The sequence below is a fragment of the Amphritea sp. HPY genome, assembly GCF_050870985.1.
GTDB lineage: Bacteria > Pseudomonadota > Gammaproteobacteria > Pseudomonadales > Balneatricaceae > Amphritea.
Window position 1 is genome coordinate 3618803 of the sequence record NZ_CP194015.1, and the last position, 57671, is coordinate 3676473.

Annotated in this window: 38 protein-coding genes and 5 tRNA genes (2 of these 43 running past the window's edge); 24 read left to right on the top strand and 19 right to left on the bottom strand. The window is 51.3% G+C overall.

Features of this window, described 5'->3' with window-relative positions; all coding sequences use genetic code 11:
- The 6 genes from ACQUQM_RS16235 to ACQUQM_RS16260 form a co-directional block, all read right to left on the bottom strand.
- A protein-coding gene (locus tag ACQUQM_RS16235; RefSeq protein ID WP_432470924.1) for an AMP-binding protein crosses the window boundary here: on the bottom strand, window positions 1–1412 show its 5' portion. It extends 238 nt beyond the left edge of the window; 1412 of the gene's 1650 nt are visible here — the first part of the coding sequence; it begins with the start codon at window positions 1410–1412; the stop codon falls past the left edge of the window.
- A gap of 199 nt (window positions 1413–1611) precedes the next feature.
- Window positions 1612–2043, bottom strand: a complete 432-nt coding sequence (locus ACQUQM_RS16240) for an SCP2 sterol-binding domain-containing protein (RefSeq protein WP_432470925.1) — start codon at window positions 2041–2043, stop codon at window positions 1612–1614.
- Window positions 2044–2056: 13 nt separating this feature from the next.
- Complete coding sequence (locus tag ACQUQM_RS16245) at window positions 2057–3856, bottom strand: acyl-CoA dehydrogenase C-terminal domain-containing protein (protein ID WP_432470926.1); 1800 nt, start codon at window positions 3854–3856, stop codon at window positions 2057–2059.
- 273 nt (window positions 3857–4129) lie between these two features.
- Window positions 4130–4972, bottom strand: coding sequence for a universal stress protein (locus ACQUQM_RS16250; RefSeq protein WP_432470927.1), 843 nt, complete (start codon window positions 4970–4972; stop codon window positions 4130–4132).
- Window positions 4959–7361 (bottom strand): efflux RND transporter permease subunit, encoded by a 2403-nt coding sequence (locus ACQUQM_RS16255; protein WP_432470928.1) that lies wholly within the window; start codon window positions 7359–7361, stop codon window positions 4959–4961. Before ACQUQM_RS16255 ends, ACQUQM_RS16250 begins: the two co-directional genes overlap by 14 nt.
- Window positions 7354–8478 carry a WD40/YVTN/BNR-like repeat-containing protein gene (locus tag ACQUQM_RS16260; protein ID WP_432470929.1) on the bottom strand — a complete coding sequence of 375 codons (1125 nt, stop codon included), beginning with the start codon at window positions 8476–8478 and terminating at the stop codon, window positions 7354–7356. Before ACQUQM_RS16260 ends, ACQUQM_RS16255 begins: the two co-directional genes overlap by 8 nt.
- A gap of 321 nt (window positions 8479–8799) precedes the next feature.
- Between ACQUQM_RS16260 and ACQUQM_RS16265 the strand changes: the two genes are divergently transcribed.
- The 12 genes from ACQUQM_RS16265 to ACQUQM_RS16320 all read left to right on the top strand — a co-directional run bounded on the left by ACQUQM_RS16265 (window position 8800) and on the right by ACQUQM_RS16320 (window position 21397).
- A complete protein-coding gene (locus tag ACQUQM_RS16265; RefSeq protein WP_432470930.1) occupies window positions 8800–9918 on the top strand; it encodes a high-affinity branched-chain amino acid ABC transporter substrate-binding protein in 1119 nt (372 codons plus the stop codon).
- A gap of 115 nt (window positions 9919–10033) precedes the next feature.
- Window positions 10034–10960: a high-affinity branched-chain amino acid ABC transporter permease LivH gene (gene livH / locus ACQUQM_RS16270; RefSeq protein ID WP_432470931.1), complete on the top strand. Its 927-nt coding sequence runs from the start codon at window positions 10034–10036 to the stop codon at window positions 10958–10960.
- Window positions 10957–12219: a high-affinity branched-chain amino acid ABC transporter permease LivM gene (locus ACQUQM_RS16275; RefSeq protein WP_432470932.1), complete on the top strand. Its 1263-nt coding sequence runs from the start codon at window positions 10957–10959 to the stop codon at window positions 12217–12219. Before livH ends, ACQUQM_RS16275 begins: the two co-directional genes overlap by 4 nt.
- Window positions 12216–12983 carry a high-affinity branched-chain amino acid ABC transporter ATP-binding protein LivG gene (livG, locus tag ACQUQM_RS16280; protein WP_432470933.1) on the top strand — a complete coding sequence of 256 codons (768 nt, stop codon included), beginning with the start codon at window positions 12216–12218 and terminating at the stop codon, window positions 12981–12983. The genes ACQUQM_RS16275 and livG overlap by 4 nt, the downstream gene beginning before the upstream one ends.
- A 1-nt stretch (window position 12984) precedes the next feature.
- The gene (locus tag ACQUQM_RS16285; RefSeq protein WP_432470934.1) at window positions 12985–13686 is read left to right on the top strand and encodes an ABC transporter ATP-binding protein; all 702 of its coding nucleotides are present in this window, start codon (window positions 12985–12987) and stop codon (window positions 13684–13686) included.
- Window positions 13687–14007: 321 nt separating this feature from the next.
- Entirely contained in the window at window positions 14008–14205 is a 198-nt protein-coding gene (locus ACQUQM_RS16290; RefSeq protein ID WP_432470935.1) for a hypothetical protein, read from the top strand.
- A gap of 230 nt (window positions 14206–14435) precedes the next feature.
- The gene (locus ACQUQM_RS16295; protein ID WP_432470936.1) at window positions 14436–15836 is read left to right on the top strand and encodes a sigma-54 interaction domain-containing protein; all 1401 of its coding nucleotides are present in this window, start codon (window positions 14436–14438) and stop codon (window positions 15834–15836) included.
- Window positions 15837–15998: 162 nt separating this feature from the next.
- On the top strand, window positions 15999–17648 hold the full coding sequence (locus ACQUQM_RS16300) for an acyl CoA:acetate/3-ketoacid CoA transferase (protein WP_432470937.1): 1650 nt from the start codon (window positions 15999–16001) through the stop codon (window positions 17646–17648).
- 351 nt (window positions 17649–17999) lie between these two features.
- Complete coding sequence (locus tag ACQUQM_RS16305) at window positions 18000–18494, top strand: SixA phosphatase family protein (protein ID WP_432470938.1); 495 nt, start codon at window positions 18000–18002, stop codon at window positions 18492–18494.
- 120 nt (window positions 18495–18614) lie between these two features.
- On the top strand, window positions 18615–19571 hold the full coding sequence (locus tag ACQUQM_RS16310) for an AEC family transporter (protein WP_432470939.1): 957 nt from the start codon (window positions 18615–18617) through the stop codon (window positions 19569–19571).
- Between the two features lie 78 nt (window positions 19572–19649).
- A complete protein-coding gene (locus ACQUQM_RS16315) occupies window positions 19650–20759 on the top strand; it encodes an SO_0444 family Cu/Zn efflux transporter (RefSeq protein ID WP_432470940.1) in 1110 nt (369 codons plus the stop codon).
- Entirely contained in the window at window positions 20756–21397 is a 642-nt protein-coding gene (locus ACQUQM_RS16320; RefSeq protein WP_432470941.1) for a hypothetical protein, read from the top strand. The genes ACQUQM_RS16315 and ACQUQM_RS16320 overlap by 4 nt, the downstream gene beginning before the upstream one ends.
- A 34-nt stretch (window positions 21398–21431) precedes the next feature.
- Here the strand turns inward: ACQUQM_RS16320 and ACQUQM_RS16325 are convergent, their stop codons facing one another.
- From ACQUQM_RS16325 to hemA, 6 genes are all read right to left on the bottom strand, one after another.
- Complete coding sequence (locus ACQUQM_RS16325) at window positions 21432–21785, bottom strand: RidA family protein (protein WP_432470942.1); 354 nt, start codon at window positions 21783–21785, stop codon at window positions 21432–21434.
- Between the two features lie 165 nt (window positions 21786–21950).
- Window positions 21951–22346 (bottom strand): CoA-binding protein, encoded by a 396-nt coding sequence (locus ACQUQM_RS16330; RefSeq protein ID WP_432470943.1) that lies wholly within the window; start codon window positions 22344–22346, stop codon window positions 21951–21953.
- A gap of 26 nt (window positions 22347–22372) precedes the next feature.
- On the bottom strand, window positions 22373–23122 hold the full coding sequence (locus ACQUQM_RS16335) for a HesA/MoeB/ThiF family protein (RefSeq protein ID WP_432470944.1): 750 nt from the start codon (window positions 23120–23122) through the stop codon (window positions 22373–22375).
- Window positions 23116–23997 (bottom strand): peptide chain release factor N(5)-glutamine methyltransferase, encoded by an 882-nt coding sequence (gene prmC, locus ACQUQM_RS16340; protein ID WP_432470945.1) that lies wholly within the window; start codon window positions 23995–23997, stop codon window positions 23116–23118. The genes ACQUQM_RS16335 and prmC overlap by 7 nt, the downstream gene beginning before the upstream one ends.
- A gap of 23 nt (window positions 23998–24020) precedes the next feature.
- Window positions 24021–25109, bottom strand: a complete 1089-nt coding sequence (prfA, locus tag ACQUQM_RS16345; protein WP_432470946.1) for a peptide chain release factor 1 — start codon at window positions 25107–25109, stop codon at window positions 24021–24023.
- A gap of 6 nt (window positions 25110–25115) precedes the next feature.
- On the bottom strand, window positions 25116–26384 hold the full coding sequence (gene hemA / locus ACQUQM_RS16350) for a glutamyl-tRNA reductase (protein WP_432470947.1): 1269 nt from the start codon (window positions 26382–26384) through the stop codon (window positions 25116–25118).
- Between the two features lie 391 nt (window positions 26385–26775).
- On the opposite strand from hemA, the gene ACQUQM_RS16355 reads away from it, so the two are divergent.
- The 12 genes from ACQUQM_RS16355 (at window position 26776) to ACQUQM_RS16410 (ending at window position 35957) form a co-directional block, all read left to right on the top strand.
- On the top strand, window positions 26776–28494 hold the full coding sequence (locus ACQUQM_RS16355; RefSeq protein WP_432470948.1) for a tetratricopeptide repeat protein: 1719 nt from the start codon (window positions 26776–26778) through the stop codon (window positions 28492–28494).
- Window positions 28491–29093 carry a lipoprotein insertase outer membrane protein LolB gene (gene lolB / locus ACQUQM_RS16360; RefSeq protein WP_432470949.1) on the top strand — a complete coding sequence of 201 codons (603 nt, stop codon included), beginning with the start codon at window positions 28491–28493 and terminating at the stop codon, window positions 29091–29093. The genes ACQUQM_RS16355 and lolB overlap by 4 nt, the downstream gene beginning before the upstream one ends.
- A 97-nt stretch (window positions 29094–29190) precedes the next feature.
- Window positions 29191–29265: transfer RNA gene (locus ACQUQM_RS16365), tRNA-Gln, on the top strand.
- 226 nt (window positions 29266–29491) lie between these two features.
- A complete protein-coding gene (locus ACQUQM_RS16370; protein WP_432470950.1) occupies window positions 29492–30433 on the top strand; it encodes a ribose-phosphate pyrophosphokinase in 942 nt (313 codons plus the stop codon).
- Window positions 30434–30562: 129 nt separating this feature from the next.
- Window positions 30563–31165, top strand: coding sequence for a 50S ribosomal protein L25/general stress protein Ctc (locus tag ACQUQM_RS16375; protein WP_432470951.1), 603 nt, complete (start codon window positions 30563–30565; stop codon window positions 31163–31165).
- 26 nt (window positions 31166–31191) lie between these two features.
- Complete coding sequence (gene pth, locus ACQUQM_RS16380; RefSeq protein WP_432470952.1) at window positions 31192–31779, top strand: aminoacyl-tRNA hydrolase; 588 nt, start codon at window positions 31192–31194, stop codon at window positions 31777–31779.
- Between the two features lie 22 nt (window positions 31780–31801).
- Window positions 31802–32893 (top strand): redox-regulated ATPase YchF, encoded by a 1092-nt coding sequence (gene ychF, locus ACQUQM_RS16385; RefSeq protein ID WP_432470953.1) that lies wholly within the window; start codon window positions 31802–31804, stop codon window positions 32891–32893.
- A 157-nt stretch (window positions 32894–33050) separates the two neighbouring features.
- Window positions 33051–33127, top strand: a tRNA-Met gene (locus ACQUQM_RS16390).
- A gap of 18 nt (window positions 33128–33145) precedes the next feature.
- A tRNA-Gln gene (locus tag ACQUQM_RS16395) sits at window positions 33146–33220 on the top strand.
- 102 nt (window positions 33221–33322) lie between these two features.
- Window positions 33323–33399: transfer RNA gene (locus tag ACQUQM_RS16400), tRNA-Met, on the top strand.
- A 9-nt stretch (window positions 33400–33408) separates the two neighbouring features.
- Window positions 33409–33483 (top strand) — tRNA-Gln (locus tag ACQUQM_RS16405).
- Between the two features lie 338 nt (window positions 33484–33821).
- A complete protein-coding gene (locus tag ACQUQM_RS16410; RefSeq protein ID WP_432470954.1) occupies window positions 33822–35957 on the top strand; it encodes an EAL domain-containing protein in 2136 nt (711 codons plus the stop codon).
- Window positions 35958–36083: 126 nt separating this feature from the next.
- On the opposite strand, the gene serB is transcribed toward ACQUQM_RS16410, so the two are convergent.
- The 7 genes from serB to ACQUQM_RS16445 all read right to left on the bottom strand — a co-directional run.
- On the bottom strand, window positions 36084–37304 hold the full coding sequence (serB, locus tag ACQUQM_RS16415) for a phosphoserine phosphatase SerB (protein ID WP_432470955.1): 1221 nt from the start codon (window positions 37302–37304) through the stop codon (window positions 36084–36086).
- Window positions 37305–37399: 95 nt separating this feature from the next.
- The gene (locus ACQUQM_RS16420) at window positions 37400–38206 is read right to left on the bottom strand and encodes an efflux RND transporter periplasmic adaptor subunit (RefSeq protein ID WP_432470956.1); all 807 of its coding nucleotides are present in this window, start codon (window positions 38204–38206) and stop codon (window positions 37400–37402) included.
- A complete protein-coding gene (locus tag ACQUQM_RS16425) occupies window positions 38206–40188 on the bottom strand; it encodes a preprotein translocase subunit SecA (RefSeq protein WP_432470957.1) in 1983 nt (660 codons plus the stop codon). Before ACQUQM_RS16425 ends, ACQUQM_RS16420 begins: the two co-directional genes overlap by 1 nt.
- Entirely contained in the window at window positions 40189–42336 is a 2148-nt protein-coding gene (locus ACQUQM_RS16430; protein WP_432470958.1) for a site-2 protease family protein, read from the bottom strand.
- Between the two features lie 53 nt (window positions 42337–42389).
- The gene (locus ACQUQM_RS16435; protein WP_432470959.1) at window positions 42390–44222 is read right to left on the bottom strand and encodes an efflux RND transporter periplasmic adaptor subunit; all 1833 of its coding nucleotides are present in this window, start codon (window positions 44220–44222) and stop codon (window positions 42390–42392) included.
- 138 nt (window positions 44223–44360) lie between these two features.
- Window positions 44361–44678: a DUF3467 domain-containing protein gene (locus ACQUQM_RS16440; RefSeq protein ID WP_432470960.1), complete on the bottom strand. Its 318-nt coding sequence runs from the start codon at window positions 44676–44678 to the stop codon at window positions 44361–44363.
- A gap of 22 nt (window positions 44679–44700) precedes the next feature.
- A protein-coding gene (locus ACQUQM_RS16445) for a DUF4347 domain-containing protein (RefSeq protein ID WP_432470961.1) crosses the window boundary here: on the bottom strand, window positions 44701–57671 show its 3' portion. It continues 10471 nt past the right edge of the window; the window shows 12971 of its 23442 coding nt (coding positions 10472–23442); its start codon lies off the right edge, out of view — the gene reads right to left on this strand; the stop codon is at window positions 44701–44703.

Genomic DNA, 57671 nt, shown 5'->3' on the forward strand with positions numbered 1-57671 from the left:
GTAACGACGTCCTCAATCTCATTCGGATAGACGTTGAAACCAGAGACATTGATCATATCTTTGGCCCGGTCGACGATCCGCAGGTAGCCATCCGGCTCCCATACAGCAACATCACCGGTAATGAAAAATCCGTCATCGGTAAAGCAGGTGGCAGTTGCCTCTTCCCGCTGCCAATAGCCCAGCATCACCTGGGGGCCTCTGACACAAAGCTCACCCGGCTCACCTTCAGCCAGTGCCTGCCCTTCAGTGCCGATTATTTTTACTTCAGTTTCAGCCACCGGTGGCCCGATAGTTCCAACCCGGATATCCCGTGGTGGATTCATTGCCACAGCCGGCGAAGTCTCGGTCAGGCCATAAGCCTCCAGAACCTGACAGCCGGTATTCTGTTGCCACTGTTCTGCAGCATCATAGGTCAGCGCCATACCACCGGATAAGGTAACTTTTAGCTGACTGAAATCTACCTCAGCGAAGTCCTTATGGTTACACAGCGCGACAAACAGTGTATTCAGCCCGATAAAGGCTGAAATCGATTGTTTTCTCAGTTCTTTAACAAAGCCATCAATATCCCTGGGATTAGCCACCAACAGATTAGTGCCACCCAGTTCCAGTACCGCCATCGAAATAGTAAATGCGTAGATATGATAAAGCGGCAGCGGGGCCACGACTTTATCAGCCCAGTGCTCATTGGCACCGGAGATCAGCTTAACCCCCTGCAGACAGTTAGAGATCAGGTTAGCATGGCTCAGCATGGCACCTTTTGACACACCGGTCGTACCACCGGTGTACTGCAGTACTGCGATATCGCTGCTGGACGGATTTGCCAGCCGTGGTTTCTGCCCCAGTTTACTGTTCAGGGCATGGCGTAACTCAACGGCGTCGGGAAGGTTGTAGGCAGGCTCCATCTTTTTGACATACTTCACGACGGAGTTAATCAATAGTCTTTTCAGCGGGCTATGCAGGTCCGCTATCTGGGTCACAAATACGCTTTTAATGCCGGTATTTGCGATTATTTTTTCAACGTTATGCGCCACCCCTTTAAACACTACCAGGGCTTTTGCCCCTGAGTCATTGAACTGATATTCCAGTTCTCTGGGGGTATACAGAGGGTTGGTATTAACGACAATAAGACCGGCTTTCATGGCACCGAAGACGACCACCGGATATTGATTGATATTCGGCAGCTGAATGGCAATCCGATCCCCCGGCAGCAATTTGCACTCCTGTTGCAGGTAGACGGCAAATGCGTCAGATAGCTGATCCAGTTCGGCGTAACTCAATTCCCGACCGAAACTACTGAAAGCTATTTTGTCCCGGTTATCGGCGACTGTGCGCTGCATAACCTCAATGAGGTTACGATAACCCCGGGGATTAATACTTTCTGGTATCCAGCCCGGAGGGCATTGTTGATCCATTGTCAGGTCCTGTTCGCGAAGGAGCCTGCAAATAAGTCTGTTGCGCATTCACCTCGCCCCGGACCTGTTTTCAGACTCCCTGATTATTGTTTTTTGCCGGAGTTCTGCCTATCAGCATAAGCCGACAAGGCTGAATATGTCGAATCAAAACAGCTGCCCCCCTGATCTGGTACAACTGTCTGTAAAGCCTTAAATCTAATTAAACCGGGAACAAAGTCGCCAGTCGGGTCGCCAGCATAACGTCCCCTTCAGCCCGGATGCGACCGGTCATAAAGGCTTGCATACCATCGGTCTCACCATCAAGTACTTCCTGAAAAGTCTGGCTATCCATCATCAGCGTTACACTTGGCTCGTCATGCTCACCCTGTTCCACGGCACAGCTGCCGTCAGCGATCGCCGCATAATAAGCATCACCCTCATCCAGCTTATACTGGAATACTGCATCGAGGTCAGCAGCCGCAGTTGCGTTAAAGCGAGACGCCATAGTATCGAACATTGCTTGAGTATCTGACATTAGATTCACCTGTATCTGAGTATTTTGTTTACTACCGCTATAGCGGTGCTTTAATCGGTTAACCTGCGCCAGACCGGAAACAAGCTTCCGGCCGACTGCGGTTTTTAATAGTTTCATCAGCTATTCCGGATCAGTTGCCGAAATGCTCATCGTCCAGCTCCATCAGGTTATCGGCACCGGATTGCATAGTTACCACCAGCGCCCGGGTTCTTGGCAGAATACGCTGATAATAAAAACGAGCGGTATGTAACTTGGATTCATAGAACGCTTTATCGTCGGTACCTTCAGCCAGCTTCTGTTGCGCAACCAGCGCCATTCGGCCCCACAGATAAGCCAGTACGGCATAACCTGAATACATCAGGTAATCGACGGAAGCTGCACCTACCTCATCCCGGTTCTGCATCGCCTGCATACCGATATTCATGGTCAACTCGCCCCACTCTTTATTCAGTTCTGCCAGCGGACCGACAAACTCTTGCATAGCGGAATTATCAGCTTCAGTCTGACAGAACTTATGCACAATTTTGGTAAAGGACTTGAGTGATTCACCCTGACTCATCAGCACCTTACGGCCCAGCAGATCAAGTGCCTGAATACCAGTAGTACCTTCATACAGCATGGAAATACGGCTATCCCGGACATTCTGCTCCATGCCCCATTCACTTATAAAACCGTGGCCGCCAAAAATCTGTACCCCCTGGTTGGCAGATTCAAAACCGGTTTCCGTGAGGAATGCTTTAGCGATAGGCGTCAGGAATGCCAACAGTGCATCTGCTGATTTTTGCTCTTCAACATCCGCAGACAGTTTTACTTTATCGACCAGCTGGGCACAGAAATAGATCAACGCCCGACCACCCTCAGCAAAGGCTTTCTGGGTCAGCAGCATGCGCCGTACATCGGGATGAACAATAATCGGATCGGCTGGTTTGTCCGGATAAGCAGGCCCTTTCAGCGAGCGCATCTGTAAGCGTTCGCGGGCATATTTAAGGGAGTTCTGATAGCCCCATTCAGCATGTGCCAGGCCCTGTAAAGCAGTACCCAGACGGGCAGTATTCATAAAGGTGAACATGCAGTTCAGGCCTTTATTTTCAGCACCGATAAGATAACCGGTAGCGTTATCAAAATTCATCACGCAGGTCGCGTTACCGTGAATACCCATCTTATGCTCGATAGAACCACAGCTAACGCCATTACGTTCACCAACGGCGCCATCAGCCTGTGGCTTAAACTTAGGCACAATAAACAGTGAGATACCTTTAGTACCTGCCGGTGCATCCGGCAGTCGTGCCAACACAATATGAACGATATTCTCCGCCATATCATGATCACCGGCGGAGATGAAAATTTTGGTTCCTGAAATCTGATAACTGCCATCGGCCTGTGGCTCAGCTTTAGTGCGCAGCATACCCAGGTCGGTACCACAGTGTGGTTCGGTCAGACACATAGTGCCGGTCCATTCGCCACTGATCAGCTTGGTCAGATAAGTCTGTTTCTGCTCATCGCTACCGTGCTCATCGATAGTATTCATCGCACCATGACTGAGGCCCGGATACATACTCCAGGACCAGTTAGCGGTACCCACTAACTCATTCATCACCAGACCGATCGATTCCGGCAGACCCTGACCACCCCACTCGGTAGCATGCGCCAGCGATGGCCAGCCGCCTTCAACAAACTGCTGGTACGCTTCTTTAAAGCCTTCCGGCGTAGTGACTTCACCGTCGTTAAACTGGCAGCCTTGCTGGTCGCCGACCTGATTCAGAGGTGCCAGTACGCGCTCGGCAAACTTAGCCCCCTCTTCCAGAATGGCGCTGACCATATCAGGCGTCGCGTCTTCACAGCCGGGCAGGTTGTTGTAATGCTGCTCGTTGTCCAGCATTTCATTCAGCACAAACTGAATATCCCGTAGCGGCGCTTTATATTCTGGCATGGTGTTATACCTCGATAGATCCTGTAATTCCTGTCAGCAATCCATTTACTGACAAGATGTTTTTTATTGTTCAAGCAATGCATTAAGGATCTACGATGCTGCCTCAAAGACCAATAACAAAAGCTATCAGTTTAACTGACATAAAAAACCAGACCGACATCATTAACAATAAAAATTGTTAATAAACATACAGATAGGCAATCCATCAATTTAAGAGTTTTTCTTAACAAAAAAGCCCGCATAGCGGGCTTTCAATAAACAGCAAGGAAGAAATTATTGCGCGTTCTGGACGACCGGTACTACCTGATCGGATGCATCTTTTCTGAGTACCAACACATCGGCATCCAACCGGTGCAATATACGCTCTGCGGTATTACCAATTAGCGCCCCTTTTAAACCATGACGTGCCTGTGTACCAATTACCACCAGCGCCGCCTGATGTTGATTAGCTACCTGCGGCACCCAATGCTCAGGCGGACCTTCACCGACATTAATATCCGCCGCAGACAGATTCTGTAATGCCAGCAACACCTCCATCTGCTTTCTGGCATTTTGCTGAATCAGCTCTTCTGATTGCAGTTCAGGATCACCCGCCAGCATCGCCGATGGACACGCCACTGCAACATGTAGCTGTCCGCTAACCTGTTGCGCAATTTCACTGGCAAGGGTTAACACCCCCTGGTTCAATAGCTGCCGCTCCGAGTCATCACTGAACGGGTCTGCAGCGGCGACAACAGTACTGTTGTGCCAGCTGTTATCATGCTTAACCAGCAATACCGGGCAAGGTAACTCACGCAGAATCCGGGCATCCCGGGAAGTGCGAAAGCTGTGCTGACGCGGATCACAGCTTTTAACCAGCAATCCAAAACCTTCCGTCTGCCAGAGCTGTTTCAGAGTATTAATCAGATCCTTTTCCGGGCAGCACTGGTAACTGGCACTAATACCTTCGGCTTCCAACTGCGTGACCAGCTGGGCGGGTAAAGCCTCATCGTCCCCGAGCCAAAGCACCTTAATCGCACACTGCAAACGCAGGGCTATAAGCTGCCCCCTGTGCAGCGACAGGTATTCCCGGTCCTGCGGATCAATCACCACCAGCATCTGCTTATTGAACGGCATTTTCGGCCTCCCGGTTGCAATCTTTAGTCTGTGATTTAGTAACAACAATCTGCGACTCACACTTGAGTATGCAAGCCAGTGCCGGCAGAAGAATCAGTGCTCCCAACATATTCCACAAGAACATAAAGGTCAGCAGAATTCCCATATCAGCCTGGAATTTAATCGGTGAAAACAGCCACAGGATAACGCCTATCGCCAGCGTCAGGCCGGTAAACGCCACCGATTTACCCGTGGTACGCAGTGTTTTCAGATAAGCATCGACCAATGGTTCGCCCTGCACCAGATAGGTATTGAGCTTAGAATAAATATAGATACCGTAATCAACGCCGATACCTACGCCCAGCGCAATCACAGGCAGGGTGGCAACTTTTACACCGATACCCAACGACGCCATTAACGCCTGGCAAAGAATCGATGTCAGTGCCAGAGGCGCGATGATACAGATAAGAATTTTTACCGAGCGGAATGTCAGCAAACAGAGCAAACCAACCACGCCGTACACCCAGGCCAGCATTTTGTATTGCGCAGTGCCGATCACATCATTGGTCGCTGCTTCAAAGCCGGAATTACCGGCCGCCATCTCAAAACTGACCTGATCACTGCCATACTGCTCAGTGAATGAACCGATTGCAGCGGTCAGCTGCAACAAAGTGTCCGCCTTATGATCATCTAAGAAGATAATCACTGGCAGCAGAGAACAGGCCGGGTTCATCAACCCCGCTGGAACATAAGACAGGGAAGCATTGATCACTAGTTGATTACGACTGATCGTGCGCCATTTCAGATTGCCTTCGTTCAGGCCTGCGGTCACTCGCTTAGACACATCCACCAGCGAAACGCTGGATTGCACTCCAGGCACATTGGTCAGGTAATACTGGAAACGATCCACCAGGGACAATGTCTCAAAGCTTGAACACTGCTCAGCGCCAGTCCGTACCATCACCACAAAAATATCACTCGAGGTAGAGTAATTATCCGTTATAAAGCGGTTATCCAGATTGTAGCGGGAATCGGGGTGCAACTCTGGAGCGCCACTATCAAGGTCACCAATCTGCAACTGCTGTGACTGATATAATCCCATTACCAACAACCCCAAAGCGACCACAATTGCCGCTTTAGCACCTGCCGGACGGGCAAACACTGTCAGCAACTGCCAACGAGAGTTTTGCGTTGCTGCTGCCCGCTCTGCTCTTGCAGTCGCCTTTTTACCGATACCGACAAATGACATAATCACCGGCAGCAGAAACAGGTTAGTCAGGATAATTACCGCAACACCGATCGACGCGGCGGCGGCCAGATCCTGAATCACCTGAATCTCGATAACCATCAGCGTAATAAAACCTATACCATCGGACAGCAACGCGATCAGCCCGGGAATATACAAGGCACGAAACGCCCGGCGCGCAGCCAGCCAGTTGTCAGCACCTTTGGCGCTCTCCTGACCAATCGTATTTACAATTTGCACACCATGGCTCACCGCGATGGCAAAGACCAGGAACGGTACCAGCATTGAGTACGGATCGAGGCCATAGCCCAGGGTTTTCAATATGCCCAGTTGCCAGACCACAGCAATAACAGAACAACCCAATGGCACTAAAGACCCGGCAATACTGCCGGAATAAAGAAACAGCAGCACCAGCGTGATCAGCATCGCAATCGCAAAGAAGATTGCAACCTGACTGGCACCGTCGATCAGGTCCCCGACAATTTTGGCAAATCCGGTGATGTGGATACTGATATTGTCATTCTGGTATTTACTGCGTACCAGAGTTTCCAGCTGCTCTGAAAGCTCCTGGTAATTAAGCTTCTCGCCGGTATCCGGATGCTTATCAAACAGCGGCACCTGAACAATCGCGGAGCGGAAATCGTTCGCCACCAGCAATCCGACCTGACCGGAACGCAGGATATTAGTTTTAACCTGTTCCAGACTTTCCGCAGAACCGTCATACTCCGGCGGAATCACTGGACCACCGACAAAGCCCTCTTCGGTGACTTCGGTCCAGCGCACATTCGGCGTCCATATAGACTTCAGCGCCGAACGATCGACGCCGGGAATGAAGAAAAGCTCATCGGTAATCTGCTGCAAAGTTTGCTGGTACCCGGCAGTGAATATATCTCCCTCACGCACTGCCACGGCTACCCGCAGACTATTACCCAATCCCGACAAGTCATCGCGGTTTTTCAGATAATTCGCAACATAGGGATGCGAAGTTGGTATCATTTTAACAAAGCTGGCATCAGGCCTGATCTGAGAAGCCTGCCAGCCCAGCAGCAGAGTCAGTAGCGCAAATATCAGTAATACCAGCAGACGCTTATGAAACAGCAAACGTTCTGCAAACTCTTCTGAACCTCTGACCGGAGCCAGCAGCTGATTAAATAATTTACCCATTATCATCACCCTGCTTTACTACCACTTTCTGAACACCGCCTTCACCGACCAGCAGCCAGCCGTCTGCAACATCAATCCCGGCACTGAACGAACGCCGACCTCCGCTTTCAATGACCTCAAAAAGATCCCCCTTAGCTGAACTCAGCAGACGCCCGCCATGTCCTATCAGCAACAACTCATCCGCGGAACTCACTGCACCATTAAAGGTTGTGCTATACCCGGTATCCTGCGAATGCCAGCTCTCACCATCGGAGGAGACAAACAGATTGCCCCGCAAGCCGGTAAGATAGAGTTGGTTACGATATTCAGTCAGCGCAAAGAAGGAGCCATCATAAGGGACATCCAGAGCGACCCAGCTATCACCACCATCATCGGATCGTAACAACAATCCCGCTTCACCGGCGATATAGATCCGCCCAAGATGATCTTCAGTCATGCTGTTAAGATGAAAGCCATCCGGATTTGGCAAACGGTCACCCCAATACTGCCAGCTATCACCACCATCACTGGTTTTCAGTAACAAGCCGTAACCACCCAGGGCAAAACCTAGTTGAGAATCACGGAACCATATATCCAGCAGAGGCGTGGTCGGGCCTTCTTCAACTGCAATCTCTGCATCCTCCAGGCTATAGCTCAGCTCATCCAGCTGTTCGAGCAGCGCGTCATTGTCTGGTTGAGCTGCAACACGCTGCTCAAGCCGGGCATAGTTTTGCTGTGAACTGGCAAGTCGTAACTGGTTAATCCGTGTGCCATCCATCACCCGCTGCCAGCTTTGACCGGCATCTTGCGACCGTGCCAGCAGACCATCATGACCGACTATCCAGCTATTCTGCGGCGTTGAAAAGGTGACCCCGGTGAGCATCACACTGACCGGAACCGTCACCTGCTTCCAGCTGCCACCTTCATCATCAGATAACAAAACAGTTCCCTGATCGCCGACCGCGACCAGCCGACTATCAGAACGGGTAATATCAAGCAGCAGACTTTGCTGGGCCCGGCTACTCAGCACAGGTTCGATAGACAGACGATCCTCCGCCGAGACGGCATGCGCCGTCAAAGTGAGCAGGGAAATAATAAACGCTGCGGTAACACTTCGCAGCCAGTGACAACTTTCCATAATGTTCCAGTTATTATCATTATTCGGAATCCGGTTCCTCTCTAATCACCACTATACAATGACTAATTAAGATTCCCCCAGGAGTCTGAAGATAATCAACAAATCCGCTAGCGGACTCAATAACAAATACTGGCAAGTTTCATAACACTTTCCACCAGTCTGAGAAGAGAAAGTTTTCCAGATCAATAAAATTCCAGAAAAAAACTCTGCGGGGTTTGCAATTAGTGCTTTCCCGCATGTAGAGTTAGCCACTGCGACGGAGGGCTGAAATGCCTCACAAGGGCTCCTCCGCAAAAAGAACAATAAATGGAGATCATCTCGATGAACCAATTCCGCAAAACATTGCTGGGTCTGAGCACCGCTGTTTGTATTATGGGTATGACCGCTGCAGCGCAAGCTGATACGCTGAAAATCGGTCTGGCAGGACCTGCTACCGGTCCTGTTGCTCAGTACGGCGATATGCAGAAGATCGGTGTTATGGCTGCGATTGAAGATATCAACAAGGCAGGCGGCATCAACGGCATGCAGCTTGAAGGCATCGTTTATGATGACGCTTGTGATCCAAAACAGGCTGTTGCTGTAGCAAACAAAATTGTTAACGACGGTGTTAGCCACGTGGTCGGCCACCTGTGCTCCTCTTCTACTGAGCCGGCATCTGACATCTATGAAGAAGAAGGCGTTCTGATGATCACCGCAGCTTCTACTTCTCCGTCTATCACTGAGAAAGGTCACCAGATGGTATTCCGTACCATCGGTCTGGATAGCTTGCAGGGCAGCATGGCTGCTCAATACATTATTGATACTGCCAAGCCTGCACGCGTTGCGGTTATCCACGATAAGCAGCAGTACGGTGAAGGCCTGGCGACTGCAGTTCGTGACCAGCTGGCCGAGAACGGCATCAAAGCGGTTATGTTTGAAGGCGTAACCTCAGGTGACAAAGACTTCTCTGCTCTGATCGCTAAGCTGAAGAAGCAGGACGTAGACTTCGTTTACTACGGTGGTTACCACCCTGAGCTGGGTCTGATCCTGCGTCAGTCAGCTGAAAAAGGTTTTGGCGCTCAGTTTATGGGACCTGAAGGTATCGTTAACGCCGACCTGGCTAAAATCGCCGGTGAAGCAACTGAAGGTGTTCTGGCGACTGCGCCTAAGAGCTTCGATCAGAACGCTGTGAACCAGGCACGTGTAGAAGCGATCAAGGCCAAGGGTGAAGATCCAACTGGTCCTTTCGTATTCACCGCTTACGCAGCAGTTGAAGTTATGACTAACGCAATGACTGCGACCAAGTCAACTGATACTGAAAAGCTGGCTGCGCACATCCGTGCCAACGGTGTTGAAACGGCTATCGGTAAAGTGAAATACGACGAGAAGGGTGACCTGACTGAGTCTACTTTCCTGGTTTACCGTCTGCACAAGGATGGCGGCAAGTCTCCTGCACAGTAATCCTCAATAATAACAATTGATTAGCTATGCCCGGCTCAACCGCCGGGTCTATCTGATCCCGATACCCTAGCGCCGTGATCCGGCGCCGGGGTTTCGTTTTATATGGTCCCTGCAAATGTCAGAATTCTCACTCTATCTGTTGCAACAGCTCATAAACGGGCTCACCATCGGCTCCACCTATGCCCTGATCGCCATCGGCTATACCATGGTCTACGGTATCATCGGCATGATTAACTTTGCCCACGGCGAGATCTATATGATCGGCTCCTACGTAACATTTATTGTTATCGCAGGCCTGGTGAGCATGGGAATGGTGAGCCTGCCAATCATCCTGATTATTGCGCTGGTTATAGCAATGTTCATTGCCAGCACATACGGTTGGGCTGTGGAGCGCGTAGCTTATCGCCCTCTGCGTGGTTCAAACCGGTTGATCCCGCTGATCTCTGCTATAGGCATGTCGATCTTCCTGCAAAACTCGGTAGGCATCTCTCAGGGCTTCCGCGATGTTGCCCTGCCGCCGATGATCACAGGAGGCTGGGCCTTCGGTGACCCAGCTGACTTTGAAGTAACGGTCTCTTATATGCAGATCATTATCTTCGCTGTTACCTTCATCACCATGACGGCTTTGACACTTTTCATTTCCAAATCCCGTATGGGTCGCGCTTGCCGCGCCTGCGCTGAAGATCTGGGCATGACCAACCTGCTGGGCATCAATACCAACAAAGTTATCGCCCTGACCTTTATTATCGGTGCAGCTCTGGCAGCAATCGCAGGCCTGTTGCTGGGTCTTTACTACGGTGTGGTCAATCCGTTTGTTGGTTTTATTGCCGGCCTGAAAGCCTTCACTGCTGCAGTACTTGGTGGCATCGGTTCAATCCCTGGCGCCGTATTAGGCGGACTGGTTTTAGGTGTTACCGAGGCAATGACTGCCGCGTTCTTCCCATCGGAATATAAAGACGTGGTCGCATTCGGTCTGTTAATAACCATTCTGTTGTTCCGTCCGAGTGGACTCCTTGGTAAGCCGGAGATAGAAAAGGTATGACGACTAATAAGTTTTACAACGCTATCTTCGCTGCTGGTATCACACTGATTCTGGCTTGCCTGATGATCGGCGTTAAGCTCGATACATCAGGCACCCAACTTGCAGTAAAAGGTGCAACAGCGGCACAGTGGGCCTGGATCGGCGGCGGTATCGCCCTGGTCTTTCTGTCGCAGTTGTTTACCACTCAGATTGATACGCTGTTCGGCAAGATCCCAAAGCCTTCGATCAGCACCATGCTGCCTGAAGAGAAGAAAATGGCCACCCTGAAGCCATGGCTGCTCGCCGGCCTGATTGTCATCATGATAATCTGGCCGTTCATGGTATCCCGGGGCTCTGTTGATCTGGCAACACTGACTCTGATCTACATTATGCTGGGGCTGGGTCTGAATATTGTTGTGGGTCTGGCTGGCCTGCTGGATCTGGGTTTTGTGGCTTTCTATGCGGTTGGTGCATACACCTACGCGCTGCTGTCGCAATATTTCGGTTTGTCATTCTGGGTCTGCCTGCCAATTTCAGCCGGTATGGCCGCACTGTTCGGTTTCCTGCTGGGCTTTCCTGTTTTACGACTGCGCGGTGATTATCTGGCGATCGTAACCCTGGGCTTTGGTGAGATTATCCGAATCCTGCTGAATAACTGGACTAACCTGACCGGTGGCCCGAGTGGTATTTCCGGTATCGCTAAGCCAACACTATTCGGTCTGGAGTTCACCCGAAAAGCCAAAGGCGGTGAGGACGCGGTAACCTTCCATGATTATTTCAATCTGGATTACTCGAGTTCCTATAAGGTTATCTTCCTTTACCTGATCGCAGTACTGCTGGTTTGTTTCGTAATCTACGTAATAAACCGCCTGATGCGGATGCCGATTGGACGTGCCTGGGAAGCACTGCGGGAAGATGAGATCGCCTGTCGCTCTCTGGGCCTGAACCGTACCGCAATCAAACTGTCAGCATTTACACTGGGTGCCTCGACTGCAGGTTTTGCCGGTGCATTCTTCTCCGCTCGCCAGGGCTTTATCAGCCCTGAATCGTTCATCTTTATTGAATCCGCGATTATTCTGGCCATTGTCGTACTGGGTGGCATGGGCTCGCAGGTCGGTATCATCCTGGCCGCGATTGTGATGACTATCCTGCCGGAAGTTGCCCGTGAATTTTCAGAATACCGGATGTTGCTATTCGGACTGTTGATGGTATTGATGATGCGCTGGCGCCCTGAAGGTCTGGTACCGACGAAACGCCCGCAGCTGGAGTTGAAACAATGAGTCAGTTACTGCTTGATGTAAACGGCCTGACCATGCGCTTTGGCGGACTGGTGGCGGTAAATGGTGTAAACCTGAAGGTTAAAAATCGCCAGATCGTTTCTGTTATCGGCCCAAATGGTGCGGGTAAAACCACCGTATTCAACTGCCTGTCCGGGTTCTACATTCCGACCGAAGGCAGCGTAATGCTCAAAAATGAGCAGATCGCCGGCCTGAAGGACTACCAGATATCCCGTAAGGGACTGGTACGTACTTTCCAGCACGTACGCCTGTTTCAAAAAATGACGGTGATCGAGAACATGCTGGTAGCTCAGCATCGCCACCTCAACACCAACCTTTTTTCCGGCCTGTTCAAGACCCCGAACTATCGCCGACTGGAAAAGGATGCGATGAACCACGCCATACATTGGCTGGAAGAAGTTGATCTGCTGGAGTTTGCTAACCGTGAAGCCGGGAACCTTTCATACGGTCAACAGCGCCGTCTGGAGATCGCCCGCTGCATGGTAACCCAGCCAGAACTACTGATGCTGGATGAGCCTGCCGCAGGCCTCAACCCTAACGAGACCAAGGAACTTGATGAGCTGATTATCAAGCTACGTGATGAGCATGAAATTTCTGTGCTGCTGATCGAGCATGATATGAGCCTGGTAATGGGTATCTCTGATCACATCTACGTTATTGCCCAGGGCACCCCTCTGGCCAATGGCACTCCAGATGAGATCAAGAACAACCCTGACGTTATCAAAGCCTATCTCGGGGAGGAATAAGATGCTGCAGATTAATAATGTAAACACCCATTACGGTCCGATTCAGGCGTTACACGACGTTTCAGTTAATATCGAGGAGGGTGAGATCGTCACCCTTATCGGTGCTAATGGTGCCGGTAAAACCACGCTGATGATGACTATCTGTGGTGATCCGCAGGCGTCATCCGGTACGGTAACCTTCGATGGCGAAGCAATAAATAAGCTGAACACACCTGACATTATGCGTAAAGGCCTGGCCATTGTGCCGGAAGGTCGTCGTGTATTCAGCGGTATGACCGTCGAAGAAAACCTGTTTATGGGATCTTACTTCCGCAGTAAGGAAGAGGCTCAAAAAACTGCAGCACACGTGCTAGAGCTGTTTCCTCGCCTGGAAGAGCGCTATAAGCAACGTGCAGGTACGATGTCCGGCGGTGAACAGCAAATGCTGGCGATTGGCCGTGCCCTGATGAGCAAGCCTCGCTTACTTCTGCTGGACGAGCCCTCGCTGGGTCTGGCGCCAATCATCATTCAGCAGATTTTCGATATTATCCAGAAACTGCGGGATGAAGGCGTGACAATCTTTCTGGTGGAGCAAAATGCCAACCAGGCTCTGCGTATCGCCGATCGGGGCTATGTACTGGAAAATGGTCGGGTAATTAAAACCGATACCGGTGCCAACCTGCTAACCGACGAATCAGTTCGTCAGGCCTATCTCGGAGGCTGATTTCAGCCGATAACTGACCCGCTTTAACCAAAAAAGCCAATCTCACGATTGGCTTTTTTTTCGACTTTTTTAGCCACAAACAGCCATACAGACCGCTGACACAGATCATTAGTAACACTTTTTATCGTTTTAAAAACAGTGACATAGATCAAATTTCCATTCAAGCAACATTGTATGATAAAATCTGTCGCACATAGGAGACAAAGGAATGTCTCCAATCAGGTTCGACTTGTTTAAAATATAATCTAGACTAAGTCAAAGCCAATATGGAAAGTCGGCTCAAGAAGCTGGAATCTTGAAAGAGTATTGAGGAACAAACGAATGGAATGTCTATGCCCACAGTGCCGAGCACTTCTGGAGACACAGGCGATCAGCCTGCATAACGGACTGACTGAAATAAACCACATCCACAACAACACACTGTATCAGTGTAGCGATTGTGATGCCCAGGTAGGGCTGGCAAGTGTTCCCCATCGCTGGGAACTTGTCGCTTTTGCTCAGAAACAGCAGGTAGCCTGATTTACCTGTTGTTTATTCAATAAAACGGGTTGGTATTCCACCTACCCGGTTTTTTTACGCCTGAAATTTATATCTCCTGTTCCTACCAAAGACAGCTTATCCACCGCCAATGTTACAACCAACTATATAACAGATCTTTAACTGTTCTTTTAACAACTGCTGCCATCAGGCCTTAATTCTGGCACACTTCGGATACTTTGAATTAAAACTTACAGCAGAAACAACAACCGATGACTCAGCTGGAAACCCTTCTCTCAGGTCACGACGGTGACAACCTGCTAGCGCTGCTTTCAAGTCTGTGCCAGGGCTCCATTGCTATCGACCAAAACTGCCGTATCGTCTGGATAAGCGAGCAGTACCGCAACTTTCTTCAACTGCCTCAAGAGCTCTGCGTCACGGGAGAGTTAGTAGAAGATATATTGCCCTCGACCCAGCTGAATCGAGTGGTACAAACAGGCCAGCCGAACTTTCTCGATCTGATGCAGATAAATGACCAATGGTGTGCGGTGACCCGCTTGCCATTGAAAGACACTGACGGTAAGGTCTTCGGCGCCATCGGCTTTATTTTCTATGATGATCTGGACAGCCTGCAACCATTATTTGCAAAGTTCGCCAGACTGAGAAAACAGCTGGTTTCCGAGAATCTGATCCGCTCCAGCAAGTATGCCCTGGAAGACCTGATCGGCGATTCGCCACTGATAACACAGGTAAAAAGACAAGCCATAAGAGCGGCGCAACTTGATACGACGATACTGCTGCTCGGTGAAACAGGCACCGGTAAAGAGCTTCTGGCCCAGGGCATTCACAACGCCTCACCAAGACGTTCTGGGCCATTCGTCGGAATCAATATGGCAGCGCTGCCAGAGGCACTGGTTGAATCAGAACTGTTTGGCTCGGCCCCTGGCGCATTCACCGGAGCTAACCGGCAAGGTCGTCAGGGCAAAGTTCAACTGGCCAGTGGCGGCACTCTGTTTCTGGATGAAATTGCCGATATTTCACCGGCAATCCAGGCCAAACTACTTCGAATACTGCAGGAAAGAGAGGTAGAAGCCCTCGGTTCTAACCGACTGGAGAAGGTCGATGTCAGGGTTATCGCGGCAACCTCAAAAGACCTGAAAGAACTGGTTGAACAAAACCAGTTCCGCGCCGATCTCTACTACCGACTGAATGTGTTGCCAATCAAGCTCCCCCCCCTGCGACAGCGCTTAACCGATATTCCGGCGTTGAGCCAGCACTTGCTAAATATGATTCAGCAAGACGCAAACCTTCCGGCACTGCAACTAAGCGACTCTGCGATCAAGTGGCTAAGCCACTATAGCTGGCCGGGTAACGTAAGAGAGCTGCATAACCGTCTGGAACGGGCCTGTGTTATGGCCGAAAGCCAGCAGATCCGACCTATAGATTTGGGGGCTGAAGATACTATTTCGCCCGCTCCCACTGCTCCTTCTCCTGCTGCCGAATCGGAAGGATTCAGGCCTGTTCTCAGCAATAGTCTGTATCAGGCAGAAGCTTCTGCCCTGCAGCAAGCCCTGCAACACTGCCAATTTAACAAAACCCGCACGGCAGAATATCTTGGCATCTCCAGAGCGACACTGTACAACCGCCTAAAAAAACACAAAACGTCTAATTAACTAAACACCCTTCAAGACAAACCGTCTAACTAATTAGACATTAAGCATCTAAATTATTCTAAGAAAACTGATAACACATTGATAAATATATAGTTATTCTTTCTGGCCTAGGCTTTGCTCTGTATAACTGATACCACCATAAAAAATATAAGAGGTTCAACCATGGCCAAGGTTATCAGTGCACAGGAAGCAGCCCGAATGATTCCAGACCGCGCCACGCTCGCAACCGGAGGCTTTATCGGCATTGGTTTTGCCGAAGGCGTGGCAAAAGCGATCGAACAGCGCTTTCTGGAGCAGCAAAGACCCGCGAACCTGGCACTGGTTTACGCCGCAGGGCAAGGCGATGCCCAGACCCGTGGACTGAACCATTTTAATCACGAAGGCATGGTCGCTAAAGTGGTAGGCGGTCACTGGGGGCTGGCCCCGGGCTTAGGTAAACTGGCAACAGATAACAAAATCGATGCCTATAACCTGCCCCAGGGCGTTATCTGTCATCTATTCCGGGATATCGCCGCTGGCAAACCGGGCACCCTGACCAAGGTCGGCCTGCACACGTTTGTCGATCCGCGCTATGACGGTGGTAAGATCAACAGCCGTACAGAGAAGGATCTGGTTGAATTGATGGAGATCAATGGTCACGAATACCTGTTTTACAAAGCATTTCCTATCGATGTTGCCTTGCTAAGAGGCACTACCGCAGATAGCCAGGGCAATATCTCAATGGAACGGGAGGCCCTACCCTTAGAATCACTGGCAATCGCACAAGCAACACATAACAGCGGCGGCATTGTCATAGTGCAGGTGGAACGCATTACTGATCAGCACCAGCTGACTCCTGACCGTATTAAGATCCCCGGCATTCTGGTCGATCATATAGTAGTGGCTGATCCGCTGGACCATCCTCAAACGTTTGCTGAGCCGTTTAACCCGGCCTACTGTGGCGATGTAATCGTAAACGGTAAAAAAGCAGCTGAGCCATTGAGCATTCGCAAAATAATCGGCCGCAGAGCTCTGCAGGAATTAAGCAAAGGCGCCGTGATAAACCTGGGCATAGGCATGCCTGAGATGATATCGGCCGTGGCCGAAGAGGAAAACATACAGGATGACTTCACCCTGACAGTCGAACCCGGTGGCATCGGCGGCCAGCCTGCCAGCGGCCTGAGCTTTGGTGCTGTGAGTAATGCAGAAGCCATCATTGACCAGCCAGCTCAGTTCGACTTTTATGACGGTGGCGGACTAGACCAGGCTTTTCTCGGCCTCGCAGAAACCTGCCCGGAAGGTCACGTCAATGTCAGCCGCTTCGGCAATAAGCTGGCCGGCGCCGGTGGCTTTATCAATATTACCCAGAACACTCAGGACCTGTATTTCCTGGGCACATTTACTTCCGGACCACAGCAAATTGATATTGTTGATGGCGAGCTCAGAGTAATTAAGAACGGTCCGGTCAAAAAATTCCTTAAGCAGGTTCAGCAGATAACGTTTAACGGCCGCTACGCGATGCAGCAACAACAGCGGGTTACCTTCATTACTGAACGGGCGGTATTTGTACTTACCGACAAAGGACTGAAGCTGACAGAGATAGCACCAGGTATCCGCCTGCAACAGGACATCCTCGATCAGATGGATTTCAAACCACTTATAGATGATGACCTGATATCGATGGATCCACGCCTGTTCAATGAGGGCAGTATGCACCTGCAGCATTCAGGCAGCATGCCGATAGGACATATGCGTAAAGTTTGGGGGCAGCTGGTAACCCGCATTCAGGAACAAAGGGAAGCTGAGCAACTTCGGTGCCGTATTGCAGGATAGTTTTCAGATTAAAGACTGAGCACATACGCGAGGTCTTGGGATAATTGCTGATCGCCTGCATTCAGGAACAAAGGGATGTTGAGCAACTGCAATGCCGTATTGCAGGATTTTTTTACATTAAGGACACATGCGCAAAGTCTTGGGACAATTGCTGATCACCCGTATTCAGGAACAACGGGAAGCTGAGCAACTGCGGTGCCGTATTGCAGGATAACTTCCGATAATCAGAATTGAAGAACAACCTGAGGCGGGGCAACTGCAGTGTCGTATAGCAGGATAATTTAAAATAAAATTTGGCTTTATCGGGTGGCTGTCTGATACTGGTTCTATAGATGTCAGAGGACGGCCCCGATGAAACAGCTCACCTTGGTAAGGCATGCAAAGTCCAGCTGGGAAGATACGCAGCTCTCAGATTTCGACAGACCATTGAACAATCGCGGTAAACGAGACCTGCCACTTATGGCAGAGCGATTACTGCAATATGAAATATTTCCCGACCTGATACTGAGCAGTGGCGCTCTGAGAGCTCTCACTACAGCAGAGCAGATCGCCAAAACTCTCGATTATCCGACAGAAAAAATCATTGAAGCTCCTGAGCTTTGCCACGCCCGGCAGGAAACCCTGATCAACCTGCTGCAGGGCCAGTCCGACCACTACCGCCACATTATGGTGGTCGGCCACAACCCAACTCTGGAGCTGGTTGGCTATTACCTTACCCATGAAGCCATAGCCAAGTTTCCAACCTGCGGAGTAATGCAGATTCCCCTCAGCATCACTGCCTGGGAGGAGTTGGCGGAATCCTGTGGCACGTTGGAACGGCTTGACTACCCAAAACTCCATCGCTGACCTTCACCGACTATGCACTACCCGATAGTGCCACTGTCGCCGCGGTAAAAGGATGCTAAGATAGCCATCCTTTTCAGGGAGTTGCGCACAAACTCCCTTAACACAATCATTGGCCGCGCCTTGGATCTATATTTCGAAACCCTGCTCTTCACCAGCAATATCGTCGCACCGATCTTCTTCATCGTATTCCTCGGCTACCTGCTGCAAAGACTCAGAGTAATTGATCAGGCCTTTGTGGCCACCGCCTCAAAACTCGTATTCACTATCACTCTACCCGCACTGGTATTCATGAGCATTTCACGGATGAACTTCCAGGCCGTGTTTAATCCGGTGTTGTTGGGCTATTTCATCGGCGGCACCCTGATCACTTTCACTCTGCTCTGGCAGATCAGTAAGCGCTTGATCCACCGTCCTGAAGACCTCGGGGTATTCATTCAGGGCTCGTTCCGGGGTAACTACGGCATTGTCGGCCTCGCAGTCAGCTTCAATATGTTTGGCGAAAGCGGGCTCGCTCAGGCTTCCTTGCTACTGGCCTGTGTCATCCCCTTATACAACGTGCTCTCGGTACTGGCCCTGTCGCTCCCAATGCAGCAACAAACCGGCCCCAGCTTGTCCCGTCCTCTGATCGAGATCGCCCGAAACCCCTTAATCATAGCTGTATTACTGGCCCTGCCTTTCTCCTACTTTGGCTGGGGATTGCCGATCATCGGCAATAAAATAGGCACCTACTTTGCTGATCTGACCCTGCCACTCGCCCTGCTTGCGATCGGCGGCTCGCTCAACCTGAAGAGCCTGCGCGACACCTCTGGCGAGTCCGGCTGGGCTACCTTAATCAAATTGATTATCATGCCTCTGGTTCTGACTGGCGGCGCCTGGCTTTATGGCTTCCAGGGCCAGGATCTCGGTATTCTGTTTGTTCTGTTCGGCTGTCCTACGGCAGCAGCCAGCTTCATCATGGCAAAAGCGATGCAGGGCAACGCCCAGTTGGCCGCTAATATAGTTCTTACCACTACATTGGGCTCAGTCCTGTCATTGAGCAGCGGAATTTACCTGTTAAGAATCTGGAATATTATCTGATCAATATAACCAGACACTTTTCCGCTTCCTTAGCTTTGCTGATAAAATCAGAAGTATCTGATCTGAGCGGACCTTGTAATGTTTCTTGAATTTCTCAATCATCTGCTGGAGCTGTTTCTGGATACAGCAATCTGGCTCCTGCTAGGCCTTGCGATAGCGGCCGTGCTAAAAGGCTGGATACCTGATTCATTAATTGAAAGATGGCTGAGCGGCCGGGGGATAGGGTCAGTAATCCGCGCAGCATTTATCGGCGCGCCACTACCACTCTGCTCTTGCGGCGTTCTGCCAACCGCGATCGGCCTGCGCCGCTCCGGCGCATCAAAACCTGCCACTGTATCATTCCTGGTTTCAACGCCGGAAACCGGGGTCGATTCAATCTCAGTCACCTACGCTTTATTAGGCCCGACGATGGCGATTATTCGCCCCATTTCAGCCATAATCAGCGCGATTGTCAGCGGTTTAATGGTACTTTTTCTGGATCGGGAAAGCACTGAAACCAGCGGCAAAGATAATCAGCCAATAAGTAGCTGTTGTAGCAAAACTAAAGCTGAAACCACCTCGAACAGCTGCAGTAAGCCTGAGTCAGACACTCAGTCGGGCTGTTGTTCAGGCGACAATAAAGAAGCACAGAAACCTGGCATCATCGCCGGCCTGCAGTTCGCTATCATTGATATTCTGGACGATATTTCAAAATGGCTGGCTTTCGGCCTGATACTGGCAGCGATCATTGCCACCCTGATCGAACCCGCCAGCCTGAGCCAGTGGGGCAGCGGTTTCTCAGCAATGCTACTGATGCTATTGGTTGGCCTGCCACTCTACATCTGCGCAACGGCTTCAACTCCCCTGGCTGCAGCCCTCCTTGCCGCAGGCATGTCGCCAGGCGCCATACTGGTATTCCTATTGGTCGGCCCGGCCACCAATATAGCCTCTATAGGTATTCTCAGTCGAGAACTGGGAGTGCGTGCCGTTGCCCTCTACCTCGCCGGCATCAGCATTTGCGCAATAGCTCTGGGACTGGCTACGGATGCCCTGCTGAGTAGTGAAGCGATCAATCTGGGACAAACACTGTCCCACCATAACGGTGTATTTCTTACACTGAAATGGATCGCCGCAGTGACATTGCTATTCCTGGCGATTAAACCCTTACGCCAGCTATTCTGGAAACCGCAACAGGCCCACGCAGGATGAATTTATTTAGCAATACGGCTCTGAAAAAAAGAGCCCTGAAAAAAACAGCCATTGCCATTGCAGAGGGCGATCTTAGCCTGCTCAAAAAGCAACTTGGCAAGATCCAGTCAGAGCAGCTGAATTCGCCACTATTTGAGCATCAGGGCGGCTATATTTCAGCTGCAGAACTGGCAATAGTCAACCAGCAAGCTAAAGCGCTGGAACATCTGCTGCAGTCCGGCTGCAGCACAGAGTACCGCAGCTCTGATCAGCCACTGCTCTATCTTGCCCTGCAACAAAAGCAAAGCCTGGCCCTGTTAACAGTATTACTACAACAGAACAGCCCTACCCGGTTTGCCGGGCTGGAAATCTCAAGTGCTGAATTTGCCTGTTTCAGGTATTGCCCGGCAGCCAGCCTGATGCTGCATCTGAGCAGATTAGTTGAGTATGGTGGGGAGCTGAATCAGGTGAATCAGGAGGGTCATTCTCTGCTACTGCTGGCACTCGCCACAGAGCAACAATCGCTGTTGCAGTTTATGATCAATTCGGGTGCCGAAATACCGCATGAAATTGCTGACAACTGGTGTAGCAACGAGATCGTCAGCTATGCAAAACGTTGCGCCGATGATCTGAGAATCAGGCAGATGATGCTGGGCTGAACCAGCATCACTTCTGCAATACCAGCTAACCGGCTTACTTCTTCACCGCTGCAACAACAGACACTTCAACCAGCAGCTCAGGGCGAGCCATACGGGCTTCAACGCAAGCACGAGCCGGGGCATAACCTTCCGGCACCCAGCTGTCCCATACCTCATTCATGCCAGCAAAATCTTTCATATCGCGAATATAAACAGTGGCAGACAATATATTGTTACGATCACTGCCAGCCTGCTCAAGCAATGTATCCACTTTATCCAACATAGTAGCAGTCTGCTCTTTAATACCGGCAGAAGCATCTTTAGCAACCTGACCACACAGGTAAACAGTATCATTGTGGATTACGATCCGGCTCATGCGCTGAGCAGTTTCCATACGTTCGATAGACATTTCACTTCACCCTGAGATTTTAAAACCGATATTCTATCGTTCCAGCAGGAATGAGCCAGCCCAATGACTTTGAAAAAACAGCTATATACCGCGAAAAGAAGTGAAAAAGAGAGTTCCACAGAAAATATTGCTGAGAGCGGACGCCCTCAGCTTAAGGAGGAGAAATCAGAGACGAGGGATCTCAATCGCCGGGCAGCGATCCATCACCACTTTCAGGCCTGCCGCTTCAGCCTTCTCTGCTGCCGGCTCATTAATAACACCCAATTGCATCCAGACGGCCTTAGCATTTACCTGAATCGCCTCATCGACTACATCACCGGCTTCGGCGGAGTTACGAAAAATTTCCACCATATCGATCGGCACTTTAATATCAGTCAGGGAAGCCACAACCTCACGGCCATGGATAGTTTCTCCGGTTTTCATCGGGTTTACAGGAATTACGTTATACCCCTTAGACAACAGGAAATGCATTACCTGATTACTGGCACGGTGGGACTTCGGACTCGCGCCAACCATTGCGATAGTCTTACTACTTTCCAGTACGGTTCGAATCGTTTCCATTGAGCTATATATCCCAGGCTTAGTTATTATTTTGTACCGCAACATGGACATTCTGGGTCCCGTCGCAGTTTAAGGGAACGCCAATCCATGTAGCGTCCATCGAGCAACAACAATTTACCAACCAGTGGTTCACCCACTTCAGCCAGTACTTTTAGCGCTTCCATCGCTTGTACTGAGCCAATGATGCCAACTAAAGGCGCCAGGACACCGCTTTCAGAGCAGGTCAGGTTTTCATCACTGCCTTCACGATAAAGACAGCGATAGCAGGGAGCATCTTCCTGCCGGGAATCGAATACTGCAACCTGCCCTTCGAGGCGGATAGCAGCACCGGAAACCAGCGGTTTACGATGTTTAACACAGGCCTCATTTACAGCAAATCGGGTGCCGAAGTTATCGGTACAGTCCAGTACCAGATCCACATCAGCTATCTGTTCGGCCAGTTCCTGATCACTCAACCGCTTAGGGATCGCAACAATTTCAGTATCCGGATTCAGTGCCGCCAGAGCCTGCTTTGCCGATTCAACTTTGCTCAGACCGATAGTATCCGTGGTATGCACAATCTGCCGCTGCAAATTGGTCAGCTCCACCAGATCATCATCCACCAGCACCAGCGTACCAACTCCCGCCGCCGCCAGGTACATCGCCACCGGACTGCCTAAACCACCGACACCGATAATCAGCACCCGGGAATTCAGCCAGGCTTCCTGGCCGGCAATCTCCACCTCAGGCAGCATTATCTGACGACTGTAGCGCAGCAGTTGTTCATCATTCAGCACGTTCTATCTCCAACGAATGTATCTCCAACCTTTGGCTCTGCTTCCGGGCTACCCCAGGCAGCCCATGTTATACGATCATTGCCCGCCAGGTCCTGAGCCGAGTCAACAGATTGGTAACCCAATCCGGATAATAATTCACGCACGGCACCAGCCTGGTCATAGCCATGTTCAAACAGCAACCAACCACCCGGATTAAGAAAACCACGGGCAGCGCCGGCTATAGCGCGTATATCTGCCAGCCCGTTATCCTCTGCAACCAGCGCACTAAGAGGCTCGTAGCGCACATCACCCTGTTTCAGGTGCGGGTCTTCGGGATCAATATAAGGCGGATTGCTGACTATAAGATCATACTTTCCGGCGACTGGTTCAAACCAGCTGCCTTCAACAATTTCAACATTATGCAATTGCAGGCGGACACGATTTTTCTCAGCCAGCTGCACTGCTTGCGACACCCGATCCACCCCGACTAACTTCCAGGCCGGACATTCAGACGCCAGCGCCAAGACTATCGCGCCGGTTCCAGTACCCAGATCTAATACTCTGGCCGCGGTTGGCGCCAATAGTTCCAACGCTTTTTCCACCAATGCTTCAGTATCGGGTCGGGGAATCAGCGTTGCTGGGGTCACTTCAAGGTCCAGCGTCCAGAAACCGCGGACGCCGGTCAGGTGAGCCACCGGCTCGCCGGCAAGGCGGCGCTGCAGCAGCTGTTCAAACAGTTGCGCCTGCGCCGAGCTAAGCTCATATTCCGGACGAGTAAAAAGAAAAGTACGGGAACGTTCGATGACATGACACAGCAGCAGTTCAATATCCGCCTGGGGACTCTCGCTGGACTGCTCCAGCTGACTGCTACAGGCCAGCGCCTGAGTAATATTCATAATAGAAATCGCAGCAACCGGGCCTAGCCATCATCCGCCAGAGCACCCAATTGCTCGGCCTGATATTCACTCACCATTGGATCAACTACCTGACCCAGCGCACCTTCCATCACTTCCTGTAACTTATACAGAGTCAGGTTAATACGGTGATCGGTCACCCGCCCCTGAGGATAGTTATAGGTACGAATCCGCTCTGAACGATCGCCACTACCGACCAGACTCTTGCGCGTACTGGCCTGCTCTGCGGCGTGCTTTTCCTGCTCGGCAGCCTGTAGGCGCGATGCCAGCAGAGACATCGCCTTCGCCCGATTTTTATGCTGTGAGCGCTCTTCCTGACACTCAACCACGACACCCGTCGGAATGTGAGTCAGGCGAATTGCCGAGTCTGTCTTGTTGACGTGCTGACCACCGGCACCCGAGGCACGGAAGGTATCGACCCGCAGATCGCCCTTATTGATCTCTATATCGTTGACCTCGTCCATCTCCGGCATGACTGCAACGGTGCAGGCAGAAGTATGGATACGGCCCTGGGATTCAGTTTCAGGCACCCGTTGTACCCGGTGCGCTCCGGACTCAAACTTCAGGCGGGAATATACGTCTTTACCCACGATACGCGTAATAATCTCTTTGTAACCGCCATGCTCGCCGTCATTAGCACTGACCACCTCGACTTTCCAGCCCTGGGTTTCCGCGTAACGGGAATACATGCGGAACAGATCGCCGGAGAATATTGCGGCTTCGTCACCACCGGTTCCGGCGCGAACTTCGAGGAAAACGTTCCGGCCATCATTCGGGTCTTTCGGCAACAGCAGAATCTGAAGATCCTGTTCCAGTGTGGCGATACTGTCTTTCGCCTCTGAAAATTCATCTTTCGCCATCTCTCGCATATCAGGATCAGAGTCTTCAAGCATCAGCTGAGCTTCTGCCAAATCGCCTTGCGCCTGCTGATACGACTGAAAGCACTGCACTACAGGTTCCAGCTCAGCATACTCCATAGAGTAAGCACGAAACTTATCCTGATCAGAGATAACTCCGGCGTCACCCAACAGGGCCGCCAGTTCTTCGTAACGGTCAGCCAGACTTTCCAGCTTAGTTATAATCGATTCTTTCATCGCTAATCAGTCTTCTTTTTTATAGTCGGATAGCTGAAACAGTTGCTGCGCCATCTCGAGAAAGTCATCACGTCCTTCAGCACTGGCTTTACGCAGCTGAACCGTCGGACTGTGGAGTAATTTATTGGTCAGGCCCCGGGCCAGATTATTCAGGACATCTTCCGCTGATTTACCGTTTTGCAGCTGCCGCATTGCTTTTTCCAGTTCAGCATCACGCAGTTCTTCACCCTGCTTCCGCACGCCCATTACTGTTTCGACAGCGCCCAGAGAACGTAACTGGCGCATAAAATCGCAGGCACCAGACTCGACAATCGCTTCCGCTTCACGGGCCGCACTTTCCCGGCTACGGACATTTTCCTCAATCACCTCTTTCAGATCATCGACAGTGTACAGGTAGACATCATCCAGCTCGGCAACTTCCGGTTCGATATCCCGTGGCACAGCAATATCAACCATAAAGATTGGCCGATGCTTACGCTTTTTCAGTGCTGATTCCACAGCACCTTTACCCAGAATCGGAAGCTGGCTGGCTGTCGAAGCGATTACAATATCGGCATCTTCCAGTGCTTCAGGAATATCACCCAGCAGAATTGCTTTAGCGTTGAATTCTGCAGCCAGTGTTTCTGCACGCACTAACGTTCGGTTAGCGACCGTCATATTTTGTACACCCGCTTCCGAAAGGTGGCGAGCGACCAGCTCAATCGTTTCACCTGCACCAATCAGCAAAGCCTTACTGCTGCTCAGATCAGAAAATATATGCTGCGCCAAGCTGACTGAGGCATACGCTACGGAGACCGGGTTCTCACCAATGGCAGTATCGGTACGAACTTTTTTGGCGACCGTAAATGTCTGCTGAAACAGTCGCGCCAACTCAGCTCCGACAACACCACTTTCCTGGGATACCGCATAGGCGGACTTCAATTGCCCCAGAATCTGAGGCTCTCCTAATACCAGCGAGTCAAGACCGCTGGCAACGCGCATCATATGTTGCGCAGCATCCTGATCCCAATAGGCATAGCTACAGGTCTGCAGCTCATCCGGGTCAAGGCTATGATACTGCCCAAGCCACTCGAGCAAAGCCCGGGTGCCCTCAAGCTTCGTCGAACAATAGAGTTCCGTCCGGTTACAGGTAGAAAGTATGGCAACCTCTTTCAGCTGCGCCACATCACAGGCTTGAGCCAGAGCTTCAGACATCTGTTCCGGGGCAAAAGCAACCTTCTCCCTCACTGAAACCGACGCTGTTTTGTGATTGATGCCTAACGCGAGCAAAGCCATAAAGAAACACTACATCCAGATCTAAATAAGCGCGTAATAATACACTGTATTCATCTAAAGGTTAAAAACCCTGACCGCTTCAGGTCATTTTTTTATGTTAGAGATCAAACAGAAGGTAAAGTTGTAGCAATAGTACAGTAAAACGCCAACGTTTCGCGCAACCGGGAATATAACCGACAGACCAACCGCAAGCTGGCCAGGCATTAATCAGCGGGCAGAAATCAGTTGCTATTATGCGTAGGTTCCATGCCCTTATAGATTCATCTATAGTGGGACGGAGTATGTAAAATCAGCACGTGGGATTAAGCAACCATGACTAAGCAAGCTGATCCGGATCAGCAGGGCTTAGTCAGTATCACGAATCAGCAATATAATTATGCAGACAGGCGCGATGAAAGCATCCAGTTTAGTCATTACATTATTTTCTCTAATCGTCACCGGCTGCGCACTGCAACCACAACAAAATAAGCAGGCTTACACGCCCCTGCCTGAAGTTGAATATCAGCCGGGGCAGCTAAATCGTGAAACATTGTATGAACTTATCGTTGCCGAAGTGGCTGGCCAGCGCAAACAGTTTGAGCTGTCCCTAGCAAACTACATGCATCAGTCACGCATGACCGGAGACCCGGTTATAGCCAAGCGGGCAACCTATATCGCCCAATACCTGCAGCAACCGGAAAAAACGCTGGAAGCGGCCCAACTGTGGCAGGAAACCGAGCCCGACAACCCGGAACCCTACCAGATTTCAGCCGGACTACTCTTACGACAAGGTGATTTCAACGCCGCCCTGCCGCTGCTACAGAAAGCACTGCAACACTCAGATCAGCAAACTCTGCTGGTCATCCGGGCTCAGTCAGAACGCCTGTCTGCGGATGAACTCACCGCGTATATTCATCTACTTGAACAATACAGGAAGGAAACCGGCACCACTGACACAGGCTTGTTTACTACCCTGGGTATCCTCTATAAGCATCATGGAAAACTGCAGCTTGCCGGTCAGCGCTTTGATCAGGCAATTGCCAGCAACCCCAAGAATCATGAAGCGATATACCAGAAAGCTGAACTGTTTCGTATCCAGCAGCGCTACCCCGAAGCGATCAGCCTGGTAGAACCTGAGCTGAACCAGGACTCCCCTAACCAGCAGCTATATACCCTTTATATACAGGCGCTGTTCCAGAACGATCAGTCCGACAAAGCGGTTACACAAGCCAAACAGCTACTGCAACTTTACCCGAATGAACCCCAGCTAGGCTTCTATATCGCGCTGCTGTTGCTGGAAAATGAAAACATCGACGATAGCCGGCTGATACTGGAACAACTACTGCAAAATTTTCCTAATAACACCACACCCCATTACTACCTGGGCCTGATCGCACAACGCGAACAACGGGATCAGGCTGCCATCAGCCACTTCCTTCAGGTGCGGGACAACAATAACATCCTGCAATCATTCGCTCGAATCTCAGGTTTGCTGGATAACGCAGACGACAAAATGCAACTGCAAAGCATCATGCTTGATGGCCGTAACAGCCTGCCCCAGATCAGCATTCAACTGTTCGTAGCTGAAGCTGAATGGCTAAACCTGCATGATTATAAAGATGAAGCCCTGAACCTGCTGGATGAAGCCCTGCAACAGCATAAAGACGAGATCAATCTGCTCTACTCGCGAGCTATGATGCTTGATCCCCAGGATATATCCCTGATGGAGCAGGATCTGCGCCGGGTAATCGAGATCGATCCACAAAACAGCATGGCAATGAATGCTCTGGGTTATAGCCTGACTATCTATACCGAGCGTTACGACGAGGCCCTGCAACTGATCAGTCAGGCACTAGCTATCACCCCGGACGACCCCGCCGCATTGGATAGCATGGGCTGGGTCCTATATAAACTGGGACGCACACCCGAAGCGGTACCATATCTGGAAAAGGCTTATGACGCCTTCCCCGACCCCGAAGTCAGCAGCCACCTGATCAGAGTCTATATCGCCGCTGGCCAGCTTTTGAAAGCCCGCTCTCTACTCGAACAGGAACTACTAAAACATCCGGATAACGAATACCTCAGTGAAGCCGCCGAGGCGATTAGCAACTCCCAGGAGTCAGCCAAGTGAGACGGTTCCGTATCGCCCTTATTTTCCTGGTCACTCTGCTTGGCGGCTGCTCGCTAATCCCCCCGCAACAGCAACATCCATTGCCAACTGAAGATTCATGGCTGGCACATCAGCAGCGCCAGCTGGCATTAGATAACTGGAATATGAGTGGCAAGATAGGCATCCGTCTGCCTCAGAAAAATCACAACGCCAATATTCACTGGCAACAACTCAGCGGCCACTATGCTATAGAACTGACAGGTCCGTTCGGTCAGGGCGGAGCTAAAATCGAGGGCAACGGTAACGGCATTATTGTTAATGTCGCCGGCGAAGAACCGGTCTGGGCCGACTCACCTGAGCAACTGATGGACCGGACGCTGGGCTGGCAGTTTCCGGTTCGGGAGATGCTTTACTGGGTTCGTGGCATACCGGCACCAGGCAGCCCGTACAACCAGACGTTAGTCGGCAACCGACTCGACAACCTAAGCCAGAAAAACTGGCAAATCAAATACTTAAGATACAGTCAACAAAACGAATATAGCCTGCCGGAAAAGCTTATCATCAGCCAGAACGACCTGCGTATAACCATCATTGCAAAACAGTGGCAGATCCTGCCCTGAAAAGTCTCTATTTCATCCGGCAATTGTTTGACTTTACTCCGGCGTTCCGGGAAAATATGCGCCTCTTTCGGGACATGAGTTCCGTTATGAGAAATACTGGGGTATCGCCAAGCGGTAAGGCAACGGGTTTTGATCTCGTCATGCGCAGGTTCAAATCCTGCTACCCCAGCCATTTTCCTGAATGCTATCTAATAGCCTTCAGAAGAAAAGGTAGAGCATAGAACAGGTGTAAATCCTGCAGTTATGCCCAGCCATATACTAGATTTTTAAATAGTATTGAGACGGCGTTAAAGCTACGGATACCAGACCCTGCATACGCAAGGCGAATGTTTCCGGGCCAGCCAAATACAATGATTGAATCTCCTTTAAACTACATTTCACCCGAGAAGGTAGACACCGTGCCTAAAATGATGGTCTTTACTGGCAATGCTAACCGAGAGCTTGCCGAGAAAGTCGTTGAACGCCTTGATATCCCAATGGGCGAAGCCACAGTTACTAAATTCAGTGACGGTGAAGTCAGCGTTGAGATTCATGAAAACGCCCGTGGTAAGGATGTTTTCATCCTGCAATCCACTTGCGCACCAACCAACGACAACCTGATGGAACTGATCGTGATGGCTGACGCACTGCGTCGTGCCTCCGCCAGCCGCATAACTGCGGTAATTCCATATTACGGCTATGCCCGCCAGGATCGTCGCCCACGCTCAGCACGCGTTGCAATCAGCGCAAAAGTTGTTGCCGATATGCTGGCTGGCGTCGGTATCGATCGGGTCCTGACCGTTGATCTGCACGCCGACCAGATTCAGGGTTTCTTCGACATCCCTGTTGATAACGTATACGGCTCTCCGGTACTGCTGGATGAGATCGCCCGTCAGAAATACGACAACCCTATCGTTGTATCTCCGGACGTTGGCGGCGTTGTCCGAGCCCGCGCCGTTGCCAAGCAGCTTGACTGTGATCTGGCAATCATCGATAAGCGCCGTGAGAAAGCCAATGAATCTCAGGTTATGAACCTGATAGGTGACGTTGAAGGTCGCACCTGCATCCTGGTCGATGACATGTGCGATACTGCTGGTACTTTATGCAAGGCAGCTGGCGCACTTAAAGCTAATGGCGCACTCAAGGTTGTAGCCTATGCAACCCACGCGGTACTGTCCGGCGCAGCGATTGATAATGTTACTAACTCCGAACTGGATGAGCTGGTTGTCACCGATACCATTCCACTGTCTCCTGAGGCAGCCAAATGTGATCGAATCCGTCAAATGACTCTGGCTCCTTTACTTGCAGAAGCGGTACGCCGCGTCTGCAACGAAGAATCTATCAGCGCTATGTTCCGCTAAGGTACGCCTTAAAAGAACCGCTGATAAAGGTCTCGTAAGAGACAACGCGCCCGACTAAGGGCTAACTGAAATAGCTGCAAATATCTGGTCGCAAGATATTTGCAGTTTGTTTTTATTAAAGGTATTAAAATGACCGATTTTGTATTGAATGCACTGCCTCGCGAAGACGAAGGGAAAGGTGCGAGCCGCCGCCTGCGTCGCGCTGGATACGTTCCAGCTGTTGTATACGGTGGTGACAAGCGTAAGAAGCCTGTTTCTATCTCTCTGGAAAACCGCGTTCTGGTAAAGCAGATCGAAGACGAGACTTTCTTCTCTTCCATCCTATCTCTGGAACTGGACGGCAAAGCTGAGAAAGTAATCGTTAAAGACTTTCAGCGCCATCCTGCTAAGAACACTGTTCAGCACATCGATTTCCAGCGTGTTACTAAGTCCAACCCAATTCAGATCATCGTACCTCTGAACTTCGTTAACTTCGAAGCTTCTCCAGCAGGTAAAGCGTCTGGTAAGTTTGCTATTCAGCAGAACACTACTGAAGTTCGCTGCCTGGCTGACAAGCTGCCGGAAGCTCTTGAAGTTGATATGTCTGGTGTAGAGATGGGCCAGGTTATCCACCTGTCTAACATCACTCTGCCAGCTGGCGTTGAGATCGTACAACTGCGTCGTGGTGCTGACCGTGACCAGGGCATCGCTCAGACTTACGCTCCTCGTGGCGCTAAAGCTGAAGCTGAGTAAGCTCTAAGCTACCTACAGGTTCCGGCATGAAAGACAGGATACAACTGATCGTTGGTCTGGGTAATCCAGGCCAGCAATATGAACAAACCCGTCATAATGCCGGCGCTGAGTTTGTCGAGCAGCTTGCTGCTCGACATCTCACTCCCCTCAAGGCCGATAGTAAATATCACGGTCTGTACGGAAAGATCAGCCTGAACGGACAACCTGTTCACCTGCTGATCCCGACTACTTTTATGAATATCAGTGGTCAATCTGTTGCCTCCCTGGCTAATTTCTACAAGATCCCTGCTGAATCGATTCTGGTCGCTCATGATGAGCTGGACCTGCCACCCGGTGTTGCCCGCTTTAAACAAGGCGGAGGTCACGGTGGACATAACGGTTTACGCGATATCATCAGCAGAATGGGCAACAACAAGAATTTCTATCGTTTGCGCTTAGGCATCGGGCATCCCGGCAGCGCAAATCAGGTCAGCGGCTTCGTCCTCAAAAAAGCACCGGCAAGCGAGCGCGATATGACCCTTGCTGCCACCGACGAAGCGTTGCGCGTTCTTGACCAGGCCATTAGTGGCGACTGGCTCAAGGCGATGAATACATTACATACTTTTAAAGCTTAATTTCCACTAACAGGATACTGACATGGGTTTCAAATGCGGCATCGTTGGCCTGCCAAACGTAGGTAAATCAACCCTGTTTAACGCACTGACTAAAGCGGGTATCGGTGCGGAAAACTTCCCTTTTTGTACCATAGAGCCGAACGCCGGCATCGTACCTATGCCCGATCCGCGCCTCGATGCACTGGCTGAAATTGTTAAGCCGGAACGGGTACTGGCAACGACAATGGAATTCGTTGATATCGCAGGGCTGGTTGCAGGCGCTTCCAAAGGTGAAGGCCTCGGTAATAAGTTCCTGGCGAACATCCGAGAAACAGACGCTATCGCACACGTGGTACGCTGCTTTGAAGATGAAAACGTTATCCACGTCGCCAATAAGATCGATCCGATGGACGACATCGATATCATCAATACCGAACTGGCCCTGGCCGACCTGGAATCGGTAGAAAAGCAACTACAGAAAGTTCTGCGGATTGCCAAGAGCGGCGATAAAGAGGCTCTGAAATCAAAAGCCATTTTGGAAAAGCTGGTTGCTCACCTCGATGCAGGCAAACCAGTCCGGGCGCTCGAACTGAACGATGATGAACAAGCAGAGATCAAGCAGTTCCACCTGCTGACCACTAAACCGACCATGTATATCGCCAATGTCGATGAAGATGGCTTCGAAGACAACAAGCACCTGGATCAGGTGCGCGCCCTGGCCCTGGAAGAAGGCGCCGAGCTGGTTGTTATCTGTAACAAGATGGAAGCTGAAATTTCAGAGCTCGATGACGAAGAGCGTCTGGAATTCCTGCAGGACATGGGCATGGAAGAGCCAGGCCTGGATCGGGTTATCCGTGCCGGCTATCAACTACTGGACCTGCAGACCTACTTCACCGCAGGTGTTAAGGAAGTCCGCGCCTGGACTGTTAAGGTTGGCGCAACAGCTCCAGAAGGCGCCGGTGTGATTCATACCGATTTCCAAAAAGGCTTCATCCGTGCGGAAGTAATTGGTTACGATTTTTTCATTGAGCACAAAGGTGAAGCTGGTGCCAAAGACGCCGGCAAATGGCGCCTGGAAGGTAAAGATTACATCCTCAAAGATGGCGATGTAGTGCACTTCCGCTTCAACGTTTAAGCACCACAACTGCACAAAAAATAGGCCGTTCTGCGCTTGCGTTGAACGGCTTTTTTATGCCTGCCTGAAAGACTCTAAAATAGCTGACTTTTTTACGCCTAATCTGTTGACAGACATACGAAAAAAGAGAATAATTCGCGGCCTTGATAAGTGCTAAGGCAATATAGCTCAGCTGGTTAGAGCATCGCATTCATAATGCGAGGGTCGCAGGTTCGAGTCCCGCTATTGCCACCATGCTTTTATCAACTCTGCTGGGGTATCGCCAAGCGGTAAGGCAACGGGTTTTGATCTCGTCATGCGCAGGTTCAAATCCTGCTACCCCAGCCATCTTTACGAACTATTTTATAGTAAGTAAAAGTGGCTGACAGAGAACTGGTTGGAAACAACCAACTTTTATATAACGGTTATTAAACCCACTGTTATGTAAACGGCAATATAGCTCAGCTGGTTAGAGCATCGCATTCATAATGCGAGGGTCGCAGGTTCGAGTCCCGCTATTGCCACCATTATGTTGCTGGGGTATCGCCAAGCGGTAAGGCAACGGGTTTTGATCTCGTCATGCGCAGGTTCAAATCCTGCTACCCCAGCCATTCTTTTTCCAGGATTCATCTCTGTTTGTTTCGACCACCTCTGGCAGCGCATTTTGATTTCAGTTATCTGAAACAAGTGGCCAGACCGCTGAGCAAGCTCAGCTCGCCAGAACGTCACGCAAGCGTGACTGCTAGTGGCTAGACCCCCCCTAAAAAACAATTCTTCTGATTCAAGCTTCGCTCTGGAAAAATCCTACTATCACCTATTCAACGCCTCCCCTCTTTTAAACAAGTGTTTTATTCGATCTCTTGATTTGATACCAATTGCCATCCTGACATTGGTTATTAAACAGGCTAAACTTGTCAGTCATTAAGGATATTCAGCACAGAAGAGCGATATGACTGGAAACGTTGCTACGGGCTCGCCAGACGCCCTGTTAAAAAGGATTATTTCAGAGAAGCGTCAGCGACTGCGTAAGAACGTACACATTCTTTTTCTTGGCCTGACTGCTGCAGAGGCTGATCCGATCATTACGCTGCTCAGAGGCGCTCGCCTGGCCCCCAGAGGCAAGCAGGTACAGTCTGCCGATGAGTTTACTGCAGCCCTCAGCGAAAGGGCCTGGGACCTCATTCTAAGCCCTCAGGCCGAAGGCCATTTCGCCGCCAAAGAAGCGATTCAGATTCTCACCCGCCTGAATAAAGACATACCCGTCATCCAACTGGTACCACGCAGCACCAGCCAGTCTCTGCTGCAAGGACTGAAAGCCAGGATGGCTACCGTAATATCCCTTGAGGAACAGGAACTGCTGCTGATCCAGATCCGACGTCAGCTTGAGCACCTGGAGAATCGCCGGCGAATGCGCCAGGCGGAAGCCCATCTCGCCGAAGCTGAAAAACAGTGTCTGCAACTGGCCAGAATTTCAGAGCTGCCAATCATCTACCTCAACGCGGACCTCAATCCACTGTTCAGTAATCCGGCTTTCCATGATCTGTTCGGCCTTGAGCAGGAGAACCTGCACGGTCAGGGGCTGGATAAATTTATCGCGATGAAAGATCGCGAACAGCTCCGGCAACAGCTTGAAGCGGCTAAAAACAAAACCGCCGATGAGATCAGGATCGAACTGAATGGGCGTCGGATTGACGGTTCCAACTTTCTCGCCAGTTTCAGACTACAGCACGCCCGCTACCAGAATCAGGATTGTGTCCAGGTGATCATCGAACCGGATAGCAATATCAAACAACAAACCTTTGAGAATCTGGATCCCATCACCCGGTTGTACGATAAACAGTTTATGCTCAGTAAACTGGAGAAAGCAGTGCATAAAGCTCTGCCTGGCGGGGCTGACTGTAACCTGCTCTATATTAAGTTCGATAATCACAGCACTCTGCTGTCCGAGCTGGGCTCCAAGGGCTGCGATATCGTCATGGCCGATCTGGCCGAACTGCTGCGTAACAAGATCAATAAAGCCCATATATGCGCCCGCCTTGATGACGGTGTTTTCGCAATATTGTTCCACGACCCCAGCCCCGATAAAGCGGTAAAGCTCGCAGAACTACTACGTCGGGCAATCGCTGAAATCCAATTCACAGTCACCGGTACTACAGTACAGACCACTTGCAGTATTGGTGTTTGCACCATCAACGATAACGCACCTCACTACATTGAACTGCTTGACCGGGCAAAAGTTGCCGCTGAAGATATCCGCACTAAAGATCGCAACGGCAACGGCGTAAAACTCTACGAGCTGAAACCTGAAATTGACGAGGTTGCGGAAGACGATTCCGCCGTCCAGCTGATCCGCGATGCCCTGGCTAACGATAAATTCCGCATTCTGTTTCAGCCGGTGGTCGGCCTCAGCTCGGCTAACGGTCTGGGCAATTACGAAGTATTCCTGCGCCTGCACGATGAAGAGAACAAAGAAGGCATCTCACCTAATGTCTTCCTTACTACCCTGGACAATGCCGAAACCAGTATCAGTATGGATAAATGGGTGATCGAGAAAGCCTTCTGTCAGGTCGCCGATAAGCTCAAAGAACAGCAACGCAGCCGGGTATTTATCAACCTGACCACACGCTCCTTCCAGAATTCAGAGATGCTGATCTGGCTACAGGATCAACTGAAGCAACACCGTATTCCCGCCGACCTGATCGTATTCCAGATCAGCGAATCCGATATGACGACCCACCTGGCACAGGCCCAGAACTTCGTACTGGGTGTTCGCAAGCTGGGTTGTAAGATCTGTATCAAGCATTTCGGAATATCAGAAGACAAGGACGCCCTGCGCAGGAAAATTAAACCGGAGCTGATCAAGCTGGATGGTTCCTTCATTCAGGACCTGTCTGACTCTCCGGCAGCAGACAAGCATTTTGCAGCGATGATCAAAATGATCAAGGAATCAGGTATTCAGACCATCGCACCGATGGTGGAAGACACCCGCCTGATGGGTAAGCTTTGGAAACTCGGCATCGATTATGTTCAGGGCTACTACCTGCAACCACCCGGACCAGAAATGAACTATGACTTTTTCGAATAGAAAAGTCAGTGGTTAGAACGTCGCTGCGCGACTGCTAGAACCGCTGAGCAAGCTCAGCTCGCTAGTAGCTAGAAAATTCAAAAGCCATAAGCCAAAAAACCGCCTGTCGGCGGTTTTTTTTTCTGGCTACTGATCCAACGCATCCCTATCCCGGAAACCGATCAGGTACAGGATCCCGTCCAGCCCCAAAGTAGAGATCGCCTGTTTAGCACTCTTGCGCACTAATGGCTTGGCGCGGAAAGCGATACCCAAGCCAGCGATAGAGAGCATCGGCAGGTCGTTAGCACCATCGCCTACGGCAATGGTCTGCTCCAGGCGGACACCCTCTTTCTCAGCTATCTCACGCAGCAGCTCAGCCTTACGCTTGCCATCGACAACAGTTCCGACAACATTGCCTGTGACTTTACCGTTTTCGATCTCCAGCTCATTGGCGTAGACATAATCGAAGCCCATTTTCTGCTGCAGGAAGCGGCCGAAGTAGTTAAAGCCACCGGACAGGATCGCAGTCTTGAAACCCAGCGCCTTTAGGTTTGAAACCAGCTCTTCCACGCCTTCGGTCAGCGGCAAGCGTTGCGCGACGCCCTCCAGTACAGACTCATCAAGCCCCTTGAGCAGCGCCATACGACGCTTAAAGCTTTCAGTAAAGTCGATCTCGCCACGCATCGCAGCTTCGGTAATTTCGGCTACCTGATCGCCGACACCAGCTTCTATGGCCAGCTCATCGATCACTTCGGCTTCAATCAATGTTGAATCCATATCGAATACCACCAGACGGCGGTTACGGCGATAGATATCATCTTTCTGGAAGGCGATATCCACATCCAGATCATTCGCTATACGCAGAAACTCTTCCCGCAGCAGCGTCGTGTCTGCCGGCGCACCACGTACCGAAAACTCGACACAGGCCTTAGTTTTTTCCTGCGCCTGTGTATCGAGGGAAATACGTCCGGAAAGACGGCTGATGTTATCTATATTCAAGCCATGATTTGCCGCGGTCTGCGCTACCATACCGATGTGCTCGGCGGTAACATGACGCGCCAGCAGGGTAATGATATGACGGGATTTTCCCTGTCCACCGACCCAGACTTCGTATTCATCACGGGTAACCGGCTGAAAGCGGATATTCATATTCAGCTCATGCGCTTTAAACAGAACATCCCGCAATACCGGCGATGATTCCGACTCTTCAGGCACCCCGATAAGGATACCCAGAGACAGAGTGTTATGGATAACCGCCTGACCAATATCGAGAATCTCGATATTAAATTGCGCCAGAATACTGGTAATAGAGGATGTTACGCCCGGCTTGTCTTCACCGGAGATATTCAGCAGGATGATCTCGTTCATGACCTATTCGCTAAGGATGCTTAAGATGCGCAGAATTATACCACCTGAAAAGATAAATACTGTGAAAGATAACCGCAACAGGTTCTCAGCCACGCCTATTGCGCAAAGCTGACACTGCATTTCAGCCCTGCTGGCAACAGGTAGTCCGGGTTAGATACCGATAAGCGCACACCAAAAGTACCACTGGCGGCGTCGAGTATCCGGTCAACGATCTGGACTTCAGCATCATGACTGGTTTGCAATGGCGCTTCCAGCATCACCCGGGCACTACTGCCCTGCACGATATCACCATAATATTTTGCAGGTACCACCACTTCGATATACAGGGGATCCAACTGCACCACCTGCAGAATTGGCTCTTCACCGACATACTCACCAGGATCAAGGAAAGTATCGACCACGACCCCCGTCAGAGGACTACGAACCGTCTTCTGCGCCAGCATGGCCCTGGTCTGTTCCATCTCATAGCCATAGATACGATTATTAATAATAATCTCGTCTTTTTCCTGCTCGGAGATCAGCTTACGCTGATACAGTTCAGTGTTACGTTTGATCGTGCGCTGGCCATAGTCCGCCTGCGCCCGGTTCAGTTTAAGAGTGGCGACCTCAACTTCGGAGCGTAGCTTAACCAGCACATCCCCCTGTTTTACCAGATCGCCGCGCTGCACCAATACCTTGTCAATTACGCCTACCACCGGGCTGGCAATATTGGTATCAACACTAGGCGTAAGCAGGCAGTCCATCTGCGGCAAACGATTGGCAGCAGTATCCGCCTGCAGCTGACTATGCTCCGTTACCGACTGATCGAGAGGCATAGCCAGTAGTTTTTCAGCCTCAGATTGAGTGGTTGCCATGGCGCAGCTACTAAGTAACAACGTAATCAGAGATACCTGTTTAATCATCAGTCTACCGGTCCTGAAAAAGCTAATAATTCATTCTGTTTGTGATCATACTCAAGGGTCGCCTGCCGCGCCAGATAGTTCTGCCGCTCGACATATTGCTGTTCCACCCGCAGCAGGTTCAACGCTGCCTTCTGTCCCGCCGCAGACTTAACCCCTAAGGTTTGGCAGGTGGTCATCAAGCTCTTACCACGCAGGGTTCTGATCGGCTGATCTTCCAAAGTCAGCAACATCTCAAAACTACCGGGATCGCCCTGCCGGGCACTTCGCCCAGCCAACTGCCGATCCACCCTGACCGATTCATAGTGTTCGGTGAGAATAACATGCAAACCACCGGCATCATTCACCGACGGTGCCAACTTAATATCGGTACCCCGTCCCGCCATATTGGTTGCCACCATTACCCGACCAGGTTGTCCGGCCTGCGCGACAATCTCCGCTTCTTGTTTATCCTGCTTGGCGCTGAGCAGCTGATGCGCTACGCCCGCTTGCTGTAAGTGCTCACTAGCGGTTTCTGATGCGGCAACCGAAGCGGTACCTATAAGCACTGCGCGTCCCTGCAGCATCATCTCCTGGCAGCGTATTACAACCTGCTGCCAGCGTTCATCCGCGGTTTTAAAGACCTGTGTCGGCTGGCTGATGCGGCGTTCCGCCTTATTCGGTTTAACCGGGGTTACCGCCAGGCCATAAACACGCCAGAGTTCGTCTTTCACTTCCCATGCAGTGCCGGTCATACCGGATAGTTGCAGATAGCGACGGAAGAAATTCTGGTAACTGATCCGGGCCAGGGTTATCCGTTGCTGGGTCAGCTCACACTGTTCTTTCAGCTCCACCATCTGATGCAGGCCCTTCTCCCAGGATCGCCCCTCCATCACCCGGCCGCTTAACGGATCAATCAGTTCGACTTTACCTTCACGTACCAGATAATCCTTATCCAGCTCATACATAAAGCGGGCCAGCAGCGCCTTGTGGATAATCTCTTCCCGACGGATTGCGCCTTTCCACAGCGGGCCAAGGTCAGCACTCAACAACCGTAAAGCTTCAGTACCCTGCTCGGTCAGATCGATCTGCCGACGGTCGCTGTCTACCGTAAAATCATGTTCCTGTTCCAGTTCAAAAGACAACTGGTAGGCGGTTTCTATAAATTCCTGTTCCTCTTCATTTCCCTGGGTGCCAGAGATAATCAGCGGTGTGCGGGACTCATCGATCAGAACGCTATCAACTTCATCGACCAGTGCAAAATGCAGGCCGCGCAGTTGCAGCTGATTTTCCAACTTAGTACTGCGCAGCGCTTCGACCTGCATCCGTAAAGGTTGCGGCTTATCCAGCTTCATCCGGTCACGCAGGTAATCGAACACCAGCTCCTTACCGGTAACGTAAACGATATCCTGCTGGTACGCCTGCCGCCGTCCAGCCTGCTCCACCTCATGGCTAATCACCCCCACTGACAGACCAAACTTATGGTACAGAGGCACCATCTCTTCGGCATCCCGTTCGGTCAGGTAATCGTTTACCGTAATCACATGTACCGGCAGCCCCGCCAGCGCTGCGGCGATTACCGGTAGCACCGCGGTCAGGGTTTTACCCTCACCGGTTTTCATCTCGGCGATACGACCCTGTAACATGATCCAGCCGCCAGTCAGCTGACTGTCAAAATGGCGCATACCCAGCACCCGGCCAGACATTTCGCGAATGATCGAAAACTGCTCGGCGATCAGCAGATCGGTGAAGCCCTGGCTACGAATCAAATCGCCCAGTTCTGTCGCCCGTTGCAACAGCCGCCGGTCTTCAGTTTCAGCATAAGCCGCGGCAAACTCTGACACCCGGGCGACAAAACTGCGTTGGCGCAATTTCAGCCGCCCCGGATTTAACTCAAACGTCCCTTGCAACCTGCGCTGCAGACGCTCAAGCCAGTCCAGCTGTAACACTTTCTGTTCGGGACGGTGACGGTAATCCGCAGGCGCATGATGAGCTGTCTTAATCACTCAGAACTCCAGTTCACGCAGTAATACCCGACGCAGGTCCCGGTAGATGCGGAAACCCAATGGCTCAGGCGTGTGCCGGAAACGGATATAAACCCGTTCACCGATACGCTGGATCGGCATATCATCGATCAGCAGATCAAAAAGAAAGATCGGGTCAAACGCCTGTGGCTCATCCTGACTGCTCGGATCCAGCGCAAACTGGCCACCACCTTCAACCGACAATGCAGGGCTGGGCAGGGTTTTCTGGGCGCTGGGTACTTCGGTCGACAGGATAGCGGGAATTTCATGATCGATATTTTCAGACAAACGCACCGTTACCTGACGCACATCGCTGCGCACCGCCTCGATATCATCCTGCCCGACTACAGCTCTGACCTGATACTGCCCTGGCTGCAGCACATAGCCCAGCAGAGTCCCCCGTGGCAGAAAACGGGCTTCCGGATCAACCGGCAGCGCTAACTGAAATACGCCATCGCTCGGGCTGTTCAGTTGCAGCCCCTTTTGTTCATCCAGCGAGCGGGCCAGCTCGGCCCGGGCCTGACCGATCTCTTCGAGAATAATTCCAGCCTCATTCTGCCGCTCATCGGCCACCGCCGAACGGTAATGCACCATCAACTCTTTCAGTCGGGCAGCATCCTGATCAATCTGCGCCGTCAGCGCTTCATTGCTACTATCAAACAGTAACTGTCCGGCGCTGACCTCTTCCCCGGACTGGATATAGACCCGTTCCAAAAAGCCATTGCTGCCGGCTAATAAACGGGATGATTCCGGTGCCCAGAACACACCATGGGCAACGGTCATTTTCGGCATCGGTACGATAAACAAAAAGATCCCCAGCACGGCGATAATGGCGGCTGATACTGACAGCGCACGCGCCCTCTTCTGACGTAAATTTTGATCCATAAAAAGATACCTGAAAATTGCCACCGTGGGCTTGCCAAACATATTGTACAGCGCCAGCAACGCCAGCAGAATGCCGATAAAAAACAGTTCACTGGCGACAAACATTACAATACTGAAGGTGATAAATACCCGATAGATAAAGCTCGCCACTGAATAAAACACCAGCCAGCGGGCTTCTCCAGGACTGTACGCCGCAGTCGTTTCCTGTTCCTGACCAAACAGATATTTTTTGCACAGGTAAGCCACCTGCTTAGTACCCCGGCCAGCCATGTTAGGTATTTCAAGAAAATCCGACAGCGTGTAATAGGCATCAAAACGCAGCAGCGGATTACCATTAAACAACACCGTCGATACGCCGGCGATAAGTAATGTATTGAACGCCAGACTGCGCACTAAGCCCGGTTCGGCATTAACCCACACCGCCATCGCTATCGCAGCGATAAAAGCTTCAATCAGAATGCCCGCCGCGGCCACCATCATGCGCTGATATTTATTACGAAATGCCGCCGACGATGAAGCATCGACATAGGGGATCGGCATAAAGATCAGGAACATCACCCCCATCTCATGCACTTCGCCACCCCAGCGCTTAACCGCATAGGCATGGCCAAATTCATGAATCAGCTTAACCACGGGATAGACCAGCCAGATCAGAAACAGGTTCTCCGCCGCCAGCACCCTGTCGGCCAGGTTTTCAGTCAGTTCAGACCAGTGATAACCGGCCTGAACCAGGGCCCAACCAATGCACCACAGCCAGATCAGACCGACAAGTGGGTTAAACAGCCAGCGGCTGAAACCCGCGGTACGATTAAGAAATGGTTCGGGATCGATTAACGGTACTTTGATCGCCAGCGGCGACTTGAACATCGCCATTAGCTTCGCGCGTCGCTCTTTACTGCTGCGGGCATGCATTTCAGCGACATCAGGAATAACATCGGTCTGAATCAGATCAACCCGATACAGCTGTGATAGCAACTGGATCACTTCATCCTGGGAGGGCATCTCATCGGCCAGCTGATCACCGGCACTGTGCCATATTTCATCCAGGCTGCGCCGGCCATCCATCAAACCTATCAATGCATAAGCCTGAGGCGTAAAGCGATGATAGCGGCCGCTGGCGTCATCCTGAATCACATACCAGACATCACCCCGGTAGACATGGCGGTTGATCTCAACATGGGAACGCAGGCGGGGCCGGACATCCGCTACCTTGTGCCAGAAAGCACTGAACAGCGACGCCGACATCAGCGTGCCGCCTTATCAGCTGGCCGGTATTGAGTGCTAATCATCGCAACCACCTAAGGCCAGAATGCCCAGAGTTTCAGCTTCAGCCACTGTAACAGTGGATAGGTCCAGATCCAGATCAGGTTGCGCTCATCCACTTCGATCTTGCCGACCCCTTCCATGCCTGGGCGCAGCTGTGGCAGAGACTGCAACAACTCTGCTTCGACCCGAAAATAGTTACCGCCATCCTTTGCTTCGGTTACCGGTGTAACCCGGTTTACTTCAAACTCAAAAGTTTCTTCCGGCAGCGAGTTCAGCACCAGGCGCCCCCTCTGCTGCTCAGTGATATCCGCCATGCGATGTTCATCAACCAGCAGGATCACCCGATAGCTATCCAGCGGGGCCACTTCAAACAGCACCTCACCCTGTTCCACCGCGCTACCCAGACGCTGACTCAGATCACCACTGGTCACCAGGCCATCAAACGGTGCCTTCAACCGGGTACGCTCTAGCTGACTCTTAACCAGCTCAAGCTGGGCGTTGTTCTGCTCAAGCTGTGCCTGCAGCACTTTGGCTTCAGCCCGGTCCCGGTTCGCGACCGCTTCTTCATACTGGCGCTGCAACTTGGCCGCAGAACTCAGGTAGCCGAGCTTCTCCAGCGTCAAATCCCGGTCATCCAGCTGACTCATCAGCTGACCGGCACTGACCCGATCACCGGCCTGTACTTCAGCCGAATCAAGGTAGCCCTCGAACGGCGCGACAACGGCCCGGCGTACGGAGCCTTCCAGGGTACTGTCGGCAGCCACCTGATAGGTGCCGGTTGCAAAGGTAAAGAACAGACAGACCAGAACCAGCGCCGACAACGCTAACTTGCGACCCAGATAACGTTCGCCAAACAACCGCTTAAACTGAGTAGAGACAGCGCTGCCCAGATGCTGATACCAGTGTTTATCCTGCGCCTGTTTATTGCGCAGCACTTCGCTGGAGAGCGTAACAATACTGTATAAGCGGGCCTCATCTGCTTCACTGAACGGCTGTTCAGCAGGACGTTCAAGAGTCACCGCGCCAAAATAGTCATCACCGGAATGCAGCGGAATGGTCAGAATATTGGCATTACCGTAGGACAGTGCGAACTGGGCGTGTTCGCGCTGTACCAGCTGGCTGTCTTCGAGTTTCGTGGCGCAATAATTGATGATGCCACGCTGCAGTACCGACTCATCCATCACCCCTGAAAGACGTCGAATCAGGTTCATCTTCTTGCCGAACTGGGCGCTATGGGACAGCGCTGTCACTTCGATCTGGGCACCTTTAATCAGGCCAAAACTGACCCGGTCACAGCTGAAGTCCGCCGCCAGCTGGTTAACAAAGGTCAGTGCTGCCCCCTGAAAACGCTCTTCGGCTAACACTGCAGCCAACAGATCTACCGCACCCGACAAGCGCTCAAACTGCTCGCCCTGTTCTTTACCGTGCTGACGACGTAACAGCAGTTCGATCCAGGCGCTACCCCACTGAATCTGCTCCATAATGTCCGGCAGCAGAATATTAGGGACATTCAGCGACAACGCTACGACGCCGGCAAGATCGTCATCTAATCGAATAGGGAATGCGACACCATAACTGCCCGATGCTAATGAATGCACCAGCCCGGAAGCTTCTTCGATCCCCTCTTCAATCAGCGCGGTGAACTCCTCATCAGGCTGACTCTTTTCCGGCCAGATCGCGGTTGGCAAAAAACCTGATTCACCGTTATCCAGCACCAGGGCCGCAATCGTGACACCACCGATACGGGTACACATAAGCTCCAGCCAGTACTGACAGTATTCGGTATAACTATCGGCACCACTGAACTGCACCCAGGCCTGGCGCAATACATCGTTACTCGTTTGAGGTTCTGACTCTATCTGCATATTTACCGGTTTTTCTGCTCTTGCCAATATCAGGTAACAACTGAAACGTCTTGCCGCACCCGGCTACTGTGAGAGCGCATCATTGCTGTATATAAATATGCCCGACATAAGCCGGGCATATCGAAAATCACCGCGAATTTAGTGGCTGCTTTTAACCGCTTCTGCCGCTTCAGGGCTACCCTCACCGATCTCACCGAAACGCTCTTCGTACTGTGCCAGTACGTTGTTAAGCAGGTTAGCCATCCGCTTAGCGGCATACGGGTTCAGGATAATTCGATCAGACAGCTCAATAGTCAGCTGCTTCTGCTGCGCATTCCAAGCCTGGTTCAGACCGTACAGCAAGGTGATCTCCTCACGGGTGCTGGATACATTACACACATTGGCGTAAGTACTGGTCATCTTCGAATCATCCCAGCGAATAGTCGGGCCTTGTACTTTCTTCTCTTGATCAGCCATCGTTGTTCCTTATGCGTTAGCTTCAGTGTTGCTTAATGTTTTTAGCCGCCTGTTCCCAGTCACTGCTGCGCACAGACTTCTTCTCATTGGTTTCGACAAAGCACTGCTTTGCATCATCCCAGCGCTGTACCCGGCGCTGCTGATGACGCAGTTCAGTAAAGCCTTTCTGCGCGACTTTAACAGTACCAGAACGATCACCTTTTGCTACCTTCCAACCCGCCATCGCAGCAATTGCCGCAGCGGCACCAGAAGCAGCAGACTGCTCCAGCTGTTCTGTTGCAGGTAGCTCTTCAGACTGCTCTTCAGGTTGCCCTTCAACTGCCTCTTCTACAACCGGTTGTTCACCAGTCTGAGTGGTTTCAGACGTTTCTGTAGCAGCTTCATCTGCGCTTTGCTCCGTTGCTTGCTCGCCATTATTTTGCTCTTCAACCGCACACTCAACAGCCATGCCCTGTTCGTTAAAGCAGGCTTGCTCATCGCCCCCTTCTGTCGAAGCGTCGCTTTCACCGGCTGCTGTCGCGGTCATCCGGCCCAGAACATCACCCATTGACGCTGAGCTGTTGCCCAGGCTGCTGGCATGGTGACGGGTATGGCTATCGCTGTAAGTGCCGGTATTGCTTTCCGTATCAAAGCCCAGCTCACTCAGCGGTGTTAATGTCGCCAGTGGAGTAAAGCCGATACCGGTCAGACGATCGTTATACAGTCCAAACTGAGTCTTAGCGATAAGGTCAAGGTTACCCTGACCCAGACGCACCACGAACACCCCCTGTTCAAATCCAATTGCCGAAGAGTCAATCAGCGCCCGGGCGTATTCACCGGCCATGGCGTCTTCGTTCAGATTACCGTAGAACAGATCGCTGCCGAAGCCGCCGAACAGAATATCGTTATCAGCACCGCCACTCAGTTCGTCATCACCACCGATAAACAGCTCTGTAGTTTCCGCACTGGCCAGCTTACCGTTGAAGAAGATCGCCAGACCACCGTCGCCGGAAACAAAGTCATCTCCCTCATCGCCGAATAGCTTGTCGCCTTTGGCGCCACCAATAATGACATCATCTCCGACGCCGCCATGGATCTCATCCTCACCACCGTTATCGGAGTCTTTGCTGAACACCCGGTCCAGGGTAGTCGGATCACTATCGTCAGTATTGTATTGTGCTTCACCCAGATCACCGACGACCTTATCGTCACCTGCATCGGAGTAGATCACTTCGTTACCCAGACCACCAAAGATCAGGTCATCACCGGCACCGCCGATAAGATCATCGTCACCGGAAGTATCCATTGTGGTATCGGTGGTGTAGTAATGATCGGCCAGGCCATCGACATAATCGGCGACGCCATTATCGCCGAAGATAACATCATCGCCGGCAGCCGTTTCGATACGGTCGTTACCGACGCTACCGAAGGCCAGATTGTTACCACCGCTGGCATTGATAGCGTCATCACCGCCCAGGGTACTCAACTCGCTGACCACTTGTACCCGCTGGTCGCCAGTATCGTTCAGCTGGACGAAGCCGTTATCACCCATCAGGATACTGTGGCCGATACCGGAATCGATATCATCGCCGTGGGTACCACCGAACACCATGTTGTCGCCATCACCGGCTTCGATAGTATCGCTGCCTCCGGTGGCTTCTGAAGTATCGGTAGTGGAGACCCTGTTGAGGATACCGTCTTTGTACTCCAACTGACCATTATCACCAAACACCCGGTCAGCTCCGGCACCAGTTGTAATAGTGTCATTACCGACCCCACCGAGAGCGAGATTATCGCCACCCGCCGCGGTGATTGTATCGTCGCCACCCAGAGTGCTCAGCTCACTGATCACCTGAATGCGCTTACCATCGATTCCGAAGGTCGCAGTACCGTTATCACCGATCAGGATAGCGTCGCCAGTACCTGAGCTGATGGTATCGCCATGGGTACCGCCCATTACGATATGTTCACCGTTGCCCAGGGTGATGTTATCCACACCCCCGGTTGCCGCTGTCGTATCCTGGGTATCGATAGTTTGCAGAATGCCACCGGTAAACTGCAGCTCACCGTTATCACCCAGCACCCGGTTATCGCCGTTACCTGTAGTGATGGTGTCGCCACCGAAGCCACCGATAACCAGCTTATCACCGTTACCCAGGTTGACCGTGTCATTACCACCTTGAGTGGTATTAGTGCTACGGCCTGAGGTTATGATACCGCCGCTAAAGTTCAGCTCGCCGTGATCGCCCAGCACATAGTCATCACCATTGCCGGTGGTCACAGTATCATCGCCTGCGCCGGCAATAACGACGTTATTACCGAGGCCATTCTGGTTCAGGGTGATGCTGTCTTTATCACCTGCAGTACCGTTGTTAAACGCTTGTTGCAAGATACCGTCTGGCTGATAGATCAGGTTGCCATGATCACCCAGCACATGATGATCACCATTACCGGCGGTTACAGTATCTGCGCCGATACCGGCGATCACTACCTTGGTTTCACCATCGGCGGCATTACCCAGGTTCAGGGTATCGTTGCCACCCAGGGTATCTTCAACGCTGTTGGCACTGCGCAGGATCTGGGTAGCAGGATCGAATACCAGATTACCGTTATCTGCCAGGATATGGTCGGTGCCATCAGCGGTGGTAATTGTATCGTTACCGACACCGGCAATAATCTGGTTCTCGCCGTTGCCCAGAGTGATCACATCATCGCCACCCAGGTTACCGCCCAGATCTGCGGCAGTGCTGGTCATCAGGGCCAGTTCACCATCGCCGTAGGTCAGCTCACCGTTATCACCGATTACCCGGTGATGGCCCGCTCCGGCATCAACCGTATCAGCGCCGACACCTGCGATTACCGTCTTGTCGCCGTTACCCAGATCAATATCGTCAATTCCGCCTGCTGCGGTATTGGTGCTGACAATACTGTTCAGATTACCGGCTGTACTCGTAATGCTGCCGTTGTCGCCAAGTACGATATCTGTGCTGCTGTTATCGATCTCAATGCTGTCGTTGCCGACACCCGCAATCACAGTGTTGTGATCATCGGTATGGCTGCCGTGAATTGTGATGGTGTCGTTGCCACCTTCTGTGGAGGTGCTGGCGACGGTCAGGGTGGTGCCGTTATCGGCAAACTCAACCTTACCTTCATCGCCCAATACTGTGCGACGGTTGGCCGCGACAACAGTCGCCGCGGCAACTGCCGAAGTGATTGTCACGCTATCGTCCCCAACGCCGGCGATTACCGTCTTATGACCGGCCTGCAGGTTAATACGGTCTTCACCACCTTCACCGGTATCAGAGGTCTTCACCCTATCCAGCCGACCATCGGTCAGCTGCAGCGTACCGTTATCACCCAGCACCAGATCGGTGCTGTCACCGGTCACTGTTACTTCATCTACACCGCCGTCATTAGTACCCGCAACAACGATATTCAGATCATCGCTGTGGCTGCTGTTAATTTCGATAGCATCGTTACCACCAGCGGTAGAAGTGCTGGCGATATTCAGGCGTTCTGCCCCGTCAACGTCGATATAAGCAACCGAACCTTCATCACCCAATACGGTACGGCGATCTGATTGCGCCGCATATTTTGAAGCATTGATGGTGACCTGATCATCACCGATACCGGTAATGACTGTCTTATCACCATCCTGCAAGCTTATGTGATCTGCGCCACCCACAGCGCTATCTATGCTCCGCATAAAGTCCAGCTGGCCGGCAGTCAGTTGCAGCAGACCATTATCACCCAGCACCAGATCGGTACTGTTACCGGTCACGGTTACCGAGTCGATACCTGTTCCAGAAGACAAGTCATTGGTACCCGCAACAACGATATTCAGATCATCGCTGTGGCTGCCGTTGATTTTGAAAGTATCATTACCACCTGCGGTAGAGGTGCTTGCGATATTCAGGCGTTCTGCCCCGTCAACGTCGATATAAGCAACCGAACCTTCATCACCCAATACCGTACGACGATTGGATTGTGCAACATCTGCTGAAGCATTGATGGTAACCTGATCATCGCCGATTCCGGCGATTACAGTCTTATTTCCATCCTGCAGATTAATGTGGTCTTCACCACCCTCCGCTGTATGAGAGGTCTGCATGGTATCCAGCTGACCATCGGTCAGCTGCACCGTACCGTTATCACCCAGAACCAGATCGGTGCTGTTGCCTGTGATGGTGACATTATCCACACCACCGTCATTGGTACCCGCTACCGCGACATTCAGGTCATCGCTGTTGGAGCCGTTAATCTCAATGGTGTCGTTGCCACCTGCTGTTGAGGTGCTGGCAATATCCAGTTGCTCACCGCCAGCGTTATCACTGTAGGTAACCGAACCTTCATCAGCCATCACGATACGACGATTGGCTTCAGCAGCCGTAGCATTGATAGTCACATCATCATCGCCGATACCGGCAACGACCGTCTTGTCACCATCCTGCAGATTGATGTGGTCTTCACCGCCCTCCGCTGTATGAGAGGTCTGCATGGTATCCAGCTGACCATCGGTCAGCTGCACCGTACCGTTATCACCCAGAACCAGATCGGTGCTGTTACCGGTCACTGTGACAGAATCAGTGCCATTACCTGAGTTGGTACCTGCAACTGCGATATTCAGGTCGGCGCTGTTAGATCCATTGATCTCAACAGTATCGTTGCCGCCTGCAATAGTGGTGCTAACAATATTCAACTGTTCGCCACCCGTTGCGTTTTCGCTGTAGGCGACTGAACCTTCATCAGCCATCACGATACGGCGATTAGCTTCTGCAGCCGTAGCATTGATAGTCACATCGTCATCGCCAATACCGGCAACGACCGTCTTGTCACCATCCTGCAGGTTGATGCTATCCACACCGCCTTCTGCTGTGCCTGTGGTCAACATACTGTCCAGCTGGCCATCGGTCAGCTGTACTGCACCGTTATCACCCAGAACCAGATCGGTGCTGTTGCCGGTGGTGGTGACATTATCCACACCACCGTCATTGGTACCCGCTACCGCAATATTCAGGTCATCGCTGTTGGAGCCGTTAATCTCAATGGTGTCGTTGCCACCTGCTGTTGAGTTGCTGGCAATTGCCAGCTGCTCGTCGCCAGCGTTATCACTGTAGGTAACCGAACCTTCATCAGCCATTACGATACGGAGATTAGCTTCTGCAGCCGTAGCATTGATAGTCACATCATCATCGCCGATACCGGCAACGACCGTCTTGTCACCATCCTGCAGGTTGATGTGATCTTCGCCACCCGCAGCTGAATTACTGGTAGCTGCAGAGTCCAGCTCGCCATCGGTGAGCTGGATATCACCGTTATCACCCATTACAACATCGCTGCTGTTGCCGGTGATAGTGACACGGTCTATGCCATCGGTTGATTGAGTATCATTGGTACCCGCAACAACAATACTCAGATCATCACTGTGGCTACCGTTGATTTCGATAGCATCGTTACCACCTGCGGTAGAGGTGCTGGCAATATCCAGCTGCTCGCCAGCGGTTGCATTTTCGCTGTAGCTGACCGAACCTTCGTCGCCCATTACGATCCGGCGATTGGCTTCTGCAGCCGTAGCGTTGATAGTCACCTGGTCATTACCGATACCGGCAATGACCGTCTTATCACCGTCCTGCAGGCTGATATGGTCTTCACCACCTTCAGTAGTGAAAGAGGTTACTGCAGAGTCCAGCTCGCCATCAGTTAGCTGGATATCACCGTTATCACCCAATACAACATCACTGCTGTTGCCGGTCACTGTGACAGAATCAGTGCCATTACCTGAGTTGGTACCTGCAACTGCGATATTCAGGTCGGCGCTGTTAGAGCCGTTAATCTCAATGGTGTCGTTGCCACCTGCTGTTGAGGTGCTGGCAATATCCAGCTGCTCGCCAGCGGTTGCATTTTCACTGTAGCTGACTGAGCCTTCATCGCCCATTACGATCCGGCGATTGGCTTCAGCGGCCGCGGTATTGATAGTTACCTGATCATCACCGATACCGGCAATAACGGTCTTATCACCATCCTGCAGGTTAATGTGATCTTCGCCACCCGCAGCTGAATTACTGGTAGCTGCGGAGTCCAGTTCACCATCGGTGAGCTGGATATCACCGTTATCACCCAGTACAACATCGGTGCTGTTACCGGTGATGGTGACACTATCCACACCGCTGTCATTGGTTCCCGCAACTACTACATTCAGATCAGCGCTGTGGCTACCGTTGATTTCGATAGCATCGTTACCACCGGCCGTGCTGGTGCTGGCAATATCCAACTGCTCGGCACCATCCACTTCGCTATAGGTCACAGAACCTTCGTCGCCCATTACGATCCGGCGATTGGCTTCAGCAACCGCGGCATTGATAGTTACCTGATCATCACTGATACCGGCAATGACCGTCTTATCACCATCCTGCAGGCTGATATGGTCTTCACCACCTTCAGTAGTGAAAGAGGTTACTGCAGACTCCAGCTCGCCATCAGTGAGCTGGATATCACCGTTATCACCCAATACAACATCGGTGCTGTTGCCGGTGATAGTGACACGGTCGATGCCATCGGTTGATTGAGTATCATTGGTACCCGCAACAACAATATTCAGATCATCACTGTGGCTGCCGTTGATTTCGATAACATCATTACCACCTGCGGTAGAGGTGCTGGCAATATTCAGCTGCTCCGCGTTGTCGATGTTCTGGCTATAGGTGACTGAACCTTCATCCCCCAGCACCACGCGCTGATCTGCGGAGATGTTGGTTGCAGTAATGGTTACATCATCACTTCCGACACCGGCAATGACTGTCTTATCGCCGCTGCCCAGAATAATTTCGTCATCGCTTCCAATGCCGGAATCGGTACTCCTGATAACCAGTTTGCTGTCTCTGTAATCGAGCTCACCGTTATCACCCAGCACGATATCGTTACCATCTGCAGAGCGGATAGTATCGCTACCACTGCCACCGAGAATCGTATTATCACCATCGGTAAGGGTGATGATGTCATCGCCACCTTCCCGGCTATGACGGCTGGCTACAACTGCGGCCATACCTGCCATGTAGGTGATCAGGGCATGGTCACCGAATACCAGTTCATTACCGCTGTTATCGGTAATTTCATCACCACCGGCACCACCGATAATGGTGTCATTACCTGTACCGCCGGTAATTGTATCTTTTGCACCACCGGTGGCTGATTCGATCTTAGCCAGTTGTAATCGCGCGGTGCGGGTATCCCAGGCGGTAACCCCATCATCAAGGAACAGCTCTCCCAGGTCACCGAGGATAATATCGTCACCCTTGTCACCACTGATCAGGTCTTCACCGAGACCGGCGATAATCAGATCGCTGCCATCATTCCCGGAGATATCGTCATTATGGGCCGAGCCATAAATGCTATCGTCACCTTCGTTACCTTCGATGGTTACAGCAAAACCGGATTCGGTGGCATTGATAACATCGCGACCTTCCTCACCGTGCAGGGTAAGCTCTGTACTATCATTGCCGCTGCGGGTGGTGTTGGAGGTTACTGTGATATCGTCATCACCCTTTCCTGCCAAGATAGTGGTATGTGCATCGGCGATAACACCATCAATGGTAATATCGTCATTTCCGATACCAGCCTGCAGGGTAACACCCTGACCGAAGCTGCCGCTGTAATGGATCTGACCATCGGCAATACCGGTTACAGAGGTATAACCGCTGCGTTCACTATTGGTCATAGTGATTGTGTCACCGGAGTTGTCGCCGATATCGTTGATATCAAATTTGTTACTGCCGGTACCTGCTTCCACCACCAGATGGGAAGTAACACCTTCGGTGGTATCATTCTCATCGCTGACAGTGATCTCGTCATCACCGCCATTGGTCTGGACATGAACTTCAGCATCCTGCAGCCCCAGAGTATCCAGAACCTGAACCTGATCATCACCCGCACCGGTCTTAACGGTGAGGTTCTCAACATCATCATAGCCAACGTGGACACTGATTCCGTCTTCGGTCATACCGGTTACAGAGGTGACTTCGGTATAGTCACGATTATCTTCTTTAAAGATTACTGAGCTCTTCGTAGTCTCTCGTACCAGCTCACCTGATTCATCACGGATCTCAGTCAGGAACTGAGTTCGGCTAAGCGGATCCTGATCTGCATTTTCATCGATTATGCTGTACTGATCGTAGAAGCTGATCATTTCTGAGATCAGGCTACTGTCGTCCGCAAAGCCTTCGATATCCTGATCCGGGCCGCGAGCCTTGATCACATCAACGGCAAAGCCACTAAGCTCTTTCAGCACCAGATACTGAGCGTTCAGAGCGTCTTTCTTCTGCTCGTACTCGCTACCCAATCCGGCAATCAGGGTTTCGAAATCATCCTCTTCGCCAACGTAATCGCTAAGCAGGGAATTCAGGGATGTAATCTGGCTATCGCTGCTAGTGTAATAAGCCTGAGCCTGACTCAGCTGAGTATCCAACCGCTCAACCAAAGCTTTCTGCTGTACATAGCGGTAATCCACGGTGTAATCCAGATGCACTGTACGCTGGAACCACCAATAATCGAGCCGCACGGTATACTGAGCAGCAAGCGAGGTTTTCAATGAACTGAAGTCACTTACAGCCTGGCTATAGGCAGACGACAACAGGTTGTACTGCTGTTCGTTCAGCGCTGCCAGGGTGATCACATCTTTAGCATCCTGCGTCAATGAGCCTGCCATCGCTTCATAGCGGGCTTCCGATTGCAGGTAGGCTACATATTGTGGGTTATTCGCTACGAAGGTTTGCACCGCCTGTTGATTAGACAGGTAGTCTGTACGGAAACTGTCAAAGTCGAAACCGCTTTCCAGAGCACTGACAAAGGCATCAAACCGGTCTGCAGCACGATCCAGAATCTTAATATCGGTAAGCACATCAACAGCTGCAGTCGGCAAATTTTCCATATCCGGCTGCCCAGCCGCGTAGATCAGATAACTATCGATCAGCTCCGATGCAGTACTATAGGCAGCACGCGCCTTATCGTAATTAGCCGTTTTAAACAGCGTTTCATAATCGTCGTAGCCTGCAGCCGCAGCCGCCTGGCTCAGGATAGTACTGAAGTTAACCCCGGACATATCGCCCTGTAGGGTAACAACAGCGCTAAGCAGATCGGCCAGGCCGTTTTCAGTATTACCTGCCAGTTGGTTATAAACCGGTGCCAGCACCATCTGTTCAGCGGCATCCAGACCACTACCGGTTTTATATGGATTACTATTATCCAGCAACGCCGTCAGTTTACTGCTAATGCTGCTCAGAGTGTTTTGACTATAATCCTGGCTGTCCAGCGCCGTTTGGATCTGGCTGATCAGGGTATCAAACTTATCATCATGCTGATCAGCAAAGCTGTTACTGCGGGTCAGGTCGAGATCATTTAACTGTGCCTCGACCGCAGCACTGCGATGGGACAAGATATCTGCAGACAGATCCAGGTTGGCAGTATCCACCGAGCCGACCAAGGTACTGTAGACAGACTTACCACCGGCCAGCGGATCATTGATATTAAAGCCTTGTATCACTTCACTGCTGTTATAGGTGTTGTACAGCGTCTGGATTTCACCTGAAGTAAGCCCCCGGGCCTGCAGCAGATCAGAGTAGATTGCCTGAGTACCGATATAATCGTTTACCAGGGTATCGTAGATCTTAGCGTAAGCACGCACCTTATTATCATTCGCCTGATGCACATGGCTGGATACCAATTCAAGCTTGAACGTTACATCAAGCCAGTCACCATCATTTTCTGTCGCGGTAAATACAGTTTGGCGATTCTTATTAATCGCATCATTTACCAGATCGTAAAGGTCACTTTCTCCATCGCCGTTCTCCAGCAGCTGTTGTAGCAAGCTGGTTTGACCAGACATATCCAGCGTTACATCCTGGCTATTCTCACCATCACTGATATCCAGTTTATTACCGAAGTTACGTAACCAATCCTCTGCTGTAGCAAAACCACTCTTCAGATTAACCTGCCCGCTGGTTTCAGTGGTTGTATAATCGAAGAGCCAGATATCTACCTTATACGTCACAGTAAACTGGGCTTTCAGACCCAGGGCCGTCAACATATTCAGCAGCGCATCATCAGTATTGTTATCGTCGTAATACTTCGCCCTGGTGTATAGCTTGACCTGGTTTTCCAGCAGTTGCTGGTCATTCTCGCGTAACAGATCAGCAGCATCGTTAACCGACGTCGCCAACTCAGTTTTACCTTGCTGTACAACGCTGAGTAGCTGAGTCAGTGTATCTTCTGCTATCTCATTGACTGCGGTCGTCAGGTCACTTGAATCCACCGCAAATGCATCTTCTGCATAAGGTACCGCTGCGTCTTTCAGATTATCTTCCAGCAGCTGGTTTTCTGCGTCGGTAATATTTTGCAAACTGAGGGCACTGGTAATCCGGCTCAGCTGTTCAAAGCCGGTACTATGTTGCAGCAGGTTCTTATCGATTGTGACATCGGCATCGGTATCGTCCTGCTCACGGTCCAGAATAATAGTATCGTCACCGGCACCACCGAACAGGTAAACCTGATCTCCGATCTGATCCAGACGTCCATCCTTGCCTACAGTAATAGTATCGTCACCACCGTTACCGTGCACGATGACTTCCGCTGCAGTTTGTTGCAGCTGAATATCATCTTTCTCGCTACCGCCCTGAATATAGAGTTTATCCGTGGTGGAAACAGTCTGAGTGGTACCGGACTGATCGGTTACTGTTGCAGTACCGAAAAGATCGTTATCCACGATCAGGGTAGAGCCGTTGTCTGCATCTGCTTCACTCAGGTTCAGGGTGATATCGTTGATACCGGTAATGTGCAGTTCAGGTGCCTGACCCAGAACACCCAGGGTATTCATGGCATCTTTACGGAGCAGCTCAACCTTAGTCACGGCTCCCGCGGTGAAATTGACGGTCAGGTCAGAAGTTGTCTTCAGCGTCAGCGCAGTCAGATCCTTGAGGATGTTCTGACTACCGCTGATATCGAAGACTATTGTCTCTTTATGCTGGGCCTCAAAGGCAACAGAGTCACCGGATGCGGTCTTAATACTAAGCAATTCATACAGTTTCTCACCGGTAGCCGCACGGGTAGGGTCCGGATGATTCACCTCGTTCCAGGCCAGCGTCAGATTAAAGTCTGAAGCCAACTGAATCAGCTGATCCCGGGCATAGCTTATAGAACCATCGGATTGCAAAGTGTTCTGGATATTGTAGTAACTAAGGCCTTCTGGAATCACCAGCTGGGCCAGCTGATCAGCGTCCAGGTTATTTACCATTTCAGTATCATAATAACGATCCTGGAAACGGATATAGTCACCTGCAGCACTGGCCAGCAGCTCCTGAGCAACCGCGCCGGCGGTAGCGTCCGCCAGCATAGTGCCAACAAAGTCACTGGAGCCACTGCTGAGACTGAACTTGTCATAGTCAAAAGTAACGTCTTTGCGTTCCAGTTCGGTGTTTGCGAAACGAATGCGGTTACTGCCCTGCTGGTTATTCACGATCACCTGATCGTTAACGCCCTCTCCACCGTCAATCAACACTGGCGAAACAAAAGCATCGATAGCATAGGATTCCGGCATAGTGACCTGCAGCGTCATCGCCGGATTTTCAACTTCAAATGGTACAATTCGACCCACTTCGTCAATCTGGTAGAACGGCATTCCGCTGACCATTCCGGCATAGAGATAGTTACCCTCTGCGTCCTGATCTACCTTAAAGCCCTCTACCGTGGAGTAGAACAGATCGCTATTTTTCGGGAAGTTCAGATTGATAATCTGCTCCGGGCCACCGACATGCACCGTATCACTACCGGAACCGGTCTTGACCACCATATCGCCGATCAGGCCCATATCGACACCGTACAGATAAACGGTATCATCACCGCCGCCGGTAAGCAGTTGCAGACGTTCAATATTCAGTAGTTTCTGCAGTTTGACGCCGGCACCGTAGATACGCTGAACGGTTTCACCGGTTTCCTCGTCCTCCTCTACGTAAACGTAGAAAGTATCGCTAAGCACTGTGCCGACCAGGGCAACCGAGTCAAATCCGGCTCCACCATCAATAGTAACGTTGGCATTCTCAACGTAGACCAGAGTATCAACGTCCACTTCTCGGGTGTCGTTGTCATTCTGTTCCTCAGATACACCGGATACATTGGCGGTACCACTGTCGATATCCAGCAGTTCACCGTCATCATCCAGTGTCAGCAGGGCCTTGATGAAGAAGGTATCGTCACCGTTATCGCCGTAAAGGCCAATATCGGCGGCATTGTGGTTAACCTCGAAGTAGTCGTCACCCTCACCACCAAAGAAAGCTGAGCCGTTAAAGTTAGCACCATCGGTAATCTCCTCAACGATAGTCACTTCCTGGCCTTCCACCAGTACGGTATCGGTTTTCAGTACGGAGCCAACATAGAACTGGTCATCACCGCCATCACCGAAGACATCGATCTGGGTGGCGCTGCCATCGGAGATAAACTTATCGTGACCTTCACCACCGAATACGGTCACCTGCTCGACGGAATCGTAATTCACCACCTGATAATCAGTTCCGGCAGAAAGGCTTGCCTCTTTGACATGCATCAGCGCTTCTTCATCATCCAGATCAACTTCAGAGAAGTTATCATCAGAATCGAAATGGGCTATCAGCAGACCATCGCCATGCTCGCCATACTCTGTCCACCGGCTATCGCTGAAGTTTTTCTCAACATCTTCATCGCGCTTATACACAGTATCCAGCTGGATAGTGTCATCACCGGCGCTGCCTTTATAAATCAGACTATCAATACCGCTGGCACCGGTATCATCGATATTCAGGTACTGGCGACCACTGGCCAGCTGGGCCAGTTCAAGAGTATAACTGTCGCCGCCTTTACCACCGTCGAGAATACCGCCACCGGACCAGTCGGTGATCTCAAACTTGTTAGCACTGTCGAGACCGGTCAGCTCAGCATTTTCAAAGATCTGGGCAAAGGTTTCGGTCTCATTGCCATATTGGCCTGATAACTGGG

Coding starts and splice junctions, on each gene's coding strand:
- ACQUQM_RS16355 (WP_432470948.1), top strand. CDS start 26,776: ATGAAAGCATCCAGTTTAGTCATTACATTATTTTCTCTAATCGTCACC.
- ACQUQM_RS16435 (WP_432470959.1), bottom strand. CDS start 44,222: ATGCAGATAGAGTCAGAACCTCAAACGAGTAACGATGTATTGCGCCAG.
- ACQUQM_RS16245 (WP_432470926.1), bottom strand. CDS start 3,856: ATGCCAGAATATAAAGCGCCGCTACGGGATATTCAGTTTGTGCTGAAT.
- livG (WP_432470933.1), top strand. CDS start 12,216: ATGAGTCAGTTACTGCTTGATGTAAACGGCCTGACCATGCGCTTTGGC.
- ACQUQM_RS16315 (WP_432470940.1), top strand. CDS start 19,650: ATGTTTCTTGAATTTCTCAATCATCTGCTGGAGCTGTTTCTGGATACA.
- ACQUQM_RS16375 (WP_432470951.1), top strand. CDS start 30,563: ATGACCGATTTTGTATTGAATGCACTGCCTCGCGAAGACGAAGGGAAA.
- ACQUQM_RS16275 (WP_432470932.1), top strand. CDS start 10,957: ATGACGACTAATAAGTTTTACAACGCTATCTTCGCTGCTGGTATCACA.
- prmC (WP_432470945.1), bottom strand. CDS start 23,997: ATGAATATTACTCAGGCGCTGGCCTGTAGCAGTCAGCTGGAGCAGTCC.
- ACQUQM_RS16410 (WP_432470954.1), top strand. CDS start 33,822: ATGACTGGAAACGTTGCTACGGGCTCGCCAGACGCCCTGTTAAAAAGG.
- ACQUQM_RS16300 (WP_432470937.1), top strand. CDS start 15,999: ATGGCCAAGGTTATCAGTGCACAGGAAGCAGCCCGAATGATTCCAGAC.
- ACQUQM_RS16325 (WP_432470942.1), bottom strand. CDS start 21,785: ATGTCTATCGAACGTATGGAAACTGCTCAGCGCATGAGCCGGATCGTA.
- ACQUQM_RS16255 (WP_432470928.1), bottom strand. CDS start 7,361: ATGGGTAAATTATTTAATCAGCTGCTGGCTCCGGTCAGAGGTTCAGAA.
- ACQUQM_RS16295 (WP_432470936.1), top strand. CDS start 14,436: ATGACTCAGCTGGAAACCCTTCTCTCAGGTCACGACGGTGACAACCTG.
- ACQUQM_RS16240 (WP_432470925.1), bottom strand. CDS start 2,043: ATGAAACTATTAAAAACCGCAGTCGGCCGGAAGCTTGTTTCCGGTCTG.
- pth (WP_432470952.1), top strand. CDS start 31,192: ATGAAAGACAGGATACAACTGATCGTTGGTCTGGGTAATCCAGGCCAG.
- livH (WP_432470931.1), top strand. CDS start 10,034: ATGTCAGAATTCTCACTCTATCTGTTGCAACAGCTCATAAACGGGCTC.
- ACQUQM_RS16430 (WP_432470958.1), bottom strand. CDS start 42,336: ATGTCGGCGTCGCTGTTCAGTGCTTTCTGGCACAAGGTAGCGGATGTC.
- ACQUQM_RS16285 (WP_432470934.1), top strand. CDS start 12,985: ATGCTGCAGATTAATAATGTAAACACCCATTACGGTCCGATTCAGGCG.
- ACQUQM_RS16290 (WP_432470935.1), top strand. CDS start 14,008: ATGGAATGTCTATGCCCACAGTGCCGAGCACTTCTGGAGACACAGGCG.
- ACQUQM_RS16250 (WP_432470927.1), bottom strand. CDS start 4,972: ATGCCGTTCAATAAGCAGATGCTGGTGGTGATTGATCCGCAGGACCGG.
- ACQUQM_RS16330 (WP_432470943.1), bottom strand. CDS start 22,346: ATGGAAACGATTCGAACCGTACTGGAAAGTAGTAAGACTATCGCAATG.
- ACQUQM_RS16320 (WP_432470941.1), top strand. CDS start 20,756: ATGAATTTATTTAGCAATACGGCTCTGAAAAAAAGAGCCCTGAAAAAA.
- serB (WP_432470955.1), bottom strand. CDS start 37,304: ATGAACGAGATCATCCTGCTGAATATCTCCGGTGAAGACAAGCCGGGC.
- hemA (WP_432470947.1), bottom strand. CDS start 26,384: ATGGCTTTGCTCGCGTTAGGCATCAATCACAAAACAGCGTCGGTTTCA.
- prfA (WP_432470946.1), bottom strand. CDS start 25,109: ATGAAAGAATCGATTATAACTAAGCTGGAAAGTCTGGCTGACCGTTAC.
- ACQUQM_RS16420 (WP_432470956.1), bottom strand. CDS start 38,206: ATGATTAAACAGGTATCTCTGATTACGTTGTTACTTAGTAGCTGCGCC.
- ACQUQM_RS16440 (WP_432470960.1), bottom strand. CDS start 44,678: ATGGCTGATCAAGAGAAGAAAGTACAAGGCCCGACTATTCGCTGGGAT.
- ACQUQM_RS16305 (WP_432470938.1), top strand. CDS start 18,000: ATGAAACAGCTCACCTTGGTAAGGCATGCAAAGTCCAGCTGGGAAGAT.
- ACQUQM_RS16260 (WP_432470929.1), bottom strand. CDS start 8,478: ATGGAAAGTTGTCACTGGCTGCGAAGTGTTACCGCAGCGTTTATTATT.
- ychF (WP_432470953.1), top strand. CDS start 31,802: ATGGGTTTCAAATGCGGCATCGTTGGCCTGCCAAACGTAGGTAAATCA.
- ACQUQM_RS16265 (WP_432470930.1), top strand. CDS start 8,800: ATGAACCAATTCCGCAAAACATTGCTGGGTCTGAGCACCGCTGTTTGT.